The sequence below is a fragment of the Desulfacinum hydrothermale DSM 13146 genome, assembly GCF_900176285.1.
GTDB classification, from domain to species: domain Bacteria; phylum Desulfobacterota; class Syntrophobacteria; order Syntrophobacterales; family DSM-9756; genus Desulfacinum; species Desulfacinum hydrothermale.
This window is the reverse complement of sequence record NZ_FWXF01000020.1, coordinates 1-57,257: the sequence shown is the minus strand read 5'-3', so window position 1 is coordinate 57,257 and position 57,257 is coordinate 1. Positions and strand designations below refer to the sequence as shown.

Genomic DNA, 57,257 nt, shown 5'->3' with positions numbered 1-57,257 from the left:
TGGGGGCGTGGCGGCGGGAAGGTGGCGGGGCCGATCCATCCTAGAAAACAAAGGGGGTTGCACGAGTTGTTGTAAAAAAAATTCCAAATGGCATGCGCATTGCTCCTATTCATGTACGAACGGAGGCGGTATGAAGCGGAATCTGTCGGTGATGCGTCGCGTTCTCTTGGTGGAAGCGGAAGCCCCGTTCCGGCGTTCTTTGGAAAAGTGTTTGAGCAAGGCCGGGTATCGCACGTTGGCATGTGCAAGTGGCAGTGACGCGTTGCGGTTGGCATCGGAAAATCCCATTGATTTGGCCATTGTGGAATATCACTTGCCTGACGGGAATGGGGCGGAGCTGGCGCGGAAGCTGAAATCATCTCATGTGGTTGCTCGAGTGGTGTTGATCTCCTTCTACGATCTGGATTTCATCTCCTGTGATGTGTTGGATGCGGTGGATGGTTTTCTGAAAAAGCCCTTCGATCTGATCGATTTCGAACGGATGCTCTCGCGGGTGTGGGAAGATCGAGTTCTGGTTGCGGTGCCCCGTTCCAAGTTGGGCGGTGCGGATATTCCGGCCTCTACTCTCAAGGAGGGGACTCTCTAGCGCATGTGGCGGTTGTGTGGATGATCTCCAGTGGATGTGGATGTTCCAGCGATTGGTGACAGTTCCTGTTCTTCGGATGACTGTTGGAGCGGAGAATCGATTCCGGCGGATGCGATCCTTCCCGTGGTAGCGAATGTGCGACCTTCTCTTTCCTGATCCGAGAAATGAGAGTCCTTTTCCAATAAAAGGCCACAGGGCATGCCCTGTGGCCTTTTGCCGTTTATGGGAAAGGCTGTGGCGGTTGGAGGGGTCGCGTAAGCCCTTTTTTTCACTTGATCTGGCGGGGCGAACGCCTAAAATGAGCTCTGAAGCCCACAGGGCGCCAAAACGCATGGACACCAGGGTTCAACCTGAAAGATGGAGGGAAACGGTGCTCGACGAAAAGGCTCAGGTGATCAGTAAGCTCCAGGAAAAGGGCGTGGATGTGGAAGAGGCGGCCAAGGCCATCGAGTTCGACCCGCAAATCCTCAAGCTCTATTTGAGCGAAGACGATTACCCCATTCCGGGCCGCATCCTGAAAAAGCTGGAAGAGGCGGTCCTCAACTGAGCGGCGGGCGCCGGGGAGCTTGTCCGAAAAAGGGGCGTGCCCTTTTCCCGTGGCGGAGCCCCTGGGCGTCGCGCAAGAATTTCGGGCCGGCTCCTGACGCGGCCCGCTTGAAACGATTCGATCCTGCCCCGGCTGTTCTGGCCGGCGGCGTGGGATCTTCCCTGCTGCAGGCGGCTGAGGTGGCTTTGCCTGTGGATGTGCTCGGCTGCGGCTCATGCGACCCGTTCCATGGCGCCTCTCTGGCTGGGGGGCGCTTCCCATTCCTATCCGAATCTTCCTTCCGAGATGATCTCCTTTCTGGTGACCCAAGGCTTTGGCCCTTTCCTTCTGCGCGTTGGGCGGGGATGCAGGTCCAAGTCCGCCTCAAGGGGCGGTGGGGGATCGATTGTGCATTCTAGTGACGGAACCGGCATCACAGCTTGTGCTTGTGAATTTAATCTCTTGTTGACCCTCAGAATATCCAGTGATATAGAAGGATTGGCGTGGAGTTGATGCCCCGAGGGTGAACGGTGCGGGTTTGCGTGAAAAGATGCACACTGTGCCGTGCACACTTGGTTGAAACAACGGGTGCCATGTCCCGGGAGCCTGTGCACAAGGGATGGGGTGCGTCGTTTCCACAAGAGCTGAGGGCGCGGCAGGCCGTCCTTGCTGGGATGGGAAACGGCGGTCGAAAGTCCTTGGGCCCCTTCGGGTTGGCCTGCACGGGGCATGGCGGCGGGAGTCTTTGGGCGCCCATGGGATCATGGGGTTGGTCGTTGGTCATGGTGCAGGAGGAGGTGTTTTGATGGAGCGACAAGAATGTTTGGAGGAAAGGTTGGCGCAAAAGGGTGTGACGCGGCGTGACTTCATGAAATTCTGCACCTTGGTGTCGGCGACGATGGGATTGGCTCCCTCGTTTGTCCCCAAGGTGGCGGAAGCTCTCACCAACCCGCAACGCCCGCCGGTGGTCTGGCTTCATTTTGCGGAGTGCACGGGGTGTACGGAGGCGGTCCTTCGGAACACCTATCCCTGGATCGATGAGCTCCTTTTGGAAACCATCTCAGTCGACTATCACGAAACCATCATGGCGGCCGCGGGCCATTCCGTGGAAGAAGTGCTCCAGGAGACGGTGAAAAAATACGAAGGCAAGTTCATCTGTGTGGTGGAAGGGGCCATCCCCACGGCCGAAAACGGTATCTACGGCATGATTGGTGGTAAGACCATGCTGGATATTGCCAAGGAAGTTTGTCCCAAGGCCCTGGCCACCATCTGCATCGGCACCTGTTCCAGCTTCGGCGGCGTGCAGGCGGCGGCACCCAACCCCACGGGCGCCAAGGGCGTGGCGGATGCCCTGGGCGATCAGTTGAAGACCCCGGTGGTGAACGTGCCCGGCTGCCCTCCCAATCCCATCAATTTCGTCGGAACGGTTGTCAATTATCTCCTCTTCGGAAAGCTTCCCGAGCTGGACGACAAGAACCGGCCGCTTTTCGCCTATGGAAAGACGGTTCACGACCAGTGTCCGCGGCGGTCCCACTTCGAAAACGGGGAGTTCGTGGAAGAGTGGGGCTCTGAGGAAGCCAAGATGGGCTACTGCCTCTATCAGATGGGCTGCAAGGGTCCGGAGACCTTCAACAACTGCCCCAAGGTCAAGTTCAACGAAGGCACCAGCTGGCCGGTGCAGGCGGGGCATCCGTGTATCGGTTGCAGCGAGCCGGATTTCTGGGATTCCATGTCCCCGTTCTATGAATCGCTCTAGACCCCTGGGACGGATGAGGCGGGGCCGAAGCCCTGCTTGGGAACCGACGATCAGAAGAGGAGAGGAAAAAGATGGCACAACGAATTGTGGTTGACCCGATCACCCGTATCGAGGGTCATTTGCGTATAGAAGTGGAAGTGGCCAACGGCAAGGTGACCAACGCCTGGAGCAGCGCCATGCTGTTCCGCGGCCTGGAGATCATCCTCAAGGGCCGGGATCCCCGGGATGCCTGGTTGTTGACTCAGCGCGCCTGCGGCGTATGTACCTACGTGCACGGGCTGGCGTCCATCCGCTGCGTGGACGACGCGGTGGGAGTGACGGTGCCGGACAATGCCCGCTTGATCCGCAACCTGCTCATGGGGGCCCAGTTCCTCCATGACCACATCGTGCACTTCTATCACCTGCACGCCTTGGACTGGGTGGATGTGGTGAGCGCCCTCAAGGCGGATCCGGTCAAGGCCTCCAAGATCGCCAACGACGTATCCCCGGCCGGAAACAGCGGCCCCAGCGACTTCAAGGCCGTCCAGGCGCGCCTGCAAAAGTTCGTGGACAGCGGCCAACTGGGTCTTTTCGCCAACGGCTACTGGGGCCATCCTGCCTACAAGCTGCCGCCGGAAGTGAACCTCATCGCGGCGGCCCACTACCTGGAGGCCCTGCGACAACAGGCCCGAACGGCCCGCATGCACGCAGTCTTCGGCGCTAAGAACCCGCACCTGCAGAGCTTGGTGGTGGGCGGCGTGAGCTGCGCGGCGGATCTCAATCCCGATCGCATCTCCGAGTTCCTCTATCTGTGGAAGGAGACCCTAGACTTCGTCAACAACGTCTATCTGCCGGACGTGTTGGCGGTGGCCGGGTTTTACAAGGATTGGGCCGGCATCGGCGGCACCACCAACTTCCTGGCCTACGGGGAATTTCCGCAGAGCGCCAAGGAACCGGAAAGCCTGTTCTTGCCGCGCGGGGCCATCTTCAAGCGCAACCTCAAGAAGGTGGACGGCGTGGATCCGGCCAAGATCTCCGAACACGTCAAGCACAGCTGGTTTGAAGGGGATAAGGATCTCAATCCGGCCAAGGGCGAGACCAAGCCCAAGTTTTCCAAGCTGGATACGGCCAAGGAATACAGCTGGATGAAGGCACCGCGCTACAACGGAGAGCCCATGGAGGTGGGACCGCTGGCCCGCGTGTTGGTGGCCTACGGCAAGGGGCACGAACCCACCAAGAAGGTTGTGGACGGCGTGCTCAAGCACTTGGGCGTTCCCGCCGACGCCCTCTTTTCCACCCTGGGACGGACGGCGGCTCGGGCCATCGAGACCCAGATCATCGCCCAAGCCATGGAAGGCTGGATCATGCAGTTGGTGGAAAACATCAAGAAGGGCGACGCCAAGACCTTCGAGCCTTACGAGATGCCGGATCAGGCCGAGGGCATGGGCCTGAACGACGTGCCTCGCGGGGCCCTGGGCCATTGGATCCAGATCAAGGACAAGAAGATCGCCAACTACCAGCTGGTGGTTCCCTCCACCTGGAACCTGGGACCGCGCTGTGCGGCCAACAAGCTGGGACCGGTGGAAGAGGCTCTCATCGGAACTCCCGTGGCCGATCCCAAGCGGCCCGTGGAAATCCTCCGCACGGTCCATTCCTTCGATCCCTGCATCGCCTGCGGCGTGCATGTGATTGACCCCAACACCAACGAGGTGTACAAGTTCAAGGTGGTCTAGGCTAGCCGGACGAACTGAATCTGAAAAGGGCTCCCCGGGAAGATCCCCGGGGGGTGGCTCTGGGAGGGGGATTCGGCCAAGGGCCCGGATCCCCCTTGCCATTGCACCAGATGGTATCAAACCTCCTGGGAGGCTTCGGCCTCCGGGCGGGTGGACCAACGGATGATCTTATGGAAGCCAATCGCATACTGGTACTGGGCGTGGGCAATATCCTGCTCAAGGACGAAGGGGTGGGCGTGCGCCTTGTGGAACGCTTGGAATCATCCTATAGGTTTTCGGAAAACGTGGAACTGATGGACGGGGGCACCCTGGGCCTGCGTCTTTTGGATCCCGTGAGCCAATCGGATCACGTGATTGTCATCGATGCGGTCCAAAAGGGTGGGAGCCCCGGCACCGTTTACCGACTGCCTGCGGAAGCTCTCAACAAACGGGTGACTTTCAAAAATTCCATTCACCAGCTGGATCTGCTGGAGACGTTGGCCTATGCGGAGGTCTTGGGGCATCGTCCTTCGGCGGTGGTCATCGGGGTGGAACCCCAGGATATTTCACCGTGGGGAATTGAACTCACCCAGGTGGTGGCCGCGGTCGTGCCCCGGCTGGAAGAGATGGTGTTGGAAGAAATCCGAAAGGCCGGGGGAAACTGGGAGCGGAAGACGCAGGCGTCCCCGGAGGGAATCGAGGTTCAGTGAACCATGTGTTTAGCCATACCCGCAGAGATCGTTGAGATTCAAGATGAAATGGCCACGGTTCGGGTGGGCGACGCGGTGCGGCGCGCCTCGCTCTCCCTCTTGCCCGAACCCGCTCAAGTGGGCGACTACGTGATCGTTCATGCCGGTTTTGCGCTCCACAAGGTGGATCCCGAGGCGGCCCAGGAGTCCTTGCGCCTCCTGCAGGAGCTGGCCGCCCATGCCGATCCCCTCCCGCCGGAAGGGGACGGGGTCTGACGGCGGGGGGACTCCAGGTCCGAAGCCCTCCGTCCACCCGGCCTTGGCCGCGGCCCAAGGCCGCCGGGAAACGCTCGGCAAAGGAAGGGTTGTGCCCCCTGCCCACGGCTTCCCGGCGCGCCCTGTCTGTGTCAAAAGTCCGCATGCCCGGGCGTCCTGGGGAAGGGGATGACTTCCCGGATGTTTCCCAGGCCCGTGGTGAACTGCACCAGTCTTTCCAGGCCCAAGCCGAAGCCGGAATGGGGTGCGGATCCGAACCGGCGAAGATCCACGTACCATTGGTATTCTTCCGCCGGGACTGCCTTGATCTCCATCTGTTTCAAGAGCACATCCAACCGCTCTTCCCTTTGGGATCCACCGATGATTTCCCCCACGCGGGGGACCAGCACATCCACGGCCGCCACCGTCTTTTCATCATCGTTGACCCGCATGTAGAAAGGCTTGATGGCGCGTGGGAAGTCGATGATCGCCACAGGCTTTCGGAACTTCTTCTCCGTCAGGTACCGTTCGTGTTCCGATTGCAGGTCGGTGCCCCATTCCACCGGATAATCGAAGGATTCCCCGGATTTTTTCAGGATCTCCACGGCCTCCGTATAGGTGATGACCTGGAAGGTCTCGCGCACCAGGGTTTCCAAGGTCTCCATGAGGGTGGGTTCCACAAAGCGGGCGAACAGGTTCAGATCCTCCTGACAGTCGTCCAGAACGGCCGAGATGACATATTTGATAAAAGATTGGGCCAGTTCCAGGTTGTCCTGAAGGTCGTAGAAGGCCATTTCGGGCTCGATCATCCAGAATTCGGCCAGATGACGGCTGGTGTTCGAATTTTCCGCTCGGAACGTGGGTCCGAAGGTATAGACCTTGCCCAGGGCCAAGGCGTAGATCTCCGCCTGCAGCTGTCCGCTCACCGTGAGATAAGCGGGCTTTTCAAAGAAGTCCTGGCTGTAAACGTTCCCGTCCGGGTTGCCGGGTGCCGGGGGGGCGGCGGGATCCAGAGTGGTCACCCGGAAGACTTCGCCGGCACCTTCGCAGTCGCTGGAGGTGATGATGGGCGTGTGGACGTAGAAAAAGCCTTCCTTTTGGAAGAATTGGTGGACGGCGAAGCTCAACCGGTTGCGGATGCGGGCCACGGCCCCCAAGGTGTTGGTCCGAGGGCGAAGGTGCCCGATGGTGCGCAGGAATTCAAAGCTGTGCCGTTTCTTTTGGAGAGGGTAGACGGCCGGATCGGCCCAGCCGAAAAGATCGATCCGCTCAGCGTGGACTTCGATGCTTTGCCCCTTACCGGGGGAGGCCTGGACCACCCCCTGCACCTGGACGGCGCAGCCCGTGGCCAATCGCTCCACCACCGACTCCAGTTCCGGTCGGCTTCGATCGGCGATCACCTGGAGGTTGCGCAGGCACGAGCCGTCGTTGACCTCGATAAAGCTGATGCCGGCCTTGGAATCCCTTCGGGTCCGGACCCATCCCTGGATGGTCACTTCCTTTTCCAAGTGGGCTGTTTCGTTCTTAAAGATCTGGTCGATGCGGATGGCTTTTTCCATGGACCTCTTCTTTCCTTTCTTCTATGGCAGGTTCGAAGGGCGTCTTTGTCATTCACAAATGACGCCGTTGTTGGTATCGGTGCTGCACGCCCATGGGGAGCGCCGCAGGGCTCGGTCCAATCCGGACAGGGAGCTCGCCGTCTCTTTCGCCCACACTTCCGGCCGGCGGAAGTGGACCGCGGTCGCCCCAGAGAAAGAAGAGCGTGTTTGAAAAGATAGAATGAAATTTGACGGGAGGGCAAGGACAGAGTTGATGGACGGCTGGGAGCGACGATTCTGGCGACAGCGCCTCTTCCCCTCCCTGGATGGGGCGGCGGCGCAGGGCTGTCCCCGCCTGTGGCTTCATGCCGCTTCCGTGGGGGAAGTGACGGGGGCGTTGGCCGTGATCCGACGGCTTCGCCAGGCCAGGCCCCAGGCGGCCCTTTACCTCACCGTGGGTACACCGCAAGGCTGTCTGTTCGCCCGACGTCACGTGCCGCCTGGCGTGCGGGTCCTTCCAGCCCCCCTGGATCTTCCCTGGTCGGTCCGCGCCTTCTTGACCTCCGTTGCACCGGATCTTTTCGTGGTCTTTGAAAGCGAATTCTGGCCGGTGCTCCACGGGGCCCTCCGAAGGAACGGGGTGCCCGTGGTGCTCCTGAACGGGCGTCTTTCCCAAAAGTCCCTGGATAGCTACCGGCGTTTCCCTGCCATCTTTCGCCCCATCTTTCGATCGCTCAGTCGAGCGGCCGTCAAATCCGAGGAAGACGCACGGCGTCTGATCGCTCTGGGCGTTTCGCCGGACAAGGTGCGGGTGTTGGGAAGTTCCAAGGTGGATACCCTGGTGGATCGGGCGGATCCCCAACGGGCCATGTGGTGGCGAGAGCGGCTTCAGGTGCCGACCGGCGTGCCGGTGATGGTGGCGGGAAGCCTTCGGGGCCGGGAAGGTACGGATCTCCTCCAGGTCTTTGCCACCCTCAAGGCATCCACCCCCAATCTTCTGGGTATCTTCGCGCCGCGCCATCTGGACCGGGTTCCGGTCTTGTGGGAGTGGCTTGGCCGTCAAGGCATTGCCTACGAAAACCTCTCTTCTTTCCTGGAGTCCGGAAAGCGAGCCCGATCGGCGGATGTGATCGTGGTGGACCGAATCGGTCATCTTTTCAATCTCTATGCCTTGGGGGACCTGGTCTTTTGCGGCGGAAGCCTGGTGCCCGTGGGGGGACACAACATCCTGGAGCCGGTGGCTTGGGGCAAGGCGGTTTTTTACGGACCCCACCTGGACAGCGTGCTGGAAGAGCATGAAATCCTGAGCCGATCTGGCGTGGGGATCTGCGTGTCGAGTCGGGAGGATCTGCGTGAGCGCTGGATGAAGCTGCTGGAGGAACCGGAGCGCCTGGGGGCGCACCGGCGGCGGGCCTTGGCCGCGCTCCAGGAGATGGCCGGCGTGGCCGATCGCCAGGTGGCCGTGCTGCTCCATCTGCTTGAAAGACGCCATGCAGGGCCCGTCTCGGAGGGTTAAGGGCTGAAGGCCAAGGAGACGCTTGCAATCTCGCTCATTCGTGGTAAGGGGCCCATGGCTCGTCACGGCTTTCGTGCTTGGTTGTCACGACGCATCGCGCTGACCGTGGGTATGGACGAGGCTTGGAGGACAAGGGATGCGCCCACTGGTGGAGCTACTGGAGTCCTATAAAGAAGGAAGGGCCTCTTTGGAGGAGGTTCTGTCCTTTCTCAAACACTTTCCTTCGGAGGATCTGGACTTTGCCCGGGTGGACCACCACCGGACTCTGCGAAGGGGGTATCCGGAGGTGGTCTACGGTGAGGGAAAGAGCGCGGAGCAGATCCTGACGATCCTTCGGGCCATGGGGCGCCACGGCGGGCCGCTTCTGGCCACACGGGTGAGTCCGGAAAAGGCCGAGCGAGTCCAGAAGGATTTGCCCGGTCTGCGCTACGATGCCACGGCCCGGATGCTCTACCGAAAAGAGCCCCGGGAGCCACAACCCGCGGGTCCAATCAGATCGGTCCAGGTGCTTTGCGCCGGCTCCAGTGACCTTCCCGTGGCCGAGGAAGCGGCCATCACGGCGGAGGTTCTGGGCCGGCACGTGGAGCGCTTTTACGATGTGGGGGTGGCGGGCCTGCATCGCCTGCTCAGCCTACGCCGACAACTGGACCGAGCGACGGCCTACGTGGTGGTGGCGGGCATGGAGGGAGCGCTTCCCAGCGTGGTGGCGGGCCTGGTGGCCCGGCCCGTGATCGCCGTGCCGACCAGTGTGGGCTACGGCGCTTCCTTTGGGGGGATCGCCGCCCTGCTGGGCATGCTTAACAGTTGTGCTCCGGGGGTGGCCGTGGTAAATATCGACAACGGTTTCGGCGCCGGCTATCTTGCCAGTATGATTGCGGATATGGCGGATGAGGCGCCGCAGGACAAAACCCGGCCCCACGGGCCGGGGCACGGGGGATGCCATGGCAAGGGAATACAGGCCTAATGTGAGAGAGATGTCCGTGATCTCGCGGCTGGATCATGCCAAGGAGGCGCAGCGCGTCCGGGCCCTCCAGTTGGTCAGAGATCACATGGATGCTCTGAGTGATCGCATCGCCACCAAGCTCATTGAAAGCAAGCTGGTGGAAACCACCAGCAAGTCGGAGCTGGAAGGGCAGATTCACTGGTGTTTGGAGAATCTACTGAACGCGGAGGAGTTCGATGTTCAATATCAGGTGGCCAACGTGCGGAACTTGATTCCTCGGCCCCACTTCGTGAGCCTCTATGTGACGGCCTACATCATCGAAAAGCTGATTGATCATCGCTGCATCGTGGATGTGTACGGTACGGACGAAGAGATCTACCGCTGTGTGAATGCCCAGGTCATCCGCTTCGTCCCGCTCAAGTAGGCGGGCCTTCCCATGTTGAACCGGCGCCGGGCGGGGGCTTCCACGAAGGGGTCCTTACGGAGCTTGCCGGCGACCGCGTCCATTGGCCGGTGTGAGCGTATGTTCGGCCTCCCCGCGTCAGCGGGGATCCAGTGCATTCCGAGAGCTACAGGCTTCGGCTTTTGCGGGAGCGCCGTGAGCGTCTGTTGGAAGACGGCGAACGGATGTGTTTGCGGGCGTTCTTTCCCAGGATCCTGCCCCCAAAAGGGTTCCGGGCTCCCAGGCACCCTGCCGGTGCAAAGCCTGTTCACGCGCAGGGTGGCCGGACGCGTTGCGGTGGCAGGCGCAAACCGCTCGTCGGCACCCAAAGACCATCCTGACCGTCCTCAGGCAGCCTCCGGGTCATCTCTTCTGACCAGCTTTCCCAGTCGTCCGATTTCAAAGAGAAATCGGGACGGCCCTCCCGTGGCCAGCGAATAGAAGGACGCCTGTCCTTGAACCTTGGGTGCCACCAGATAGAGGTGGCATTTGGCTCGCGTGGCCGCCACGTAGAAGAGCCGCCGCTCTTCCTCGATGGCGTCCTCGTCATGAAGGGAATAGGACGACGGCAGGTGTCCGTCCACCAGGTGGATGATGAAGACCGTGTGCCATTCCAGGCCCTTGGCGGAATGGATCGTGGAAAGCACCACATGATCCTTTCGATGGCGCGGGCCGTTTTCCCTGGCCAGGGCTTGTTCGGGGGATTCCAGAGTGAGGTCGGCAAGCAGGGTTTCCAGGTTCTCATAGCGTTCGGCCAGAAGCTGGAGGGAGCGAAGGTCCGGGATGCGCTTGGGCGCATCGTCGTATTTGGCTTCCAGCAGGGGTTGGTAGGCGGTGAGCACCGCCTCGATCTTCTGGGAAACCGGTTCCCCGCCGGTGGTCAGCTGGGTCATGGTATCGTGGAGGATTCGGAGGGACTGGCCGTACTTGCGCTTTCCAAGAGACTTGGAAACCAGGGACTCCAAGCCCTTTTCCTTGACGTTTTCCGCCAATCGCTTGGCGGTGACGGGGCCCACGCCCTCCAAAAGCTGCAAGATCCGGTGCCAGGAGATGGTATCGGCGGGATTGACCGTGGCCTTGAGAAAGGCCAGAACGTCTTTGATGTGGGCCGCTTCGATAAACTTCATTCCCCCGTACTTGACGAAGGCGATGCCGTGTTTGCCCAAGAGGACCTCCAGGTCGTTGGAATGCCATCCGGCTCGGAAAAGGACGGCGATTTGGTGGGGCGGCACTCCCTCCTGAAGGTGGGTCTGGATTCTTTGGAGCACGTAAAGGGCCTGGGCCAGCTCGCTGGGCGGACGGGTGTAAATGGGCTTGGCACCGCCTTCGGCCTTAGTGAACAGCCGTTTGCTGTACTTTTCCCGTGCGTTCTCGATGATTGCGTTGGTAAAGGAAAGGATCGGCTGGGTGCTTCGGTAGTTTTCTTCCAGAGTGATGACAGTAGAGCCGGGAAAACGTTTGGGGAAGTCCATGATGTTTCGAAAATCGGCGCCGCGAAAGGAGTAGATGCTCTGACAGTCGTCTCCCACAGCCATGATGTTGCCATGTTCTGAAGCGAGAAAAGCACCGATTTCGGCTTGAACCGCATTGGTGTCCTGAAACTCGTCGATCAGCACATGCGCGTAGGTCCAGGACAGCCGCTGGCGCACTGGGGGATGGTCCCGCAACAAATCCCGGCACTTGGTCAACAGGTCATCGTAATCCATGATGGCCCGCTCCTCTTTGTAGCGGGCGTAAGTCCGGGCGATCTCCTCAATCTCGGGCTCCAATGCTTCGTACTGGGGGTACTCTTGGGCCAGCACCTGGCCCACGGACATCTGGCAATTGGCCGCTCGGGAGATGATGTTCATGAGGGCCCGTTTTTTGGGAAAGCGCGCCTTGTCCTTGTGAAAGCCCAGATCGGTGCGGATCAGGTTGAGGATATCCTCCGCATCGCTTCGGTCGGCGATGGTGAAGGACGCCGGATAACCCACGTGGGAGCCGTAGCGGCGCAAAATGAGGTTGGCGAAGGAGTGGAAGGTGCCGCCGGCGACCATGGCACAGCGCGCATCCAGGATCTGGGAGGCCCTTTCCATCATCTCCTGGGCCGCCTTGCGGGTGAAGGTGAGCAGCAGGATGGAGCGAGGGTCCACGCCCTGTTCCACCAGGTAGGCGACCCGGTAGACCAGGGTGCGGGTCTTGCCCGTTCCGGCTCCTGCGATGACCAGCAGCGGTCCCCCCGGGTGGGTGACGGCTTGGTATTGGGCTGGGTTCAAGGCGGACGCGTAAGGGATTGCCGGCGTCTTGTTTTGCCCTTGGGGCATGGGGCGCGGCCCTCGGACCATCGATTGTCCTCCTTTGGCCGGGTGATGATGACGAAAAACCAATATAGCGCACCCTGACGGATTCCGACAGCATGGAAGGAGGGTGTGGGGCTTTCCCCTTGGGGATTCGGTGGTCCTACGGGTTCACGGAGGAAAAAGACGATGAAAAGGCCGGATCTTTTTGCACGAATCCTGGAAGCGCAAAAGCGCCTGCGCGGCCAGGCCCATGTGACCCCCATCATGGGTTCCCGCACGCTGAACGAAAGCCTGGGGGCGCGTTTCCATTTCAAATGCGAAAACCTGCAGCGGGTGGGGGCCTTCAAGTTCAGGGGGGCTTACAACGCGTTGAGCCGCCTTTCGCCGGAGGAGAAACGCCGGGGCGTGGTGACCATTTCCAGTGGCAATCACGCCCAGGCCGTGGCGTTGGTGGGCCGGGAGCTGGGAATGGACACGGTGGTGATCATGCCGGTCGATGCGCCGGAGATCAAGCGCAAAGCGGTGGAAGGCTATGGAGCCCGCATCGCCAGCTACGACCCGGCCACCACGTCCCGTGACGAGGCCCTGCGACGGGTGGCCGGTGCCGATGAACGGGTCTTTATCCCACCCTTTGACCATTGGGACGTGATCGCCGGTCAGGGCACGGCGGGGCTGGAGCTGGCCCAGGCGGTTTCCAACCTGGACATGCTGCTGGTGCCGTGCGGCGGCGGGGGGTTGCTCAGCGGATGCGCCGCTGCCGTCAAAGGCCTCTTTCCAGAATGCGGCGTGGTGGGCGTGGAGCCGGAATCGGCGGATGATGCCACCCGCTCTTTCCGAACGGGCGTTTTGCAGGAAGTCCACAACCCGCCCACCCTGGCAGACGGTGTGCGCACGCCCCGCTTGGGGGAGATCACCTTCCCCCTCATCCTCCGCCATGTGGACCATATGACCACGGTATCGGAAGAAGCGATTCGGGAGGCGGTGCGGTTTCTGTTCTATCGCATGAAGCTGGTGGTGGAACCGTCCGGAGCTTTGGGCTTGGCGGCGGTCTTGAGCGGGGCGGTCCGGCCCGAGGGGGATGTGGGGATCTTGCTGAGCGGCGGCAACGTGGACGGGCCCACCATGGCGGCGATCCTTTCGGAACCGCTCGGGCCGTGATCTTCCGTTCGGGTTGGTCCTGAGGTATGACCGGGGGCTAGGCCCCGTGGGGTACGTATTGAAGGTGCACCAGAAAATCCAAGGCCAGGGTCCAGAGGCACGCCACGGCGGGAGTGACGACCCAGGCGAAGAGGATGCCCCCCAGCGTGCGGACCCGGATGGTTTGGGCTCCTTTCAGGATCCCGATGCCCAGGACCGCTCCCACCACCGCCTGGCTGGTGGAGACCGGAACACCCAGCAGGGTGTAGAGGTGGACCGTGATGGCTTCGGAAGAGACCACCACCAGGGCCGAAAAGGGGTCCAGGCGCACCAGCTTGCGTCCCACGGTCATCATGACCGGCCGGCTGAAGGTGACAATGCCCAGCGCGATACTCACGCTCCCGATGAGCAGTGCCTGCTCCACGGACAGCTGGCCCGCCGCCACGTAGACGGCGGTCACGTTGGCCACGTTATTGGCGCCCAGGGCATAGGCCCCGTAACAGCCCATGATGATGAGGGCTGCGCGAAGCAGCCCGTCCACCTGAAAGATGTTGAGGGGCATGCGGTTCAAAATCGCCGCAAGCACCTTGTAAAGGATCAGGGCAATCAGAAGGCCCCCGATCGGGGTCCCCACCCAGCAAGCCACCACTTTGCCCAGCCCCTTGAAGAAAAGGTGGTGATTCACGATGCCAAGGCCGATGAAGGCCCCCACCACCGCCTGGGACGTGGAAACGGGAAGGCCCGCCAGGGTCATGAGGGTTACGGTGAGCGCGGCCGCCACGGAAACCACCACGGCATGGGTCATGTCCACCTGAGTCAGGGACTGGAGGGTGGCGATACCCCGTTGGCCTTCCAGCCACGCGCCGGCCACCACGAAGATGGATGCCAGCACGGCGGCGGTTGCAAAGCGCACCATGCGTGACGACACGGCGGTGCCGAAGACATTGGCCGCATCGTTGGCCCCCAGAGACCAGCCCAGAAAGATACCGCCCAGCAAAGAAAGCACTACACCCGCCTCTTCATGTCGATGATGTGGATGCGCCGCGAAACCTTGTCGGCCATGTCGGCCACCTGGCCCATCAGGCCGATGAGCTCCTTGGTCTGCAGCTTGACGAAGGGGTCCAGCTCCTGGTTGGCGAAGATTTGCGAGATGAGGCGTCGTTCCAGGTGGTCGCCCTGACTTTCCTTCTTGTCGATCTGGTCTCCCAGGGTCTTCAGGTCGTCATCCCTTTGGAAGAGCGCCCGGACCTGCCGAGCCACCAGGTCACAGGAATCCAGGCACAGGTTGATGAGATCCATGAAGTCGGGGCGGATGCATTCCGGGACGCACAGTTGCTGGGTCTGGATGGTATAAAGGATGTGTTCCAGCTGGTTGGGTATGGCGTCCAAGGCATCCAGAAGCTGCAGCATGTCCCCGCGGGATTCGGGGATCAGGGCTTTGGAATAGATCAGGTCCTTGATCTCATCGCGGATGTCGTCGGCGTTGGATTCAAACTTGTGGGTCCGATCGATGTGAAAATCGAAATCCTTGCACTGGGGGTTCGCCAGGCACGTTTGCACGGCCTCGTAAAAACTCGATTGGGTCTTTTGGAGCGTCTCCAAGTACTTGAAGATCAGCTCCACCACCGCCTGCTCCCGTTTGAAGAGAAACTTCAACATGCCCTGTTCCTTGGCGCCCTCGAGCCCATGCGGTTCGGATTGCGTGGGGAAAGAGGTTCCGGGACGGGAACCGTCCATCCCCGCAAAATTCCTCACTATGAATTGGCATCGGCAGAATCTACCTTTTTGTTGAGATTTTTTCCAGGAAGATCAAGGTATCGCAGTGAAGGCAGAGCGCCAACATGGCCAGGCGTTCCCGCTTGGACAGGGCATCATCGCCCAGGCTTGTGCCGAAGTAGCCGTTCACCACACAGGTTTCCACACGGGAGAGCCAGCCCAGAAGCCGTTCGGGTGAGCCCGCCTGGAGATAGAGGGAGACGTCGTTGACGAAGAGATGTGAGGGGTTCAAGGACAGGGCCTGGGCAAAGAGGGGCTCGATTCGTTGCGCATTGTCCCGGGCCAAGGCCTGTCTTTCTGCATCGCTTCCGCCGGTGAGGCGGGGGGCGGACAGTTCCGCGCACAAGATATGAACGTGGCGTGCCAAGGGCGCCTGAAGTCTTCCTCCGATCCCCCCCTTGCCGGCCCGCCGGGCCACGTGGGAAGGAATCTGGGGGGCCAGATCCACCACCACCAAGGGCCCCGGCTCGGTGCGGGCCGCCTCTTGCAGGAGGCGCTGGGTCAGGGTGGTCTTGCCGCTGTTGACCTCGCCGATGATGAGCGTGAATCGGCCTGAAATCCGGTCCACGGCCGCCACTGGACTCATACCGCCCCCCTTTGGTCCCACCAGAGCAGCAGAGCGCAAAGAAGGAGGGCGGTGAGGGCGGCTCCCGCGTCTTGGAGCCGGAACCGGCCGAGGCGGCTCGCGGTCCGCCCTTTCCTTCGGGAGAAGCCTCGGGATTCCATGGCCAGCGCCAGATGATCGGCCAGGATGAAGGCCTGAAACAACAGGGGGACCACCAGCGCGGTGAAATGGCCGATATTGCGGGGGCGGAGCCGCAGATCGAGGCCCCTGGCCGTTTGTGCGGCCCGGATGTTCTTGATCTTCTGGGTCATGAGCGGAACGTAACGCAGAGCCGTGGTCAACATGAACACAAAGACGTGGGGCACTCTCATGGCCTCCAGGGCCTGCGCCAGCTCTTCCGCCGTGAGCACCTGGAAAAAGACGAAGGAGGCCGCAAAGAGGTTGTGCAAGCGAACGGACAGATCCACGGCCGTTGGGGCATCGAAGGCCAGGATGGAGACAAGAAAGACCAAGGCGATCATGGGCAAGGTCAGGCGAAGGGAGGCGCTCCACGAACGCACCAGGCGAAGGACCACCAGGAGCGACCAGAGCGCGGCGGCTTCCATCAAGAGGACGGGCCGGGTCTGGGTGGTCAGCACGGTGACCGTGAAGACAAGCCCCAATAAGAGTCGGGTTCGGGGATCCAGGCCTTTCATTGGGGAAACCTCGGGGTATGCAAGTCGGTCACCGGAAGGGAAGTGTCCCGGGTGATTCGACCCTTTTCCAGGTGCAGCCAGCGGGTGCAGGTGGCTTGGGCGAACGCCAGGTCATGGGTCACGACCAGGGTGGCGGTGCCGCGTTCGGACAGTTGGCCCATCAGCCGGGCCAAGTGCCGGCGGAACCGACCGTCTTGTCCCGCCGTGGGTTCATCCCAGATGAGGACGCCCGGGCCCATGGCGGCGATGGAGGCCAGGGCCACGCGTTTTTTTTCGCCCTCGCTCAGCCGATAGGGAGACCGCTGCCACAGCGGGGTGATCTCAAAGAGGTCACAGACTGCTTCCACCCAGGCCTGCGGGGGGCCCAGGCCTTTGGCGCCGAGCAGGCGAACACCGGCCAGCACTTCATCTTCCACCCGGGGTTTGAAAAACTGGTCGTTGGGATTTTGAAAGGAGATCCCAATCTGTGAAGCGATGCGGTGGGCCGGCCGGCCGTGAACGGGTTGTCCCCGGTAGAGCACCTGCCCGTGGGTGGGCGTGACAAGTCCGCCCAGGATCTGGACCAGCGTGGTCTTGCCCGCGCCGTTGGGTCCCAGGATGGCCACCCTTTCTCCCCGGCGCAGCTCAAAGGAAACATGTTCCAGCACCGCCTTTTGGGAGAATCGGAAGCCAACATCTTGGGTTTCCAACACGATTTCTCCTGCATCCGGGGGGACCGGGGAGGGCATGGGCGAATAATCGGGTACGATGCCCGCCGCCTTCAGATGGGGCAGGCACGTATCCGGGGCCCCGTCGTAGCGGATGGACCCGCCGTCCAGTACAACCACCCGGGAGACGTCTCTTAGATAGGCATCGGTCAAGTGCTCCGCCACGATAAGGGTCGTGCCGGTTTTATGGATGCTCCGGAGGATCTTTCGGATCCGGTTCCTGTTGGGTGGGTCCAGGTGGGCGAAGGGTTCGTCCAGAATAAGCACCCGGGGTCCAAGACACAGCACGGACGCGATGGCCACCAGCTGTTTTTCGCCTCCCGAAAGCTCATGGGGGGATCGGTCCAGCAGGTGTTGCAAAGGCAGCCGGCGGCATATCTCCCCAATCCGGGATTCCATTTCCCGCCGACCGACTCCCAGGTTTTCCAGGCCGAAGGCCAGTTCGGCTCTCACCGTACCGGAAAAGAGATGGGCGTCGGTGTTTTGAAGAACCAGTCCCACTTGGGGTAGAAGGCAGCCCGGTGCGGCCACGGCCACATCGATGCCACACACCGTCGCCTTTCCTTCCAACCGGCCATCGAAGAAGTGGGGGATGAGCCCGTTGAGGAGGTAAGCCAGCGTGGATTTGCCGGACCCGCTGGCCCCGAACAGGGCCACATACTCGCCGGGAAAGACGTGCAGGTGAATATCTTTCAAGATCCACGGGGGAGGCGCGGGGCTATAGCTGTAGGAGACGCCCTCCAACGCGATCACGGCTGCCAGATGCCTCCCTTGCGAAGGATGTGCAGGGCGGCGAGGCCCAGGATCGTGCCGCCCAGGGTGCTCACGGAAAAGGCGATCATCAGGGTGGCCAGGGGCATGGTCTTGCCCATGAAAACGGGCGCCACCAGCCAAACGCTGGCGAGGGATCCGAGAAGGCCGGTGCCCACCACTTCCCCCAGCCCCGCGGCATAGATGTTCCGCGTCGCCTTGTAGGCCAGCCCGGCCAGAAGGGCTCCGATCATGCCGCCGGGAAAGGCCAGCAGGGTGCCCAGCCCCAGGAGGTTTCGGATGACGGCGGCAAGGGCCGCCACCGCCACGGCATAGCCGGGGCCGAGCATCACGGCGCTCAACACATTGATCATGTGCTGGGCGGGAAAGCACTTGGAGATGCCCACCGGGATGAAGATGGGCGATAGGGCCACCGCAATGGCCACAAAGATGACGGCACGTGCCACATTCCGTGTTTGCATGGAAGTTTCCTTTCATCCTGGGGTTTTGGCAAAGAAAGAACCGCATTTCCAGCAGGAAAGCGGCCCGCCAAAGCCCGGTCCACACGGTCCATGGCCCCGTGCAGCCCCATCGGTCTCCTTTGTCGGCGCCACTTCCCTACGCTGGTATTACCCAGATCAGGTGATAAGGGTTGTCCCGCACTGACGGGACTCTCAGTCAACCACCCCTAGTGACCCTTGGGCTCATATCATGACGGTCGGTGGGAATCAATCATGGTGTCGAGCCTGTCCACAGGGGGAAGGGCGCATTGAGCAGTTGACAGACGGGAGGGGCAAATGTATTTTCCTTCCAATGTTTTTGAGGGCTTAGAATGGTATGGAGGGCCGAGAACGGGTTTCTTGGGGTGCAAAGGGGGAGGAGCGGGACCATGAAGATTGTGAAGGCCATCGGTGTATGTGCTCTGGTATTGGCACTGGTTGCGCCGGCTGCGGCTCAGGACAAGATGATCACCATCGGCATCAGCCAGATCGTGGAGCATCCGGCGCTGGATGCGGCCCGCCAAGGCTTTATCGATGCTTTGGCCAAGCACGGCTATGTGGAAGGTAAGAACGTGACCTACGATATTCAGATCGCCCAAGGCAACATGGCCACCGCCAACAGCATCGGCAAGGCCCTGGTGGGCAAGAAGGTGGACCTGATCCACAGCATCGCCACCCCCACCTCCCAGGCGTGCGTGAACGCGACGAAGGACATCCCCATCATCATCTCCTCCGTGACCGATCCGGTGGGGGCCGGGCTGGTGGAAAGCCTGGAGCGGCCCGGGGGCAACGTGACCGGCACCACCGACCGCAGCCCGGTGGACCGGCAGGTGGATCTGATCTTGGAGATCGTGCCGGGGCTCAAGAAACTGGGCTTCATCTACAATTCCGGCGAAGACAATTCCATCTCGTCGCTCAATCAGCTGAAGGAAGAGTGTGCCAAGCGGGGCATCCAGGTGGTGGAAGCCACGGTGAGCAATTCCAGCGGGGTCTTCATGGCCGCCAAGAGCCTGGTGGGGCGCGTGGATGCCATCCACATCCCCACGGACAACACGGTGGTCTCCGCCTTCGAATCGGTGGTGAAGGTGTGTGAGGACAACCGGATTCCCCTCTTTGCCGCCGACATCGACTCCGTTCCCCGTGGAGCCATCGCCGCCCTGGCCATCGATTATTACCGTCTGGGATGGCAGAGCGGAGAGATGGCCGTGCGGGTGTTGCAGGGGGCGGATCCGGCCACCATGCCCGTGGAGACGCTGAAGGATATGAAGCTCTACGTCAATACGCAGGCCGCCCAAAGGATGGGAGTGACGATCCCGGAAGCGGTCGTCAAGAGGGCCGACAAAGTGCTCTAACCCGCTGGTGATACCGGACACGAAGGGGAAAGGGACGCGCACCGGAAGACCTTTTCCCCTTCTTTTTGTGGCGGAAAGAAAGGAAGACAGTCGAATAAACCATGTCATTGTATGCCTTTATCGGAGCGTGGGAACAGGGTCTGGTCTATGGGCTCATGGTGCTGGGGGTCTATCTGACCTTTCGGGTTCTCGACTTTCCGGATCTGACCGTGGACGGGTCCCTGCCGCTGGGAGCGGCGGTCTCGGGTGCCATGATCGTGCACGGTGTGGATCCCTTCCTCAGCTTGGGAGCGGCCGTGCTGGCCGGGGCCCTGGCGGGGGCGGTGACGGCCGTTCTGTCCACCAAGCTGCGCATCATGAGCTTGCTGGCCAGCATCATCACCATGACGGCCCTCTATTCCATCAACATCCGTATCATGGGGCGACCCAACCTGACCCTGCTCAACAAACCCACCATTTTCCAATCCCTGAACTTTTTTGGAATGCCCCAGTACCTGCTGGTTCCGTGCGTCTTCCTGGTCATTGTGGTGATCTGTAAGATCCTGCTGGATCTTTTCCTCCACACCCAGATGGGGCTGGCCCTTCAGGCCACCGGGGACAATCCGCAGATGATCCGCTCCCAGGGAGTCAACACGGACACCATGATCATACTGGGCGTTTCCTTGTCCAACGCACTGGTGGCGCTGGCCGGGGGGTTGGTGGCCCAAAGCCAGGGGTTCGCCGACGTGGGCATGGGGATCGGAACCATCGTGGCCGGCCTGGCGTCGGTCATTTTGGGTGAAAGTCTCGTGGGCAGCCATTCCGTGGTGCGCCATACGTTCGCCGTGCTGGTCGGCTCCGTGGTCTACCGGCTGGCCATCGTGGTGGCTCTGTCCTATCAGGTGGGGGTGTTGCGCCTGACCCCCAGCGATCTCAATCTGATCACGGCGGTCCTGGTAGTCATTTGTTTGACGGTGCCGCTGTTGCGGGAAAAGATGCGCTTCAAAAGGGCGTGAGACGAAAAGGGCTGAAACGTGCTGGAGATCAGCAATCTCACCAAGACATTCAACCGGGGAAGCATCAACGAAGTCACGGCCATCCGTTCCCTCAGCTGCTTCGTGAACAAGGGGGATTTTGTGACCGTGATCGGCAGCAACGGCGCCGGCAAATCCACTTTGCTCAATCTGGTGGCGGGCTCTTATCTGCCGGACGAAGGCGTCATTCGCTTGGGGGGCCGCGACGTGACCACCTGGCCCGAGCACAAGCGGGCCGCCTATATCGGGCGTGTTTTCCAAAACCCCTTGTCCGGCACCTGTGCGTCCATGAGTATCGAGGAAAATTTCGCCATGGCGTCCCGTCGCGGCCGGGGGGTGCGTCTCAAGTGGGGGGTGACGCGCCGGGACAGGGCGTTTTTCAAGGACAAGCTCCGGCTTCTGGGGCTCGGGCTGGAACACCGCCTCAAAGACAAGGTGGGACTTCTGTCCGGGGGGCAACGCCAATCCCTGACGCTGCTCATGGCCACCCTGCGCCGTCCCCGGCTCCTACTCTTGGACGAACACACCGCCGCCTTGGATCCGCGAACGGCGCAACAGGTGCTGCAGTTGACCGCTGAGATCATCCGGGAAATGGAGCTGACGGCCGTCATGGTCACCCACAACATGCGCCACGCCTTGGAACTGGGCAACCGCTTGATTATGATGCACCAAGGACGCATCATCATGGACGTGGCTGGAGAGAAGAAAAGCGCGCTTTCGGTACAGGATTTGCTCCACGAATTTTCCAATTTGCGCGGCGACGAGATCGCCGACGATAAGTTGTTGCTCATCTGACAGATGGTTGTTGGACGAGGCGGAGGAGCTTTCCCATGGGCAAGAACATAGGGTTTGTATCCACCCGATTCGCCGGCACGGACGGGGTTTCCTTGGAAGCCGCCAAATGGGCTCAGCTCCTGTGGGATCATCAGCATGTGTCCTATTGGTTTGCGGGCGAATTGGACCGGCACCCGGACATCAGTATGCTCGTTCCGGAAGCCTTTTTCGATCACGAGGAAAACCAGTGGATCAACAAGCGGGTCTTCGGCGTCCAGACCCGAACCCCCTACATCACCGGGCGGATCCATGCCCTTCGCGACTACCTGAAGATCAAGCTCTACGAATTCATCGAGCGCTTTCGAATCGAGATCCTGATCATCGAAAACGCCATCACCATCCCCATGCACGTGCCACTGGGGCTGGCCATCACCGAGTTGGCCGCCGAGTCGGGTATCCCCGTGGTGGCCCACCACCACGATTTCTATTGGGAGCGGACCCGATTTTCCATCAATGCCGTCCAGGACTACCTGCAGATGGCCTTTCCGCCCAAACTGCCCAACATTCAGCACGTGGTGATCAATTCCCTGGCCCAGGAGGCCTTGGCGCTGCGGACAGGGATTTCTTCCATCGTCATTCCCAATGTCTTGGATTTCGAGACGGATCCCGAAATCGACTGGGAATTTACCAAGGACTTCCGTGCTGAGATCGGCGTGAGTGACGAGGACATTCTGATCCTGCAGCCCACCCGCGTGGTGCAACGCAAGGGCATCGAACACGCCATCGAGTTGGTCCACGAGCTGGGGGACCCCAAATACAAGCTGATCATTTCTCATGCTGCGGGCGACGAAGGTTTCGAGTACCTGCAGTGGCTTCAGGACTACGCCGCCGACCACCAGGTGGATATGCGCCTCATTTCCCACTACGTGAGCGACAAACGGGGTTATGGAACGGATGGCCAAAAGTGCTATTCCCTGTGGGATGTCTATCCCCACTGCGATTTCGTTACGTACCCGAGCACTTACGAAGGGTTTGGCAACGCCTTTCTGGAAGCCATCTACTTTCGCAAGCCTCTTCTGGTTAATCGCTACGATGTGTTTGTGCGGGATATCGAGCCCCAGGGCTTCGATGTGGTGGTGATGGACGGCTACGTTTCGGACCGAGTGGTGGAAGAGGTCAGGGAAGTGCTGGAGTCTCCGGAGCGCCGGGAGCGGATGGTCAACCACAACTACGAGGTGGCCAAACGGCACTATTCGTACTCGGTGCTTCGCAAGCGCTTGGCATTTTTGATTTCCAATTTCTTCGGTATCGAGATCTAGACGGCGGACCGGGAACGCCCAGGTTGCTGCCTGCGGCCCGTGCGGTCGTCCTGGCCAGGCCGCCGTCGGGACGGGTTTCGAACCCGCCCCGACAAGGCTGTCTGAGAGCTCAACAAAGACCACAGGGCACACTGGAATTTCAAGCAGTTGGAGAGCCCCAAAAGGCCGAAAGGCCGTTTTCGGATAATCTCCAGCCAGGCCGTTGGTGTGCCGTCTTGCGGGGATGGAAGCGCTCTTGGCCAGGTCCTTTTCGTGGGTGCCGGATCCTCGGCGATCTGGACCGCGCCAAGGCGCTCTTTGACGAATCGAGGAGACCGGTTTTTTGCAGGAAGGTTTGGCTGCGCCTGGTCGGAGGCCTGACCGGGGAGGCAAAGAGCCTTTCCTTTCATCGTTTGCTTGGGATCCTTGCGGCAAGGGGCAACGAAGGATAGTGGGCGCGGAAGCCTCCGCCGGATCGCTTTTCTCTTCTTTTGTCTTTTGGCCTGATTCGGCTGATGGCGTGAGTTGTGTCCGTTTGAACACAAGGATGGAGGACCCATGATTTCCGTTATCATGGCAGGTGGTTCCGGTACGCGGTTTTGGCCTCTCAGTCGATCGTCCTATCCCAAACAGTTTCTCAAGATCGTGGGGGATCAACCCCTGCTTCGCGCCACCTACGAAAGGATACGACCCCTTTCCACCGACGAAGAGATCCTTGTGGTGGTGGGCCGGGAGCACGAAGAGGAAACCCGACGGATCCTGGCGGACACGCGGGTGCGGATCCTGGTGGAACCCTTCGGGCGGAACACGGCGCCCTGTGTGGGGCTGGCCGCACGGTACGCCGCCCATCTGGGTGCCACGGGGCCCCTGGCCATCCTTCCCGCCGATCACTACGTGGCCGATCCCGAGGCCTTCCAGCATGCCATTCGAAAGGCCGCCACGGTGGTGCAAGAGGGGGGGATCGCCACATTGGGTATCGTGCCCACCCGACCGGAAACCGGATATGGGTACATCGAGCGGCAGACCGAAGGGGCATTGGACGGAGCCTATCGGGTCCGGCGATTCGTGGAGAAACCTCCCCTGGAGACAGCGGCCAAGTATTTTCAAAGCGGCCGGCATTACTGGAACGCCGGGATCTTTGTGGCCACGGCCACCACCCTGCTCAAGGAATTTGCAGCTCACATGCCGGAATTTGCCGCCGGGTTGGACGTTCTGGCGCGAACCTTCGATACGGAAGGGTTCTCCCAGGCGCTGGAAGACCTGTACGGGGCCACGGAGAACATCTCCTTCGACTATGCCGTCATGGAAAAGACCCGCGAGGCGGTCTACGTGGTCCCCACCCATTGCGGATGGAGCGACGTGGGGTCGTGGTACAGCCTCTACGATGTGCGGCGCTCCGGAGCGGATTCGGACGGCAATGTGCTGGAAGGGGACGTGAGGGCCTACGATTGTCGGGATTCCTTCGTGGTGGGGCACGGGGGCCGTTTCCTGGCGGTTCTGGGGCTCCAGCGGGTGCTGGTGGTGGACACCAAGGACGCCGTGCTGGTGGCCGACCTGGAACGGAGCCAGGAGGTGCGCCGCGTGGTGCAGGACCTTAAGGACAAGAGGCGCCAGGAGCTTCTTTAGGTCCTGCGGAAAAAACGTGAGGAACCGTCGCCGGCGCCGAAGCGGGAGCCCGAAATCTGGGCAAAGGCCGCCCTTCCCGCCCATAGGCTGGTTCGGGGTCGGCCCCTGTGGGGATGGCGGGTGGATGTCGGTTCCCTCGAGCGCGGAAGGAACTCATGGCCTACCGGTATTGCCCCCACTGCGGGGAGAGACTGGGCGAAAACGCGTCGGGAAGGCCCTGGTGTTCCCGATGCCGGAAGGTCTTCTACCGCAATCCCACGGTCGGGGTGGCCGTCATCGTGTTGGAAGCCCAGCGGCTCCTTTTGGTGTGCCGCCGGGGCTCCTACGACGGCCAATGGTGCATCCCGTGCGGGCACGTGGAATGGGGAGAAGACATCCGCCGGGCGGCCCGACGGGAGCTTTGGGAGGAGACGGGTCTGGAGGTGGATGTGGGTCCTGTCTTTGCCGTCCATTCCAATTTTCACGACCCGAGACACCTCACGGTGGGGATATGGTTTTGGGGAACGCGCCGGGGGGGCCATCTGGCAGCGGGCTCCGACGCCCGGGAAGCCGCCTTTTTCCCCTTGGAGTCTCTACCGGAGCCGCTGGCCTTCCCCACGGATCGGCGGGTTTGCCAAAAGCTTCATCGTTGGCTCCAGGATGGACGCTTGAAAGCCTGGCTTCGCCTCATGGAAAGTGACGGACAGTCAGCCATGGACGGCCGGTGAGAGAAGGCGACGGTTCGCCCATCGCCGTTTTGGAAGAATCGAGGAGGTACTTTGATGAAAACCTGGCTGGTAACCGGCGGGGCGGGTTTCATCGGCTCCAACTTCGTGCACATGGTCCGACAGAAGGGGTTGGCCCGTGTGGTCAACCTGGACAAGCTCACCTACGCCGGCCATCTGGAATCCCTGGAAGGGCTGGAAGGAGACCGGGACCACATCTTCGTCAAAGGGGACATCGGGAACCAGGAGCTGGTGCTCTACCTGCTTGCCACCCACAAGGTTTCGGCGGTGATCAATTTCGCCGCCGAGTCTCACGTGGATCGATCCATCGACGGCCCGGGCGATTTTATTCACACCAACGTGGTGGGAACGTTTCGCCTGTTGGAGGCGGCACGCCACTACTGGACAGTGTTGGCGGACGAGGAAAAGGATCGGTTCCGGTTTCTGCACGTGTCCACGGACGAGGTGTACGGGTCGCTGGGGCCCGAAGGATTCTTTACGGAAGAGACGCCCTACGCCCCCAATTCCCCCTACTCGGCGTCCAAGGCCGCTTCCGATCACCTGGTGCGCGCTTACCGGGAAACCTACGGCCTTCCCACGCTCACCACCAACTGTTCCAACAATTACGGGCCGTACCAATATCCGGAAAAGCTGATTCCCCTCATCGTTCTGAACGCCTTGGAAGGAAAGCCGCTGCCCGTTTACGGCGACGGCCTCAACGTCCGCGACTGGCTCTACGTGCTGGACCATTGTGAGGCCATCGTACGGGTGCTGGAGGCGGGCCGGCCCGGAGAGACCTACAACATCGGCGGCCACAACGAGAAGACCAACCTGGAAGTGGTTCGAACCCTATGCCGGTGCTTGGAAGAAGAGGTGCCGGCGGCGTCCAATCCCGCCATGGCCGGCAAAGGCGCCTACGAAGATCTCATCACCCATGTGCCGGATCGGCCCGGGCACGACCGAAGGTACGCCATCGATGCCTCCAAGATCGAGCGGGAGTTGGGATGGTGCCCCCGGGAAACGTTTGTGAGCGGCATTCGAAAAACGGTTCGATGGTACCTGGACCATGAAGAGTGGTGCCGGCGCGTGACCGAAGGGATTTACGATCGGGGGCGTTTGGGTACGAGTGGCCGCTCTTAAGGGTGTGTCCGAGAAGGCCCAGAGTGTTTCCTGTTTGTGCGGACAGAGGGCTGGGGCGACCAGACGGCCCGTGCCGGTGACGATGATTGAAGTTTGGGGCAAAGGAGAGGGAAACGAATGGATGGGGATTTCCGAACTTCCCAGATGAAAGCCTTGGTCTTATCGGGCGGATCGGGTACGCGGCTTCGACCGCTCACCTACACCGGGGCCAAGCAACTGGTGCCCGTGGCCAACAAGCCCATTCTCTTCTACGTGTTGGAAAACATCGCGGCGGCGGGGGTGCGCCAGGTGGGGATCGTGATCGCCCCGGAAACGGGCCAGGAAGTCATGGAGGCCGTTGGGAACGGATCCCGCTGGAACCTGGAGGTGGAATACATCCTCCAGGAACGGCCCCTGGGCCTGGCCCACGCCGTGCTCACCGCCAAGGGATACCTGGGGGAGGCCCCCTTTCTCATGTATTTGGGCGACAACCTGATCGGCTGCCGGGTGACGGACCAGGTGCAGGCATTCCGAGAGGACGTGTCCCTGTCGGCGTCCATCTTTCTCAAAGCGGTGGCCAACCCCCGGGCCTTTGGGGTGGCCGTGGTGGACGGCGATGGACGGGTGGTGGATCTGGTGGAAAAGCCCCAAACGCCTCCCTCGGATCTGGCCCTGGTGGGCATTTACCTCTTCCGCCCCGAGATCTTTGAGGCCATCGACAACATCAAGCCCTCTGCCCGGGGGGAACTGGAGATCACCGACGCCATCTCCTGGCTCATCCGAAACGGCCGCAAGGTCCAAAGTCACACCATTGACACCTGGTGGCTGGATACGGGGAAAAAGGACGACCTGCTCCTGGCCAACGATACGGTCATGGACGACTGGCTGCACCGCCGGGTGGATGGAACCGTGGACGCCGAAAGCCGAGTGACCGGGCGCGTGCACATGGAAGAAGGGGCCGAGCTGATCCGATCCGAGGTGCGGGGCCCGGTGATCATCGGCCGGGGGGCCCGGTTGGTGGAGGCCACCGTGGGGCCCTTTACGGCCATCGGCCCCGGGGTGGTCATAGAACGCTCCAGCGTGGATCATTCCGTGATCATGGAAGGATGTCATATACGTGACATTCCCCGATTGGAAAACTCGGTGTTGGGCCGGCGCGTTCGGGTCTTCCCCGCCGCCACCCACCACGATTCCATCAGCCTCATGGTGGGCGACGATTGCGTCATTGAAGTAAAGAGGTAGGAACGTCTTGACAGACGGAGGAAAAGAGGGTAGCTTGGCATTGATCTTGGTATGTATGCTTGGTGAATCCTGGTTAGTGGGTGGAGATCGGTTCTTCATGGACGACCCGAGTAGTAGTCGAAAGATCGAACGACAATCGAGCCTGATTCGTCTCGGGGAGAAGATGGGTTCGGCCCTTCGAAAGACCCATCTCTGACGCCGGACCTCCTGTGCGGCACGACGACCCCGAGCGTGGCTCGGGGTTTTTTAATGCCATGGAAAGGGGGTGATTCCATTGAAGACGGTGCTGATCAAGGGCCGCAATCGACAGGATGCCCGAAAGAAGATGTTGAGCTACTATTTTAGCCATCGGGATCAGTTCGAGTGCACCATGAAGGACTTTGTGAAAAGGTGCAGCGTGGATCCCAGCGGCAGGGTGATTCTTTACAAGGAGTGATTCCATGGATCCCTGCGACTCATGGCCAGAAAACGGCCTGATCGGGTGAAGGGGTTGGAGCGCTGAAGGCTGCAACCCCTTTTTCTATGGCCCATCGTCTTCTTTTCACCCAAGGCCTCTTTTCGCCGTCCCTTCCAGCCCCCACCTCCCCTTCTTGGGATCCCTTGAAGCTCGTTCATTTCCCTTCTTTCCTTTCTCGGATCGCGGTCCGAGCCCGCCGCAGAATAGGAATTGACCCCGGCCGTCTCCTTTGCTAAATGTATCACAAATTTGAGCGATTCCGGGTCCCCATGGGGACTGGAAGGTGCCAGGTTCCGGCTGGAAGGCCATAGATCGGGAGGAGGCGTCCATGTGGGGTATCGATTTTCTGTGCGTAGCACTCAAAAGAAGCGTTTCCAGCATGTTGCCGTGGGACATCCCCTGGTATGACCCCAGTCACGCCGTCTTTTTTACCGCCCTCTATGGGGCGCTCACGGTGATCGGTCTGGGTGTGCTGATCGCGGTGGTGATGACCCTAAAAGATCTCAAAAAGGGTGATTCGGGGCATCACTGACCGGTGGGGTGCGATGGCGGTCTTTCCCGGCAGGGACCGGCTCACGGACGGGACGCACCCCGCAACGATGATTGGCAAGGCGGCCTTTGGGGGCCGCCTTTTTTGTTGATTCCCTTTGCGCCCACAGACCATAATGGCTTCCACGGGCAGGGATACTGCCCACCTCATCCATTCGGGAATGTGTCGCACCTGCATGCTTTCATTGCACGAAGCCTGTTTCTGAAACTGTTGGGGAAAGGAGGAAGCGACGTGGATCCCACAACCTTCCGCGAATACGATATCCGGGGTCTGGTGGACAAGCAGATTCAGGATGAAGATGTGGTCCTGCTGGGCAAGGCCTTCGGCACCTACATGGCGGATCAAGGCAAGGGCCGCATCGTGGTGGGGCGGGACTGCCGCCTGAGCTCCACCAAGTACCGGGATCTGTTGATGGAGGGGCTGTTGTCCACCGGCATGGACGTGGTGGATGTGGGGGTGTGTCCCACACCCGTGTTCTATTTCGCCATCCGGCACCTGGACCGGGAAGGCGGCATGATGATCACGGCCAGCCACAATCCCCCGGAATATAACGGCTTCAAGGTCTGCAACGGCTACGATACCATCTCCGGGGCCGAGATTCAGCGACTGAAGGCGGTCATGGATGCGGGGCGGTTTGTCGAGGGTCCCGGTTCAGTCACCTCCTACGACATCATCTCTCCCTACATGGACTTTGTTGCGGGAAACATCCGCCTGGGCCGCCCCCTTCGGGTGGGGGTGGACGCGGGCAATGCCGTGGGGGGGCCGGTGGCCGTTCCGCTTCTGGAACGTTTGGGCTGCTCGGTCTATCCCCTCTATTGCGACATGGACGGCACCTTTCCCAATCACGAACCGGATCCCACCGTCATGGAGAACCTGGAGGATTTGATTGAGTGGGTGCGCCGCGAAAAGCTGGACGTGGGCGTGGCCTATGACGGGGACTGCGACCGCCTGGGGGTGGTGGATCATGAGGGTCGAGTGGTTTACGGTGACAAGCTCATGATCATCTTCGCCCGCGAGATTCTCTCCAGAAAGCCCGGGGCCGTGTTCATCTCGGAAGTGAAATGCTCCAAGACGCTCTACGACGATATTGAAAAGCACGGCGGTAAAGCCATCATGTGGCGGACCGGCCATTCGCTCATCAAGGCCAAGATGAAGGAGGTGGGGGCGGAACTGGCCGGAGAGATGAGCGGGCACATGTTCTTCAAGGACCGCTACTTCGGGTTCGACGACGGCATCTACGCTTCCTGCCGGCTTTTGGAGATCCTGGCCAATTCCGGCAAGACCATCCCGGAACTGTTGGAGGGGGTGCCCGAGACGGTGACCACGCCAGAAATTCGAGTGGAATGCCCGGAGGATCAGAAATTCGCCGTGGTGGAAAAGGCCGTGGCCTATTTCAAGCGGCAAGGCTACCAGGTCATCGACGTGGATGGCGCCCGGGTTGTCTTTGAGGACGGTTGGGGGCTGGTGCGGGCTTCCAACACCCAGCCGGTCCTGGTGCTTCGCTACGAGGCGCAAACGCCGGATCGGCTCAAGGAGATCCAGGATCTCATCGAGGGGACCATCGAAAAGATCAAGGCCGGTGCTGTGTGAGTGGCGGGTAGTGGGGGGCGCTTGTCTTCCCTCGTGTTCATGGCGCGCCGCCACGGCCGCTGGGGGTGTGAGAAGGTGGGTGAGCGCGGGGCGAAAGCCCCGCGCCTTTTTCCGGCCGAGATGGACGGTCCCTTTCCCAGGCAAACGGGGAGCCGGCGGATCACGCCTTCACGATCTTTTCCCGGCCTTCCTGCACGCCCTTCGTGGCGTTTCTCGTATCGATCACCAATGGGGCATGCTGGACGATCCAGGCGTAATCATAGGCGCTGTGGTCGGTGAGGATGACCACGGCGTCCATGGCCGCAAGGGCCTCTTCGCTGAGCTCCGTGGACTCCAGCTGGAAGGCGTGCTTGCGGCCCGGTTTCAGCTTGGGGATGTGGGGGTCGTTGTAGTGGAGGGTGGCTCCCCGTTGTTCCAGTAGCTCCATGATGGCATAGGACGGCGATTCCCGGTCGTCGTCGATGTCTTTTTTGTAGGCGACGCCCAGAACCAGGATCTTGGCCCCTTTCAGGCACTTGCCGTGCTCGTTGAGTGCCTCCATGATCCTTTCCAGCACATAATAGGGCATGGAGACGTTCACTTCACCGGCCAACTGGATGAAGCGGGTGGGAAAATCGTATTCCCGCGCTTTCCAGGACAAGTAGAACGGATCGATGGGGATGCAGTGTCCGCCCAGGCCCGGGCCGGGATAGAAGGGGGTGAAGCCGAAGGGCTTGGTGGAGGCCGCTTCGATCACCTCCCAGATGTCGATCCCCATGCGCAGGGCCAGGACCTTCAGTTCGTTGACCAAGGCGATGTTGACGCTGCGATAGATGTTTTCCAGGAGCTTGGTCAGCTCCGCCACGCGGGTGCTGGACACGGGCACCACGCGGGTGACGGCGTGGGCGTAGAGGGCCTGGGCGCATTCCAGGCACTGGGCCGTGACGCCCCCCACCACCTTGGGGATATTGCCTGTGTGGTAGTTGGGGTTTCCCGGGTCTTCCCGTTCCGGCGAAAAGGCGAGGAAAAAGTCCTGGCCCACGTGAAGCCCCGTCTTTTCCAGCTCCGGCAGCACCAGCTCTTCCGTGGTCCCGGGGTAGGTGGTGCTTTCCAAGACCACCAGTTGCCCGGGTCTCAGGTGGCTTGCTATGGTCTTCGTGGTGCTTTCGATGAATCTCAGATCCGGTTCCATCTTGTCGGTCAGCGGGGTGGGGACGCAGATGATGATGCAGTCGGCTTCCTTCAGCCTTTCGAAGCTCACGGTCACATCCAGCTGACCTGCCTCCAGAAAACGTTGAACGGGTTCAATGGGGATGTGGCGGATGTAGCTCCTGCCGTGCAGGAGGGCGTTGATCTTGGTGCTGTCCACGTCGAAGCCGATGAGGGCAAAGCCCGCTTCTCCAAAGCGGATGAGCAAGGGGAGTCCCACGTAGCCCAGCCCAATGATACCCACGGTGGCCTTCTGATTCTGGATCTTCCGGAGCAGGTCGTTCATCTCATGTATCCTCCACGATCAAGGGGTCATCATATCCGGTCAATGTTGGTAAAGGATTTGACAATTGGGCGCATTTTGCCAGCAGAGGGATGAAAGAGCAATGTCAAAGAAAACGTCAGCCGAGGCGGTGTGCGTGGTGACCGGTGCGGCCGGTTTTGTGGGCAGCCATCTGTGTGAGCGGCTTCTGGGTCTTGGATGCCGCGTCATGGGCGTGGACAACTTCTTTTCAGGCCGTTGGGAAAACCTGACGCCCTTTCGGGACCATCCGCGCTTTTCCTTTCTGGAACGGTCTGTGACGGAGCCGGGGCTGCTCCGAGAGATCGCGGCGGAGCACGGCCCCCTCGCCTGCGTCTTTCATCTGGCGGCCATTGTGAGCGTGCCCTATTCCGTGGACCATCCGGAAGAGACGTGGGCGGTCAACTACCAGAGCACCATCGGGCTGCTCCAGGAGGCCGGCCGGTTGGGGTGTGCCCGATTCGTCTTTGCCGGCTCCGCCGCGGAGTATGGAGACGACGCCAGGCTTCCTCTCCGGGAATCATACGCCGGGGACCAGACGTCCTGGCTCAGCCCCTACGGAGAGGCCAAGTACCGTTCGTCCCGGGCCGTGGCCGCCTGCGGCGACGGACCCCGGGGGGTGGCGCTCCGATGCTTCAATATCTTCGGACCGCGCCAGGATCCCTCCAGCCCTTATAGTGGCGTGATTTCGCGTTTCGCCGAGATGGCCGTTCGGGGAGAAGCCCTGACCATCTTTGGAGACGGTCACCAGAGCCGGGATTTCGTCTATGTTTCGGACGTGGTGGATGCCTACTGCCGAGCGGCGGGATTGGTGGCGTCGGCGCCGGAGGTCCCGGCCGGCATCTACAACGTGGGGTCCGGCACCCGCACGACCATCCTGGAATTGGCACGGATGATTCTGAGCTTGACAGAACGCGGGGAATCGATCAGGTTTTATGCAGAGCGCCCAGGCGACATCCGCCACAGTGTGGCTTGTATTGATGCCATCCAGGCGGTTATGGCCTGGCGACCCCGCGTTTCTTTGGAAGAAGGTCTCAGGGAAACACTCCGTTGGATGCAAAGCCAAGGGGCGTGAGGGCCCGCTTGGGTCGATGCCGTGGCGAGAGGAGGAAGCCGTGAAGAAGAAGCTATCTGTTGTCTTGGTGCTTGTGGCTATCTCGGCGCTGGTGGTTACGTGCCGGGAGTCCCAAAAGGGAGATCGGTTGCCTTCCAGCCGGGCGCTGCAACCGTACCAGGCCAAGGATTTTTCCTATCTTCTGGGAATGGAGGGCTTCAGCGAAGCGCTGCTCAAAACCCACTTCGCCCTCTACCAAGGCTACGTGACCAACACCAACAAGCTCTTGGAAAAGCTCCGCTCCTACGCCAAGTCCGGTCGCACCGATACGCCGGAGTATGCGGAGCTGAAACGTCGGCTCGGTTTTGAATTCAACGGCATGAAGCTGCACGAATACTACTTCGGAAACCTGGGCGGCGCCGGGGTCCTTCCCGAAGACAACGCCCTCTACGAGGCCATCAAAGAAAACTTCGGCTCCTTCGAAAACTGGAAAGAGGACTTCCTGTCCACGGGCAAGATGCGCGGGATCGGCTGGGTGATCCTGTACCAGGATCCGAGTACCGGCCGCTTGGTCAACACCTGGATCAACGAACACGAAACGGGCCACCTGACCGGGTGTGTCCCGCTGGTGGTTCTGGACGTGTTTGAGCATGCGTATCTGCTCGACTACGGCTTGGACCGGGCCGCTTACATGGATGCCTTCTTCAAGAACCTGGATTGGAAGGTGGTGCTGGAGCGCTTCGGTGTGGAAGTGCCCGAAGGGGCCATCCCGGAAAAGCCCCAAGGGGTGAGCGCCGAGGCACCGTCCGGACAGGAAGAGCACCAGGCCGTTTCCGCTGCCGAGGAAGGCCGCCATGAAAAGGCGCCCGCCGGCAAGGGGGCCGGGGAAGGCCATGAGCCCGAGGCGGCACAGGCCCACCACGGCTGACGCGGTTCATCACAACCCATTCTTTCGGCAAGGTTTAACACGTCCCGTCCGGAGGGCACTCTCGTAGGTGGCCGGGCGGGCTTTTTCATCGTGTCTAGTGGAAAGGTGTCCTATGGAAAATATGGTGGAATCTTTGAAGCGACAGCGGGAACAGATCCTCCAGGGAGCCGATGAACAGATGCTTCGTCGGCACATGAGCCTTCTTGAGATCGCAATCATGTCCCTCCACAATCGCCTGGTCAACCGACTGGACGCCGATTCGGAAAAGTTCCGCTCCAGCGGGGCCATTGCGGCCTTGGGGGCCTTGGCCCGCGGTTTTCTGGGCCCCCAGGACACGGTGTCGCTCCTGTGGCTTCGAACGGAGGCCTTCCCCTGGGAGGAGGACTGGCAGGAGGACATCCTGGAGCCGCTTCGGGAAGCCGGGTGGGATGTGCAACTGCGCGTGGCGTCCCTGCCTCAGGTGCTGGAAGAGGCCGGAGAGAGCCCGGAGCTGTTTTTCCAGTTGCTGGAAGCCCGGTATTTGTCAGGAAACAGAGAGCTTCTCGTGGAATTGGACGATGCGCTGGACGAGCTGGTGACCCGCCGCCAGGAGCAGCTCTTTTCCAATCTTTATGAAGGCCTGCGCCGCCGCCAAGCCCGTCTGTCCCAACCGGACAACTGGCTGGAGCCCGACCTGCTGGAAAGCCCCGGCGGCCTGCACGATATCGACACCATTCGTTTTGCATCCAGGGTTTTGTTGGGTGTGCGCTGTGTGGAAGATGCCATCTTTCAGGGGTACCTCACACGATGGGAGGCCGATCGGCTGGAGATGGCCGAAAAGAACCTGCACAAATGGCTGGGGCTTGTGCGTGCCCAGAAGGGAGGCCGGGCGAGCGTACTCGATTTCCACGTGCAGGAGGTGTTGGCCGAAAAACTGGGCTATTCCGGCCGGGCGGGCTTTCTGCCTGTGGAAACCTTTATGCAGGAAGTGCACCGGACCTTCCACGACGTCTTTCGTGTGTCTTCGGAATTCTGTGAACGGCTCCAGGAAACCGGTAAATTGGCCGAAATGCCCCTGGAAGGCCCTTCCTTTTCGCTGGAAGACGGGATTTCGGTGGTGCACGGCAGGATCCAGGTGGATCCCTCCCATTATGAACCCACAGCGTCCAATATCCTGCACCTGTTTGTCCTGGCCGCCGAAAAGCGGCTGGGCTTTTCCAGCTCCACCCGCCGCTGGATTCTGCATCACAAGAATGCGGTGGATTCGGCCTCGGAGGACCATGGCGTGCGGGACGCCTTCCTGGACCTGCTCCGCAAAGACGGGCCGGCCTTGGCCGCCCTCCGTCGCTTTTCCGACTACGGCCTGCTTCAGGCCCTCATTCCCGAAACGGCGCTGGTCCATGGGTTGGTGCAGCACGACGCCTTCCACGTTTATCCAGTCCATGAGCACCACCTGCGCACGGTGCGGGAGATCAAGCGCATCCTCCGCGGCGACTACCAGGACGAAGAGCCGGAGATCACGGGCCTTGCCCGGGGCCTTGCCGACAAGACCTGGTTGTACCTGGCTGCCTTGTTGCACGACATCGGCAAGCACGCCGGCAGGGATCACGCTCGGGCAGGAGCCGATATGTTTCCCGTGATGGCCCGAAGACTGAAACTGGACAAAGCCGGCTCCGAGAGGGTGGCCTTTCTCATTCGACACCATCTGCTCTTGATGGACACCGCTTCCATGCGGGATCTGGGAGACATGGAGATGCTCCTCCAATGCGCCCGGACCGTTGGAGAGCCCGACCGCCTCCAGGAGCTTTTGGTGCTCACCCTGGCCGACATGATGGCCACCGGCCCCAAGGCCCAACAGAAGTGGCGGGAGACCCCGGTTTGGGATCTCTATGAGCGGCTGCTCTATCTGCTGGAAAAGGGCGAGCCCAGCGAGGAGGTGCTGGCGGACCGCGTGGAGCGGATCAAGGACGTGGTGTTGGCCCGGGTGGCGGAGGTGGTGGACCGGGCCCGGTTGGAAGAGCATTTTTCTCAGCTGCCGCCCCGGTATTTGCTTTCCATCGACGCGGAAGAGATGGCGGCTCACCTGCGCCTGGAAATGCAACTGGGCGAGGCACCGGACGCCTTTGTCTGGGACGTGCGCCAGGAAAACGGCACCGTGGCCATCACCGTGGTGAGCCGGGAGGTGCCGGGACTGCTGGCCCGTGCCGCGGGGATTTTGACCTTGCATCACCTGGACATCCGGGACGCTCGGGTCTTCACCAAGAAAAACGGGGTGGTGCTCCTGCTTTTCCGCTGTCTGCAGGAGGAAGCCGCCGACTCGGTGGACTGGAGCCGGGTCCAAGAGGACATGGGGCGGCTCCTGGAAGGGAAACTGGCCCTGGATTATCGGATTTCCGCCCATGCGGCCGCCGTGACCGAAAGCCGCCGCCAGGCCGTGCCCAAATCCGACAGCCAGGTGGACGTGGACAATGATTCGGCGCGGGAATACACCATCTTGGAAGTCTATACCGCGGACCGGCCGGGACTGCTCTACACCATCACCCGGACGCTCCTGGAGCTTCATCTGCGCATCTACGTGGCCAAGATCACCACCAAGGTGGATCAGGTGGCGGATATCTTCTATGTGAAGAATCATCGGGGCGAAAAGGTGACCGATCCGGATCAGATCCAAGAACTGCGACGGGCCCTTCTCTTTTGGTTGGATGGTCCGGGCCGTTGAGCCACCACCTTGCCGGTCTGGAAAAATGCCTTATAGGTAAAGTGTTGACGCGGGGGGGCGTGTGGCTGGAATCCCGAAGGGTCGCCCGGAAGGGGCCGAGGAGTGCCCTTGTATATACGTTATGTTCGATACGCCGGCAGAGCCCACTACGAGCTGAGAAGGTCCTATTGGGATGGCTCCTGTTACAGGATGCGCCGCCTCATGGACCTTGGCGATGACCCCCAAGACTATATCGTCTACGTGGGGGGAAACGGCTTCTATTTTCGGCCCGATCTGGAAGAGGCGTTGGAAGATCAGGGGGTTGGCTGGGAAACGGAGGACTTGGAGCGCGCCTTCCTGCCCTACCTGGACCCCCATATCCGTCGGATCATCGAAAACTTCACCCACGCTCCGCGAGGGCAATCGTCTTCCCCGGATCCCCTGGGCGAGGCGCAAGCCCATCTGCATCCCTTCGACAAGCGACGCCTGCATTTTTTGCGGTGCGGTCGGATGGACATGGGGAACCTGGAAGGGCGGCCCTGGAAGTTCCTCAACGTTCTGCTGGAGAAAAGCCGGGACGAAATGGAGCATGTCATCGAAGGCATGGAAGTGGACCTTCGGCCCCACGAGAGGCGGAACTACCTCTTCACGGCCCTGGAGCTACAAAGATATTTCCCTCACCATCTGCTCAAGAACAATCCCGCCGCCCTGGATCCCGAGAGGGTGGACAGCTACTTTTTGCAAGAGATCTGCCGGCTCAACGAAAGCCGGCACTTCTTCGCCGGCGTGGAAGATCACGACCCCGCGCGATTGCACCCCTACCTGGTCAAGTATGTGATCATGTACTTTGATCACTCCTTTTCCGCCGACACCTTCCTGGACGAGATGCTCCGGGATTTCATCTGGAACCGGCAGTTTCGCTTTCCCCAAGGTCCCCCCCGGGCATCCATGCCGGAAAAGGAGGCCTGTGCCTGCCTGGGGATCGGCGAGGACGAGTACCGGTCCATGAGCCCGGAAGAGCTGGCCCGCTGCTATAAACGCTGTGCCAAACGACACCACCCGGACGCGGGAGGCGACCACGAGACCTTCATTCGCATGGCGGAGGCCTACGAGGTACTGGCCCGGCGAAAGGGTCCGTAGGGGCGTGTCCGACAGTGGCCTTTCAGCCTTTTGAGAGGGTTTCTAACTGGTTGAAATTCCACTGTGCCCTCTGTCTCTTTTTGAGCCTTTTGGGGGCGGGTTGGGAACCCGCCCCCATGGGTATGGCGCGGCGGTCGGTGGAAACAAAGCGCCCCGCCGCCTCGCCCCTTTGGAGCGGAAAGCCTGTTCTCTCTCAGGCCGGTGGGACGCTTCAGGGGCTGTGGGGTGGAAGCAGTGCGGCGGCCTCGGACGTGGATTCCTTGTGGCCGTCGGTTTGGAAGAAGTCCATGACCTGGGTGAGCTGGTCCGTCACGGACGCAAAGCTCTGAATGACCTGGTCCAGCTCGTGGGCGGCCCGACTGATCTGTTCCACTCCCAAGGATTGCTCCTGACTGGAAGAGGCCACGTCCTGGATGAGCTGGCTTACCTTCCGGGCCTGAACGGCCACCTCCCGGTAAGCCTCGTCGGTTTCCTGAACCAGGGAACGGCCTTCGTGCGTTTTGTCTTGGGCCGTTCGGATCAATTCGGCAGTGGATTTGGCCGCTTCCGAAGCGCGCCGGGCCAGGCTGCGCACCTCGTCGGCCACCACGGCAAAGCCCTGTCCGGCCTCACCCGCCCGAGCCGCTTCCACCGCGGCATTGAGGGCCAGCAGATTGGTTTGGAAGGCGATCTCGTCGATATCCTTGACGATCTTGGCCATGGTTTCGGTGGTGCTCACGATCTGATCCAGGGACGTGATGCACGCTTTCATGACCTTGTTGGCCTCGTTCAATTTGGAGTCGTTGTCGCGCATCATGGTGTCGGCCTCGGCGCACTTTTCCGCGCCCTGACGGATCATGGAGGTGATCTCCTCCAGGGAGGCGGACGTCTCCTCGATGGAGGCCGCCTGCTGGCTGGTGCCTTCACTCACTCGAAAGGCGGTTTCACGGGCCTGCTGGATGGTGTCTCGAAAACTCTTGGACAACTGATTGACGGAATCGGCCAGGACGCCCAGTTCGTCCTGGCTCTTGTGATCCAGCTCCACGGTCAGATCGCCTTCCGCCAGTTGCCCGATGCCCTCCACAATGCGCTTGAGGGGGCGAGTGACGAAACGGGAGAGGATGAACACCAGTATTGCGGACAGTACGAAGGCTCCCAGGATGGTCCCCGCGGCACTCAGGGTGCGTAGCTTGGCCAGGTAGGCGAAAAGGGGCGAAGCGTCCCGCCGAATCAATACGCCTCCCAAAACCTTGCGCGATGACCCGTGGCAGTGATGGCACGACGGTTCATTGCGGATGGGAGTGACCACAGCGATCTTCGGCCCGGACGGTGTCTCTTCCAAGGCCGTCGTCTGCTTCGTGCCCTTTCCGGACAGTCCCTCTTCAATCCGGCTCACCACACCGGAGCTGATGCCCAGGGATCGCAGGTCACTGCGAAGTTGGTTCTGCTGGGTGGCGTAGGTCACCTTGCCTGCGAAATCGTAGATGTAGACATCCAGATCCTGGAGCTTTTGCCCCAGTTCCGCCATCTGCTGTTCCAGGGCTTCCTCGTCCCCGATGGCCATGGGATGCTTGATGGAGGCGTACACCGAATCGCTCAGTATCCGCGCGCTTTCCAGACCTTCCTGCAACAGCTTCTGCCGTTGCATCCACCAACCCGAGCCCGCCATGGCGACGATGACCACCAGCACGGTGGACGCCACGATCATCAAGACCTTGCCCTGAAGTCCCAGAAAAAATCGCCAAACGCGTTGCATTCCATCCCCCTTGTCTGTGTTCCTTAGTGGGCTCCACTGTGGATCAACGGCTGGAAGTTGAAAGCCCGGACCCGCTCTTCATTGTGGCAGCGCTGGCAGTCCTGGACCGTGATTTTCCCGCGAATGTCTTGAGGATCTTCCGTTTCCGCATGGACAGAACCCGGGCCGTGGCAGGATTCGCAGCCAAGGTTTTTCATGTCCGGAGTGCTCACGGGATCCGTAAAGCCCCCGGGTTGCCCGTATCCGGTGGTGTGGCACGCGTAGCAATCTTGGAGTTCCTGGGGGCTGAGGCCGTCTTGCAGCTTTTCCACCCCTTGGAAGGAGTGGGGCTTTTTGGAGTATTGCATGAATCGCTCGTGAATCTCCTCGTGGCATTGGGCGCACGTCTGGTCGCCCACATAGTGCGGCTGGTCCTGTGCCTGTGGCAGGCCGACCCACAGCAAGGTGGCGGCGGCCGCCATGACGATCGTCTTCTTCACTTGGCATCCCTCCCTGTCTGAACACAACAACCTCTTGCGGGTTCCAGACCCGCCAGATCCACATCCAAAGGTCCTATCGGTCGGGAGGGACTTGGGCTTTAGGAAAATTTGCACATCTGGACCAAAGGGGGGCTGGGCATGAAAAAAGCCCCGCTCCGGGGATGGTGCCGTCCCGGCGGGACTTTCCATGGGGGGAAGGCGATGGTTGAAGGCCTTCAGCGCAGTTCGCACTGCAGCAGGTCTTGCACCACCGAGTAGGGGTCCGTTTCCTTGGCCGTCACTTTGTGCACCAGCTCCTCCAGGCTTTGACCCCGCTGTTCCAGACGGCGCAGGAGCTCGCCCAGGGCTTCTTCCCGCAGGGTGTCCAAAAGCTGCATCCTGGCGCGTTTGGCCTCCACCGCGTCCCATTGTCCCTGGTCGTTGGCGGTGAGGTAACGGCGATGTTTTTCGATGGCCTCCATGAGTTCCGGGATGCCGCGGCCCTTGAGGGCTTCCGTCTCGATGATGGGCGGCTCCCAGCCCTCGTCGTCGCGGCGCCGCAGGCCCAATTCGATGAGGTTCCGGAGCTCCCGGATGGTCTTTCGCGATCCCTCCCGGTCCGCCTTGTTCACCACGAAGATGTTTCCGATCTCCATGATGCCGGCCTTGATGGCCTGGATTTCGTCGCCCATGCCGGGAATGGTCACGAGCACGGTGGTGTGGGCGCAATTGGCCACGTCCACCTCATCCTGGCCCACGCCCACGGTTTCCACCAGAATCACGTCCTTTCCCATGGCGTCCAGGACGGTGATCATGTCGTTGGTGGACTTGGTCAGTCCCCCGAAGTGGCCCCGGGTGGCCAGGCTGCGGATGAAGACGCCGCTGTCCGTGAAATGGCGCTGCATGCGGATCCGATCCCCCAGGATGGCCCCGCCGGTGAAGGGGCTGGTGGGATCGATGGCCAGGATGCCCACGGTGAGGTCCTGTTTGCGGTACTCCAAGGCCAATTGATCCACCAGGGTGCTTTTCCCCACCCCCGGAGATCCCGTGAACCCGATGACGTAGGCCTTGCCCGTGTGGGGGTAGAGTCGCTTGAGGGCCTCGCGGGCCGATGGGAGATGATCGTCGATATCCCGAAGAAGGCGGGCGGTGGCCCGCACATCTCCTGCCAAGATTTGTTCCACAAGACTCATGATCCATGCCTCTTGCCTAGGCCACCAGGGCCTTGCGCGGCTTGATGTGGGTACGCACCCAGTTCACGATCTCTTCCAGTTTGGCGCCCGGCTCGAAGATCTCCTTGATGCCCACGGCCTTCAGCTTGGGAATGTCTTCCAAGGGGAAGATGCCGCCTCCGATGACCGCGATGTCTTCGGCGTTGTTTTCCTTGAGAAGCTCCATGACCCGCGGAAACGAATAGCGATGGGCTCCGGACAGGATACTCAAACCGATGAGGTCCACGTCTTCCTGGATGGCGGTGTTGACGATCTGTTCGGGTGTTTGATGGCAGCCCGTATAGATCACCTCGAAGCCCGCGTCCCGGAAGGCCCGGGCGATCACGCGGGCCCCGCGGTCATGTCCATCCAAGCCCGGCTTGGCGATCAATATGCGAAGTTTCCTCTCCTCGCTCATGGAAACCGTCCTCCTATCAATGGTGTCACTTGACAGATCGGGCAACCTTGTCCCAAGCTTCCTTGCCCTGCAGCCCGGCCCCGAGGCCCCGACAAGCTTTCGGGGAGCTAAAAGGTGCCGGGATCCGTGTAGATGCCGAAGACCTCGCGGTAGAGGTCGCAGCATTCCTGTTCCGTGGCTCCCGCTCGAACGGCGTCGATCAGGGCCGGCATCACGTTGTTTTCCCAGCACGGGGGGCCCTCACAGCGCCGCCTCAGTTCGTCCATGGCCTTCTGAAGCTTGACCTTGTCCCGCTTTTCCTTGAACTGGCGCGTGCGCTCGATCTGGAAGTTCTCCAGTTCATCGTCGATGCGCAGCACGAATTCCAGCTCGGGCCGGTCGCTGGGGAACTTGTTGACACCGATGATGATCTTTTCGCCCCGTTCCACCTGCTGCTGGAACTGATAGGCCGCGTCGGCGATCTCCATCTGCGGATAGTCCTTTTCGATGGCCGCCACCATGCCCCCCAGCTCATCCAACTTGCGGATGTAGGCCATGGCCTCCTCTTCCATCTTGTCGGTCAGGGCCTCCACGAAATAGGACCCGGCCAGGGGATCGATCACATTGGCCACGCCCGTCTCGTCGGCCAGAATCTGCTGGGTGCGCAGCGCGATGCGCACCGCCTCCTCGCTGGGGATCATGTAGACCTCGTCCAGGGAGTTGGTGTGCAGGGACTGGGTGCCGCCCAACACGGCGGCGAGAGCCTCGGTGGTGGTTCGGATGATGTTGTTGTAGGGCTCCTGGGCCGTCAGGGAGCAGCCCGCCGTTTGGGTGTGGAACCGGCACATCATGGATCGGGGCTTTTGGGCCTTGAACCGCTCTTTCATGATCCGGGCCCAGAGGCGCCGCGCCGCGCGCATCTTGGCGATCTCTTCGAAGAAGTCGATGTGGGAATTCCAGAAGAAGGAGAGGCGGCCGGCGAAGTCGTCCACCTTGAGGCCCCGTTTGATGCATTCTTCCACGTAGGTGATACCGTCGTAGATGGTGAAGGCCAGCTCCTGGACCGCCGTGGCGCCCGCTTCCCGGATGTGGTAGCCGCTGATGCTGATGGTGTTCCAGCGGGGCACCTCGTAGGTGCCGAATTCCACCGTGTCCACCACCAGCCGCAGGCTCGGCTCGGGGGGAAGCATGAGGGTCTTCTGGGCGATGAATTCCTTCAAACAGTCGTTTTGGATGGTGCCGCCCAGCTTTTTGCGGTCATAGCCCTCGTTTTCCGCGTTGGCGATGTACATGGCCCAGATGACGGAAGCCGGCGGGTTGATGGTCATGGAGGTGGTCACCTCTTCCAGGTTGATCCCGGCGAAGAGGCGCTGCATGTCCTCGATGGTGTCGATGGCCACCCCGCATTTTCCGCATTCTCCGCGGGCCACGGGGGCCTCCGTGTCATAGCCCATGAGGGTGGGAAAGTCGAAGGCCGTGCTCAGGCCCGTCTCACCGTGTTCGATCAGATAGTGGAAGCGCTTGTTGGTGTCTTCGGCCGTTCCCAGGCCGGCGAACATGCGCATGGTCCACAGGCGGGCCCGGTACATGGTGGGCTGGACGCCCCGGGTGAAAGGATACTGGCCGGGAAAGCCCAGGTCCTGGAAATAATCCTTGCCCTTGATGTCCAAGGGCGTATAGAGGGATTTGACCTCCATGTCCGAAACCGTGGAAAATCGCTCCAGCCGCTCGGGAAGCCTTTGAAGCGCCTTTTGGTATTCGCCCAGCCAGTCCTGGTATTCCCTTTCCATCCGTTCCAGCTGTGATTCTGAAAACATGCCTTTGCCCATACGCTTTTCCCTCCTCACGTGGTCCAGACCCGATCCAGGCCCCATGGGGCCGTGGAAAAGAAGAAGGGCGCCTGGGGGCGCCCTATCGTATATCCCAATAAAATCAAAAGAAAATAACGCACCTTCCCGCGACGCTGCCGAGCGGTCGTCTGGGGCTGGCGGGCCGAACGGGATTGTGGATCGATGTCCTCGCATCCCCGGGTTGTGCTGGTCGTTCCGCGTGTAGTGGGCATCCCATGAGCCAGACCGTGAGACCGTGGGTGAACGGGAGCGTGCGTTGAGCCAAGGTGACCGATTCGATCCGTTGCGTGAACAGGGTCCCTCTTGAGCGCTTCCACGGTAAGGGCAACGGGAGAATGGGAGCGGGATCGTGAGCTACCGAGGGTGCTTTCAAGTTAAAGGAGCCGGTCGCCGGTTGTCAAACAAATTTTTTTTCACTTGACCAATCCTCTTTCGTTGTGTAATTCAGGAGTCGCCTGATGGGGATTCTTTGACGGATCGCCAGGTTGCAGCTTCTGGTTCGTTTCCTGCTCCCGCTCCTTATGTGCTTTGTTTATCAACTTCTTAAGTGACCTGTTCGCGTTCTCTCTAGAGTGGATGACTCCTGTTCCCGTGTGCCTCTTTCAAACTGTGCGGATCCCAGAGCGTGCCTTTCCCAAAGGGCCCATTCCCTGTGTTGGCTAACCCCGGGATTCCGGCGTCCGCGGCAAGGGCGCCCTGGAACCCAGCAAATGTCCGAGAATGGCAGCCCGCCACAGCCTTTGGGCCGTGTCTCTCCCGCCGGCCTTCCAAGGGGTTTCGGTGCGGTGTGGGAGCCAGTCTCGGACAAGCTCCCGAACGGCGGAGGCGTCTTCAACTCCGGTGATGCCTGCCGCACATCACGTGAAAGTGGATTTGTTTTTCGTCGCAAGATGATCGGCAAGGCGACCGTGATAATCCTGTTCCTGCTGCGGAGAAGCTGACTCGGATGAATCAAGATCCAGGGTGGTGGCCCACATCGATTCCGTCCTTTCATCCATCCATGAACAACCGCCCAGTGTGCTTTGAGATGACCGGGAGCGATTCCTGGGGCGCCGCGGACGTGTCCCGGCTGCGCCGGGGGCGCTGGGAGTCCACCCGCACCATGGAAAGGAGGTGAAAGCAGAGCTTGGTAAAGGGTACAGGCGTTTGAAGACCGGCAACCTTTTCAAGGCGAAGAAGGAGAGGGCTATGGCAGAGCAGTTGAAACCTCGTTGGGGTCAACCCATGACCGGCATTATTTCATTTATTGTCTTTTTTGCTGTCGCCTGGCTTACCTGGTATATCTTCAGCGACCCGCGGGGTCCGGTGGGAGCCTTTCCTTATCCGTTCGTTCTCTATCTGGCCATGATGATTCTGGTGGGGCTGTGGCAGCACATGTTCTTGGGGGATTGGCCTTTTCAGGATCTGCCCCAGCCGGCCCGGGGTATTGTGGAAACCATTGTGAACCTGATCCTCGTCTGGTTCGTCATTCACGTGGTCTTCTATCGCATCCTGGGCCTGGGCTTCAATTTCCTCAGCCAGTCCAATCTCAATGAACTGGCCGCCGCAGGAAAAGCCGTCTTGCCCAACGGCAAGGCGCTGAGCCTGGAGGTGATGCAAAAGAAGCATTTCGCCGAGAGCGCCGTGGTCTGTTTCGTGCTCATCGGGTTTTTCAGCTATCCCTTTGTGACCATCCTTTTTGGCAAATGGCCCATCCGACCGAGCGATCTCAAGCAACCCGAAGCCGGTCTGGCGGAAATCGCTTGGTGCTCCCTGCTCACCCTCTTCTTCTACACCATCCTCATCGTTCCTTTCTGGGGCCTGGTCTACGGCAAGCTCTTGGGTTCTTCGTTCGCTCTCAATTTTCCCTGGTGGGGCAAGATCGCCGGTACCCCTCACGTGCATTGGGTTTTCGGCTGGTGGGAATGGATGATCATTGTGCTTTTCATGACTCCCAACGTGTGGCGCATGAAGCCGTGGTCGGCCATCACACTGCCCCAGCCCTGGAAGGGCATTGTCTCTTTCGTGTGCACGGTGATCCTGGGCTACATTCTCGCCCTGATCTGCATAAAGATCGCTCCGGCCTGGCTGCCCCATGAGACCCTCCATGAACTGAAGGAGGCCAAACCCAATGACGCGGAATTGATCCGTTTCTTGTGGTACCATGCGGCGGAAATCGCCGGCTTTGCGTTGATTCCCTTCCTCATCTGGCACCACTACTTCGATGACATGGCACCACAAGCGGACAAGGATTCCTGGGGGGCCTTCTGGTTCCGCACGGTGGGCGTCCTGGTTTTGTGCGCCCTCAACTATATCTTCTTCTACTATATCAACTTCGGACATTGGGGCCTGGGGAACCACCACATGGTGGAATTGGCCCACCGATTCCCCCACGGCGAGTCCCTGGTGTGGAACTTCTGGTGGATCATTCCGCTGCTGTGGAACGAATGGTTCTTCCACAAGTGGCCCTTCTACGTGCATAAACACTAGAAACGGACGTACGCCGACCCGCCCTTGGCTTGGACGGTGCGGGGGAGCCGTCGCCGGGCGCCTCCCGCTGAGAACCGCCAGGGTGGGCCGGTGAGGCTCCGGAGGCACTTCAATCAATCAGGGAGGAAGACCTAGATGGCACGAGAAGAGTATTTCAAGTGGGCCGAAAGTCTCTTGGATCCGTCCAAGACCTTCGAAAAACCGGAGGCCTTGGCGGATATTAAGGTCGTGGAACTCTGTACGCTGATCTTGGGCCCGTCCCTGCCCGCCTATCTGTCGGAGCTGGGGGCCACCGTCTTCAAGGTGGAGCTTCCCGGAATGGGCGACACCATGCGCTCGCTCACCCCCTTTGCCAAGTTTTTCAACGGGGCGGCCATGGGCTGGCTCAAGGAAGCGCGCAACAAGTATCATCTGGCCATCGACGTGCGCGTGGAAGAGGGCGCCGAGCTCTTTCGGGAGCTGGTGAAACGGGCCGATGTGGTGGTGGAGAATCTCCGGGCGGGCACCATGGACCGCTGGGGTATCGGCTATCGTCAGCTGCGCAAGATCAATCCGGGGCTCATCTACATCGCCCTCAACGGCTTCGGCCAGTGGGGACCCTATCTGGAGCGGCCCTCCTACGACGCCATCGCCCAGTCGGAATCGGGCATGGCCTGGATCAGCGGTTTTCCGGATCAACTGCCCATGAAGGCGGGCATCTGGCTGGCCGACTACTACGGAGGTCTGGTGGGAGCCGTGGGGGTCCTGGCCGCTCTCGCCTATCGGGACAAGACGGGCAAGGGGCAGTTCATCGAGTATTCCCAGGCGGAAAACCTCATGAGAGCCATGGACTGGACGTGGCTCTACCAGCATTTCACCGGTAAGATGCGCGAACGCTACGGCAACCGCGATGTGAGCATCTGTCCGGCGGACATCGTTCCCGACAAAGACGGGACCATGGTGGCCATCGGGGCCGCCACCGACCGGCAGTTCCAGAGCCTCTGCCAGGCCATGGGCAAACCCGAACTGGCCCAGGATCCTCGGTTTGCCACCCATCTGGAGCGGCTCAAAGAAGAGAACGCCGTGGAGCTCCTGTCCATCATCCGCTCGTGGGTGGCGGAAAAGTCCTATGCGGAAATCGATGCGCTGGCCGGAAAATACGGCTTCGGGGCCCACAAGGTGTCCGACGGAAAGGATCACGTTGAAGATGAGCACCTGCGGGCCCGCAACTTCACCTACCGGGTGGACGATCCCATCTACGGCGAGTTCTACGAGGAGGGGATTGCGCCCAAGCTTTCCGAAACGCCGGGGCGGATCAAATGGGCCGGAAAGCCCGTGGGTTTTGACAACGAGTACGTGCTCAAGCGCTTCCTGGGACTCAAGACCAAGAAGATCAAATATCTCAAGGAAAAGAACGTGATCGGCAAGTGGGTGGACGTACCCCCGGGCCGCAAGCCCCCGGAAGGCTGGGATGGCAAGAGCGGTGTTCTTTTGGCCTAGGTCGGATTGGAAGGCAAACCCCTTTGGTAGGGAGGACGATAGATGCACAAGGAAAAGGAAAAATCCTGGAACGAATGGATCCAGGAACTGGACGATCCCAAGAAGAACCGGAAAAAACCCGAGGCCCTGGACCATATCACGGTCTTGGATGTGAGTTATGCCAACATGGCGGGCTGTTTCGCCACATCCACCCTGGCCGAATTCGGCGCCACGGTCATTCGCATCGAGCCGCCCGGAGGAGATCCCGCCCGGACGTACACCCCTTGGGGGTACATGCACATGGACACGGGCCTGGGCTACCTCAACGAAGGCCGCAACAAGTTCCACGTGACCCTGGACCTGGAATCGGAAGAAGGCCGGGAGATGTTTTTGAAGCTGGCCAAACGGGCGGACGTGGTGGTGGAAACCTTTCTGTCCGGCACCATGGACGAGTGGGGCATCGGCTACCGGCAACTGAAGGAGCTGAATCCGGGCCTCATCTATTGCGCACTTTACACCTACGGTCAGTTCGGCCCCAAGGCCGCCTGTGGCAAGGCGGACGTGGACGTGGTGGACCAGGCCTACTCGGGGGTGGTGTCGGTGGGTGGCGAACCCGTGGACGATCCGGCCAATCCCAAGCCGTCTGAGGTCCCCACCAAGCAGGGCAACTGGATGGGCTGGTACGCGGGCGGGGCCTGGGCGGCCGCGGCCGTGCTGGCGGCGCTCCATTACAGGAACCATTCGGGCAAGGGCCAGTTCATCGACGTGTCCCCGGCGGAAGCCTATGGGCGGTGCATCAACTACGGCATCACCTACTACTACGGCTTCAAGGAGACCATCCCGCGGGTGGGCAACTACGATGTGGGGGTCTTTCCCTACACGTACTTCAAGTGTAAGGACGGGTTCGCCTTCCTGTCTGGATTCGCCGATCCCAACTGGAAGGCCTTGTGCACCATCATCAACCGCCCGGACCTGCAGCAGCAGTTCCCCACCATCTTCGAGCGCCTCAATGTGGACAACATGAAGGTGATGTACAAGGAAATCGAAAAGTGGACCATGGAACACACCTATGACGAGATTTTCGATGCGGTCATGGACTACAACAAGAACATCGGCGAAGGCGTGGTGGTCCCCGGCCGCATCTCGTCGCCCATGGACACCATGAAGGCGGAAAACTGGTGGGTGCGCCAAGCCCTGGAAACCATCGACGATCCCCATTACGGCGAGGTGACCATCGCCAACCATGCCCACAAGATGACCGAATCCCCGCCGCGGGTCAAATGGGTGTGCCGCCCGGTGGGGGCCGACAACTACTACGTCTATGCCAAGATGTTGGGGCTGGGTCCCAAACGTCTGGAGGAGTTGAAGGAAAAGGGAGTCATCTAGGCGCCTGTTGGAAGGCCGGGAAGGAGCGGCCGCTCGGGCACCGTGGCATGTTCCCGGCTTGAGGGGGCGGACAGGGCCGGTTCCGGATCGGCGCCCGCCCCGTCCTTTTGTGCCGGTCTGGCCTTTAAGCGGTAGGGGCGGGTTCCGAACCCGCCCCCACAAGGTGCCCAAAAACCCACAGGGAACAGCGGCATTTCAACTGGTCAGAAAGCCCCGAAGCCCGAGAGACCCTTGTCGGACAGGCTCCTGGGCTGTAAGCGCGAAGGGATCGGCTTCCTCAGGGGGGCGGCGCCGATAGGGCCGAAGGCCACTCGCTCGGGTGGCCTTCGGCTTTTGAGGACTTCTTGGCGCTTTTGGAAGGAGACGCTGCGGTGTGCGCCCGATCTTTGACGGTGCGGCGGAGGGGTTCATCTTGGGAGCCGGGATGGAAAGGGGCCAAAGCCTGGGACGGCCAAAAAGGCTTTGTGATCCGGGTCCATTGTGCTAGTTTTGCCGTACTTTCAGGGAGGTGGGCCGTGCGAGAGAAACTGGAGCCGGTGGAGGTGATGTGCCCCAAGTGCAAGGAGACGCGCATCATCTATCTGCCCAAGGAAGAGATCCCCGCTTGTCCCCGGTGCGGTGTTCCCATGGTCATTCGGGAACTCTTGGATGAGGGGAAATCCTATTGAATCGGGCCGTTTCTCTGTGGCGGATCCCGGAAGCGGTTGGCCCGGGAGGGTTCTATCTTGGCGTCTTTCCAGATCCCATCGTCCGGCTTCCGATTCGAAAAGGGACGCAGGGATCTTCGCGGAGAGGTTGTCTGGAGTGTTGTACCCAATGAAAGGAGGAGGTCGGCTATGAGAAGAGTGGTGCAGTGTGTGGCGGTGGTGTGCGCCCTGGTGTTGATGGCGGCCATGAGCGTGTCGGCGGCGGACATCGAACTGGCCAAGAAGTCCACCCTGGAACAGATCCTCAAGCGCGGGGAACTCCGTGTGGGCTTCGAGGCGGGTTACATGCCCTTTGAGATGACCGACAAGAAGGGCAATTTCGTGGGCTTCGACATCGACATGGCCAAAGAGATGGCCAAGGCCATGGGGGTGAAATTCGTTCCGGTCAACACCGCCTGGGACGGCATCATCCCGTCGCTCATCACGGGCAAGTTCGACATCATCATGAGCGGCATGACGATCACCCAGGAACGGAACCTGAAAGTGAACTTCGCCGATCCTTACATCATCGTGGGCCAGACCATTCTCCTCAACAAGAAGCATGAAGGGAAGGTACACTCCTACAAGGATTTGAACGATCCCAAATACATCGTCACCTCCAAGCTGGGCACCACCGGGGAACAGGCCGTCAAGCGCATGATTCCCAAGTGCCACTACAAGTCCTTCGAGACGGAAACGGAAGCGGCCCTGGAGGTGGTGAACGGCAAGGCGGACGCCTTCGTCTACGATCTGCCCTTCTGCGTGGTCTTCATGGCCCAGCAGGGCGCCGGCAGGCTGGTCTTCCTGGACAAGCCCTTCACCTATGAGCCCCTGGCCTGGGCCATCAACAAGGGGGATCCGGACTTCTTGAACTGGCTCAACAACTTCTTGCGCCAGGTGAAGAACGACGGCCGCTACGATCGGATCTACCACAAGTGGATCAAAGGAACGGAATGGATCAAGGAAGTGGCCCAATAAGGGGCCGGTTCCAGGCACCAACGGGGAGGCGCCCAAGAGATCGGGCCGTCTCCCCGTTGTCACGTCAAGCCCTTAGTTGCAGGAAAACATCGAGAATCCCATGGCACAAGCAACGAAACAACTGAGCCGCAGGTCCTACTTTTTCTGGGCCACCGTCTTTTTTCTGGGCATCTTTTCCTTAATGGCTCTCCTTTACTTCGCCACCCGCAAGGTGGACTACGTGTGGCGATGGTATCGGGTGCCCCAATACTTCTACTACAAGGACAAGGTGGAGGTCCGCTCCCAGATCGAAGGGCAAGTGGAAAAGATCGTCGCGGGCCAAAAAGCCAACGTCGTGGTGGTGACGGGGCCGGACGGGTCGGAAGAATACCAGATTCCGGGCAAAGACATCCGAGTTGGCGAAGGCGACTATATCTATCCCGGAGATATTTTGGGTGTCCACCAGAAGTGGAAGGTGGGGATCCTGCTCCAGGGGCTGTGGCTGACTCTCAAGGTGAGCCTCATCTCCATCATCTTCGGCATCCTCATCGGTCTTATCGTGGGCTTGGCCCGCATATCCGCCAACCCTGCCCTCAAATGGTCCGCCATCACCTATATCGAGCTGATCCGCGGGTCGCCGCTGCTGGTGCAGATCTTTATCTGGTACTTCGTGTTGGGGACGGTGATCAACACGCTTCTGGCCAAAAACGGCATGGCCCAGCTTCCGCCCCTCTGGTTCGGTGTGGCCTCTCTGGCCGTCTTTGCCGGGGCGTATGTGGCGGAAATCGTTCGAGCGGGCATCCAATCCATACACCGGGGGCAGATGGAAGCGGCGCGTTCTCTGGGCATGACCTATCCCCAGGCCATGCGCCATGTGATCCTGCCCCAGGCCTTCCGGCGCATCCTGCCGCCCCTGGCCGGCCAGTTCATCAGCCTCATCAAGGATTCGTCGCTTCTGGGTATCATTGCCATTCGAGAGCTCACCAAGGCGACCCGGGAGGTGGTGACCACGAGTCTCCAGCCCTTTGAACTCTGGTTCGTGTGCGCCCTGCTCTACCTGGTGCTCACCTTTGGGCTCTCCATGTTTGTCCAGTACCTAGAGAGGAGGACGGTGGTCTCGTGATCAAGGTGGAAAACGTATCCAAGACATTCTATGCCCCCCACGAGGTCCACGCCCTGCAAAACGTCTCGTGCCAGGTGGACAAGGGAGAGGTGGTGGTGATCATCGGGCCTTCGGGCTCGGGCAAAAGCACCCTGCTCCGGTGCCTGAACCGGCTGGAACACGCCGATTCGGGGCACATCTATATCGATGGGATCGACATCCTGGACCGCAAGACCAACATCAACACGGTGCGGGCGGAGGTGGGCATGGTCTTCCAGTCCTTCAACCTCTTCCCGCACAAGACGGTGTTCGAGAACGTGACCCTGGCCCAGCAGGTGGTGCGCAAGCGCGGCAGGGCGGAGGCCGAAAAGAAGGCCATGACGCTCCTGGAAAAGGTGGGCATTCCCGACAAGGCCGGGGTGTACCCGGACCAGCTTTCCGGCGGCCAGCAGCAGCGGGTGGCCATCGCCCGGGCCTTGGCCATGGACCCCAAGGTGATGCTCTTCGACGAGCCCACTTCGGCCCTGGACCCGGAGATGATCGGGGAGGTCCTGGATGTGATGAAGGCCCTGGCCAAGGAAGGCATGACCATGGTGGTGGTTACCCACGAGATGGGCTTCGCCCGCGAAGTGGCGGATCGGGTCATCTTCATGGACGATGGCACCATCGTGGAAGTGGGGACGCCCGAGCATTTCTTTAAGAATCCCACCCACAAGCGGACCCAGCTCTTTCTCAACCAGATCCTTTAGATGGGGCCGTTGGGCGTTCCGAAGGCCCGTTCATGAACACGGGCAAGTGGTTCGGGCCTGGATTGCGCTGGGCTTTTCGGGGTTCTTCGCCGATTCCCGTGGTTGGAGAAAGTTTCTTGGCGCGGGGGACGAGCCCCGCGCGCACGATGCACGGGCAGTCTCCGGCCGTCGTCCGGCGATGGACCGGGGGGCGAAGAGCTCCGCCCGGGGCTGTTGGCTGAAGGACCTTGCTCTTGATTCCTGCCACAATTGGCGCCAGGTGCCGCCGGCAAGCCGCCTTCCTGCCGAAGCGCTTCCTGGGGGAGGGGCGGCACCCGGCGGTCCGGATCCTTGGAAAGGCTCCCCCCGGTGCAAAGCCCTCAGATTTGGCTCGCGTCCGATCGCATTCCTTTTTGGGAGGATCCCCATGGAGAGGCACCTTCTGGTCACCGTCAGTGAGGAAATCGCCTGTCTGCATGGCGTGCGGTTTGTGGCAGACTTTCTGGAGAACTTGGAAACGCTCCGGGTGACGCTTCTTTTCGTGGCCCGGACCCACACGCCCGATCCCTGGGGCGGGCGGGAATACCTGCTTCGCGGCCCCCACATTTCCAACGAGGTCCGCTGGCGGGGGGAGCGGGCTCTGGGGGAAGCCAAAGAGATGCTGATCCAAAGGGGAATGGCGTCGGATCGTATCCACACGCTGCTCATCCCCAAGACCACCCATGTGGCCAAGGAAATGGCCCGGGAGGCCGTTCGAGGAAACTACGACGCCCTGGTGTTGGGCCGCCGGGGTTATGCCGCCCTGTCTGAATGGGTCTCCTCAAGCGTGAGCTCCAACATGTTGGACGAACCGCTCGCCAGCCCCGTGTGGATATGCCGAAAGGAGGCTCAGGGGCCCCGCAACGTGCTCCTGTGTGTGGACGGATCCCCGGCAAGTCTGCGCATGGCGGACCACGTGGGATTCATGCTCCAAGACGAAACGCACCGGATCTGCCTGTTTCACGTGATGAGCGGCGAAGGGGGGCGGGATGCGGCCCGGATCCTGGACGAAGCACAAGGGGTGTTGACGGCCAACGGGGTGGATCCCCAGCGCATCGACCGCAGGCTGGAGGTGGGAGGCAAGGTGTCCGATCTCATCTTGGAAGAGGCCGCCCGAGGGCACTATCCCGTGATCGCTACCGGCCACCAGGATGAATCCAGGGGGCTCTTTTCAAGTATCTTCACCGGACCGGTGTGCACCTGCGTCCTGAAGAAGCTGGAACATGGATCCCTTTGGGTCTCCAAATGATCTCCATGGGTTCTTCCCATCACCTCAGGCCGAATCGCTCCCGGAGGCGTGCGCTCAATTCCCCAATGGCCGAAAAGGCCTTTTCCACGGTGGCCGTCCCATCGGGATTGACCAGGCAGCAGGTGGCGGGGGAAAGCAGGCTTCTCGACACCAGGTAGTCCGTATCGATCCCGTTTTTGGCCAGCCGCCCCCACAGTTCCAGGAGTCGTGCTTCCAGGGAGTCCACCGTCTCGCCCTCGAAGGGTTCCAAATTGGTGGGGACCATGCCCCAGACAAGGATGCCGCCCCGGTCCAGGAAGCGGCGGATAGCCCCCGTGTAGGAGGCGAACACCTCGCCGTTGGAATACATGTCCAGGGAGAGCACGTCCAGGTCCAAATTCAAGAGGAAGTCCCAGTCGGGATTGCCGCACAGATGGATGCCCCGGGGTCGGTCGATGAGCGAGAAGAAGTATTCCATGTCTTCTCGAGCCGTCACGTGGTTGTAGCCGCTCATGGCACTGAAGATGAACTGCAGGCCCGGCTCGTCCACGAACATGAAGGCGTTGGGGTTGAGCTTCAGGAGTCTTTCCATCTGCACGTTCACCCGTTTGGCCATGAACTCCATCATGAAAGGCCGGACCGTGTCGTTGAAAAGAATGGGCCGTTCCTCTTCGTCCAAGACGTTGAAGCCGAAACTGACGGGCCCTTCCAGCTGGCCCCGGATGGCGGGCCGATTGCTCAGGTCCAGGCTGAGGAACCGCTGATAGACCGCCGAGTAGGTGGGGCTGATATCGAAAAGGGCGGGGTCGTCGAATCTCGCCAGAGTGTCGGGCAGTTCCTGAATGAACTTTTCCGTGGAGAAACGAAGCGTCCGGTTTTCCATGTCCAGCAGGATCCCGGGAAAGTGTTCCGAGGCCTGCACGTACATATCTTCGTAGTAGTTGAGAAGGGGGAGCTGGGGCCAGAAAGGAATGTCCAAAGACAGGGCCATCTCCAAGGCCCGGTCCACGTCCCTGTGGGGCATGACGGCCATGGCCGTGGTCAGAAGATCTCCGGGAATGGGCATGGGCCTCCTTCCGGCGTCTTTCCTTAAAATCCGTGATGCGGGAGCGGTGGGGAGCAACGGGACATGGGCGGCCCATGCCGTGTACGACGCCCCCCGCAGGAGCGCCCTGGGTTGCGCCCCCGGGTCCCCCTCCGATGGAGTCCTCGGACAAGCTCGTAGGGGCGGGTTCGGAACCCGCCCCTATTCCGCTCCAAGACCAGGCCGGCGACATAAGCCCGTCCGGCAATCCCAGGCCTTCCCTTTACACAAGAAGGGAGTCACCCGGGCGGTTCCAGACGGCCTCTAGGCCGCCAGGATGGCCTTCAGGTCCTCATCGGGCGTGCTGATGGGCTTGACGTCGAAGTTTTCAACCAGCACCTTGAGCACGTTGGGCGAAATGAAGGCCGGAAGCGAGGGTCCCAGGCGGATGTCCTTGATCCCCAGATGGAAGAGACTCAACAGAATGGCAACGGCCTTTTGTTCATACCAGGAAAGCACCAGGGATAAGGGCAACTGGTTTACGTCCACGTCGAAGGCCTTGGCCAGTGCCAGGGCGATCTGGACGGCCGAATAGGCGTCGTTGCACTGGCCCACGTCCATGAGACGCGGCAGGCCTCCGATGGTGCCCAGGTCCTTGTCGAAGAAGCGGAACTTGCCGCAGGCCAGGGTGAGCACCACGCAGTCCTGAGGCACCTTTTCCACAAACTCGGTGTAGTAGTTGCGGCCCGGCTTGGCTCCGTCGCAACCCGCCACCAGGAAGAAGTGGCGGATGGCGCCGCTTTTGACCGCTTCGATAACCTTGTCCGCCACGCCCAGAACGGTGTTTCGGGCAAAGCCCACCATGACCGATCCCTTGTCCTCGTCTTCTGTGAAGCCGGGCAGCTCCAGGGCCCTCTGGATCACGGGCGTGAAATCCCGGTCGGCGATGTGGGGCACGCCGGGCCAGCCCACCACGCCGCTGGTGAAGATGTTGTCCTTGTAGGCGTCCTGGGGCTTCTGGATGCAGTTGGTGGTCATGAGGATGGCGCCGGGGAACTGGGAAAATTCCTTGGCCTGGTTCTGCCACGCGGTGCCGTAATGGCCGTAGAGGTGTTCATACTTTTTGAGTTCAGGGTATCCATGGCAGGGGAGCATCTCGCCGTGGGTGTAAACGTCGATGCCCTTGCCTTCCGTCTGCTTGAGCAGCTCTTCCAGGTCTTTCAGATCGTGGCCGGAGACCAGGATGGCCTTTCCCTTGCGATGGCCCAACGGGACCTTGGTGGGCACAGGATGGCCGTAGGTGCCCGTGTTGGCCTCGTCCAGAAGCTCCATGGCGCGGATGTTCACTTCGCCCACCTTGAGGGTGCGAGCGACCCAGTCGTTCAGGGACAGGTCCGTTCGGACCGTGTCCGCCAGGATTTCATGGACGGCCCCGTAGACCGATTCGTCTTCCCGGCCCAGGATCTGGGCGTGATCTATGTAGGCCGCCACGCCGCGCAGCCCGAAGATGACCGTGTGCTTGAGTGAGCGGATGTCCGCATCCGGTTCGGGATCCTTGTCGAAGTTCACCTGCTCACCCTGGGCCACCATCTCCGCCTGGGACGCCGCGGGCTGGAAGGCGGCCGGACCGTCGCCGAAATCCACCGAACCCCCGGCGGCCTTCACATCGGCCTTCAGGGCTTCCCGGAGTTTCACCGTCTTATTGATGAAACGCACGATGTCTTCCGGGTCGAAGTTGACGTTGGTGAGCGTGGAGAAAAGGGCCTCGCAGGTGAAGACATCCACCTCCCGGTCTTGAACGCCCACTCGGCGGCCTTCTGTGGCCACCTGACTCAGGCCCTTGAGCAGATGGGTGAGAAGATCCTGGAGCGCCGCCACATCGGATTGCTTGCCGCAAACGCCGATCTTGGTGCAGGCTTGCCCTTTGGCCGTCTGTTCGCACTGGTAACAAAACATGGTTATCTCCTATAAGTTGTGTGGGTCGCCCGGACGTATGGACCAGGCGGTTTGTGGTTGGTTAAGTTGTCCGGGCCACGGCGTCGGGGACCAGGTCGTCATGGTTCGTGCGCTACGAGCGCGACAAGGAGACTGACCCCTCGGCGCCCGGCCCGGAGCTTTGATTGCAACCTGCGGCACGACCGCGCAATTCAGGAGGCGAAGCGGGGCCGGCGCGTTGGAGGATCTCCCTCGCCGGTGGTAACAGTTTGCACATGGAGGTATGCGATGAACAGAGACAAACTGTACGTGGGTCTGGACGTGTCGAACGCGAAGATCCACGCCTCCTTTGTCGACCGTGAGGGGCGCACAGTGCGCCAACCTTCGACCTACTTGAACGATCAGCAGGGCTGGACAGAGCTGCGGGCTGCCATCGTGTCGGCCAGTGCGCTGGTCGGCCCGAAGGCGCGGGTGGTCTGCGGTATGGAGTCCACCTCGAATATGCACAAGCGCTTGGAGCAGGCGCTGCGTGGCGAGAAGCGGCGGCAGGTCGAGGTGCACGTGCTGAACCCGCGGGCGGTCAAACACTTCGGTAAGGCACTGCTCAAGGACGCCAAGACCGACCGTCTGGACAGTCATCTCATTGCGCTGTTCCTGCTGCGGATGCAGCCCAGGGCGCAGGCCGTCCAGCCCGAGCTGTTCGAGGAGCTCAAGGAGGCCACGCGGACGCGGCGTCGTCTTGTCGAAGAGCGCACCGACCACAAGAACCGGCTCCACAAGCTGCTGCGCTACCACCTGCCGGGCTACCGGAAGGTGCTGGGCATCCAGACGTTTTCCAAGCGCCTGCTGGTCGTGCTTGCCGAGTTTGGCTCGCCGCACCTGTTGATCGAACGGAGCGTCGAGGATCTGGCCGCGATGCGCTACGGCCCCAGGCACCGCGTGGGCACGGCCTTCGCTGAAAAGCTCCGCACCCTGGCGGCAGAAGCACCCTGTGCTGAGCTTCCCAAGGTCACGCGTATGCTCGTGGAGATGACGGCGCGGCGGATTCTCGACCTGGATGCCCTGCTCGTGGAGATGGATGGTGCCATTTCCGAACTGCTCGAGCGGGTCTTTCCCGACCAGGTGCTGACGTCCATCCCGGGGATCGGCGCGGTGTCGGCGGCGGCGATTCTCGCCGAGGTGGGCGACATCGCACGCTTTGAGACGAAGAGCGACTTCGTGGGCTACTGC

50 protein-coding genes, 1 pseudogene and 1 riboswitch are annotated in these 57,257 nt (G+C 60.9%); of the genes and pseudogenes, 34 read left to right on the top strand and 17 right to left on the bottom strand.

Features of this window, described 5'->3' with window-relative positions:
- Window positions 1-130 precede the first annotated feature (130 nt).
- The 6 genes from B9A12_RS17070 (at window position 131) to B9A12_RS14445 (ending at window position 5,524) form a co-directional block, all read left to right on the top strand.
- On the top strand, window positions 131-586 hold the full coding sequence (locus tag B9A12_RS17070; RefSeq protein WP_084058814.1) for a response regulator: 456 nt from the start codon (window positions 131-133) through the stop codon (window positions 584-586).
- A gap of 370 nt (window positions 587-956) precedes the next feature.
- Entirely contained in the window at window positions 957-1,133 is a 177-nt protein-coding gene (locus tag B9A12_RS17065) for a hypothetical protein (RefSeq protein WP_170920633.1), read from the top strand.
- Between the two features lie 742 nt (window positions 1,134-1,875).
- A complete protein-coding gene (locus tag B9A12_RS14460) occupies window positions 1,876-2,868 on the top strand; it encodes a hydrogenase small subunit (protein ID WP_084058826.1) in 993 nt (330 codons plus the stop codon).
- 71 nt (window positions 2,869-2,939) lie between these two features.
- On the top strand, window positions 2,940-4,580 hold the full coding sequence (locus B9A12_RS14455; RefSeq protein ID WP_084058813.1) for a nickel-dependent hydrogenase large subunit: 1,641 nt from the start codon (window positions 2,940-2,942) through the stop codon (window positions 4,578-4,580).
- Window positions 4,581-4,750: 170 nt separating this feature from the next.
- The gene (locus B9A12_RS14450; RefSeq protein WP_084058812.1) at window positions 4,751-5,269 is read left to right on the top strand and encodes a HyaD/HybD family hydrogenase maturation endopeptidase; all 519 of its coding nucleotides are present in this window, start codon (window positions 4,751-4,753) and stop codon (window positions 5,267-5,269) included.
- 3 nt (window positions 5,270-5,272) lie between these two features.
- Window positions 5,273-5,524 (top strand): HypC/HybG/HupF family hydrogenase formation chaperone, encoded by a 252-nt coding sequence (locus B9A12_RS14445; protein WP_084058811.1) that lies wholly within the window; start codon window positions 5,273-5,275, stop codon window positions 5,522-5,524.
- A 131-nt stretch (window positions 5,525-5,655) separates the two neighbouring features.
- Here the strand turns inward: B9A12_RS14445 and asnS are convergent, their stop codons facing one another.
- The gene (asnS, locus tag B9A12_RS14440; protein ID WP_084058810.1) at window positions 5,656-7,062 is read right to left on the bottom strand and encodes an asparagine--tRNA ligase; all 1,407 of its coding nucleotides are present in this window, start codon (window positions 7,060-7,062) and stop codon (window positions 5,656-5,658) included.
- Window positions 7,063-7,315: 253 nt separating this feature from the next.
- Here asnS and B9A12_RS14430 point away from each other — a divergent pair, with 253 nt between their 5' ends.
- The 3 genes from B9A12_RS14430 (at window position 7,316) to B9A12_RS14420 (ending at window position 9,924) form a co-directional block, all read left to right on the top strand.
- Window positions 7,316-8,557 carry a 3-deoxy-D-manno-octulosonic acid transferase gene (locus B9A12_RS14430; protein WP_170920632.1) on the top strand — a complete coding sequence of 414 codons (1,242 nt, stop codon included), beginning with the start codon at window positions 7,316-7,318 and terminating at the stop codon, window positions 8,555-8,557.
- A gap of 136 nt (window positions 8,558-8,693) precedes the next feature.
- Window positions 8,694-9,521: a nickel pincer cofactor biosynthesis protein LarB gene (larB, locus tag B9A12_RS14425; RefSeq protein WP_084058807.1), complete on the top strand. Its 828-nt coding sequence runs from the start codon at window positions 8,694-8,696 to the stop codon at window positions 9,519-9,521.
- Between the two features lie 10 nt (window positions 9,522-9,531).
- Window positions 9,532-9,924, top strand: coding sequence for a hypothetical protein (locus B9A12_RS14420; RefSeq protein ID WP_245802459.1), 393 nt, complete (start codon window positions 9,532-9,534; stop codon window positions 9,922-9,924).
- A 365-nt stretch (window positions 9,925-10,289) separates the two neighbouring features.
- Here the strand turns inward: B9A12_RS14420 and B9A12_RS14415 are convergent, their stop codons facing one another.
- Entirely contained in the window at window positions 10,290-12,266 is a 1,977-nt protein-coding gene (locus tag B9A12_RS14415; RefSeq protein WP_084058805.1) for an ATP-dependent helicase, read from the bottom strand.
- A 141-nt stretch (window positions 12,267-12,407) separates the two neighbouring features.
- Between B9A12_RS14415 and B9A12_RS14410 the strand changes: the two genes are divergently transcribed.
- Window positions 12,408-13,379, top strand: a complete 972-nt coding sequence (locus tag B9A12_RS14410; RefSeq protein ID WP_084058804.1) for a pyridoxal-phosphate dependent enzyme — start codon at window positions 12,408-12,410, stop codon at window positions 13,377-13,379.
- A 37-nt stretch (window positions 13,380-13,416) separates the two neighbouring features.
- On the opposite strand, the gene B9A12_RS14405 is transcribed toward B9A12_RS14410, so the two are convergent.
- From B9A12_RS14405 to thiW, 6 genes are all read right to left on the bottom strand, one after another.
- Window positions 13,417-14,364, bottom strand: coding sequence for an inorganic phosphate transporter (locus B9A12_RS14405; protein ID WP_084058803.1), 948 nt, complete (start codon window positions 14,362-14,364; stop codon window positions 13,417-13,419).
- On the bottom strand, window positions 14,364-15,017 hold the full coding sequence (locus B9A12_RS14400; protein ID WP_170920631.1) for a DUF47 domain-containing protein: 654 nt from the start codon (window positions 15,015-15,017) through the stop codon (window positions 14,364-14,366). Before B9A12_RS14400 ends, B9A12_RS14405 begins: the two co-directional genes overlap by 1 nt.
- A 118-nt stretch (window positions 15,018-15,135) precedes the next feature.
- Window positions 15,136-15,720 (bottom strand): P-loop NTPase family protein, encoded by a 585-nt coding sequence (locus B9A12_RS14395; protein ID WP_084058801.1) that lies wholly within the window; start codon window positions 15,718-15,720, stop codon window positions 15,136-15,138.
- The gene (locus B9A12_RS14390; protein ID WP_084058800.1) at window positions 15,717-16,394 is read right to left on the bottom strand and encodes an energy-coupling factor transporter transmembrane component T; all 678 of its coding nucleotides are present in this window, start codon (window positions 16,392-16,394) and stop codon (window positions 15,717-15,719) included. Before B9A12_RS14390 ends, B9A12_RS14395 begins: the two co-directional genes overlap by 4 nt.
- Window positions 16,391-17,854, bottom strand: coding sequence for an ABC transporter ATP-binding protein (locus B9A12_RS14385; protein WP_170920630.1), 1,464 nt, complete (start codon window positions 17,852-17,854; stop codon window positions 16,391-16,393). Before B9A12_RS14385 ends, B9A12_RS14390 begins: the two co-directional genes overlap by 4 nt.
- Complete coding sequence (thiW, locus tag B9A12_RS14380; protein ID WP_084058825.1) at window positions 17,851-18,333, bottom strand: energy coupling factor transporter S component ThiW; 483 nt, start codon at window positions 18,331-18,333, stop codon at window positions 17,851-17,853. The genes B9A12_RS14385 and thiW overlap by 4 nt, the downstream gene beginning before the upstream one ends.
- Window positions 18,334-18,449: 116 nt before the next feature.
- A riboswitch (TPP riboswitch) is annotated at window positions 18,450-18,551 on the bottom strand.
- 189 nt (window positions 18,552-18,740) lie between these two features.
- Between thiW and B9A12_RS14375 the strand changes: the two genes are divergently transcribed.
- The 11 genes from B9A12_RS14375 (at window position 18,741) to B9A12_RS14335 (ending at window position 30,076) form a co-directional block, all read left to right on the top strand.
- On the top strand, window positions 18,741-19,703 hold the full coding sequence (locus B9A12_RS14375; RefSeq protein ID WP_084058798.1) for an ABC transporter substrate-binding protein: 963 nt from the start codon (window positions 18,741-18,743) through the stop codon (window positions 19,701-19,703).
- Between the two features lie 101 nt (window positions 19,704-19,804).
- On the top strand, window positions 19,805-20,698 hold the full coding sequence (locus B9A12_RS16750; RefSeq protein ID WP_139796653.1) for an ABC transporter permease: 894 nt from the start codon (window positions 19,805-19,807) through the stop codon (window positions 20,696-20,698).
- An 18-nt stretch (window positions 20,699-20,716) separates the two neighbouring features.
- A complete protein-coding gene (locus B9A12_RS16745; RefSeq protein WP_139796652.1) occupies window positions 20,717-21,511 on the top strand; it encodes an ABC transporter ATP-binding protein in 795 nt (264 codons plus the stop codon).
- 35 nt (window positions 21,512-21,546) lie between these two features.
- Window positions 21,547-22,809: a glycosyltransferase family 4 protein gene (locus B9A12_RS14365; RefSeq protein WP_084058797.1), complete on the top strand. Its 1,263-nt coding sequence runs from the start codon at window positions 21,547-21,549 to the stop codon at window positions 22,807-22,809.
- 537 nt (window positions 22,810-23,346) lie between these two features.
- On the top strand, window positions 23,347-24,414 hold the full coding sequence (locus tag B9A12_RS14360) for a mannose-1-phosphate guanylyltransferase (RefSeq protein WP_084058796.1): 1,068 nt from the start codon (window positions 23,347-23,349) through the stop codon (window positions 24,412-24,414).
- Window positions 24,415-24,569: 155 nt separating this feature from the next.
- The gene (locus B9A12_RS14355; RefSeq protein ID WP_084058795.1) at window positions 24,570-25,121 is read left to right on the top strand and encodes an NUDIX hydrolase; all 552 of its coding nucleotides are present in this window, start codon (window positions 24,570-24,572) and stop codon (window positions 25,119-25,121) included.
- A 54-nt stretch (window positions 25,122-25,175) separates the two neighbouring features.
- Complete coding sequence (gene rfbB / locus B9A12_RS14350) at window positions 25,176-26,258, top strand: dTDP-glucose 4,6-dehydratase (RefSeq protein ID WP_084058794.1); 1,083 nt, start codon at window positions 25,176-25,178, stop codon at window positions 26,256-26,258.
- A 117-nt stretch (window positions 26,259-26,375) separates the two neighbouring features.
- On the top strand, window positions 26,376-27,479 hold the full coding sequence (locus B9A12_RS14345; protein WP_212636959.1) for a glucose-1-phosphate thymidylyltransferase: 1,104 nt from the start codon (window positions 26,376-26,378) through the stop codon (window positions 27,477-27,479).
- 265 nt (window positions 27,480-27,744) lie between these two features.
- Window positions 27,745-27,915, top strand: coding sequence for a hypothetical protein (locus B9A12_RS17060; protein WP_170920629.1), 171 nt, complete (start codon window positions 27,745-27,747; stop codon window positions 27,913-27,915).
- Between the two features lie 349 nt (window positions 27,916-28,264).
- Window positions 28,265-28,468: a hypothetical protein gene (locus B9A12_RS14340; RefSeq protein ID WP_084058793.1), complete on the top strand. Its 204-nt coding sequence runs from the start codon at window positions 28,265-28,267 to the stop codon at window positions 28,466-28,468.
- A 249-nt stretch (window positions 28,469-28,717) separates the two neighbouring features.
- Window positions 28,718-30,076: a phosphomannomutase/phosphoglucomutase gene (locus B9A12_RS14335; RefSeq protein ID WP_084058792.1), complete on the top strand. Its 1,359-nt coding sequence runs from the start codon at window positions 28,718-28,720 to the stop codon at window positions 30,074-30,076.
- Window positions 30,077-30,236: 160 nt separating this feature from the next.
- Here B9A12_RS14335 and B9A12_RS14330 read toward each other — a convergent pair whose 3' ends face one another.
- A complete protein-coding gene (locus B9A12_RS14330; protein WP_084058791.1) occupies window positions 30,237-31,550 on the bottom strand; it encodes a nucleotide sugar dehydrogenase in 1,314 nt (437 codons plus the stop codon).
- 100 nt (window positions 31,551-31,650) lie between these two features.
- Between B9A12_RS14330 and B9A12_RS14325 the strand changes: the two genes are divergently transcribed.
- The 4 genes and pseudogenes from B9A12_RS14325 (at window position 31,651) to B9A12_RS14310 (ending at window position 37,364) form a co-directional block, all read left to right on the top strand.
- On the top strand, window positions 31,651-32,640 hold the full coding sequence (locus B9A12_RS14325) for an NAD-dependent epimerase/dehydratase family protein (RefSeq protein WP_084058790.1): 990 nt from the start codon (window positions 31,651-31,653) through the stop codon (window positions 32,638-32,640).
- A gap of 187 nt (window positions 32,641-32,827) precedes the next feature.
- Window positions 32,828-33,358: pseudogene (locus B9A12_RS17900) on the top strand (superoxide dismutase); the annotation flags it as partial.
- Window positions 33,359-33,659: 301 nt separating this feature from the next.
- Window positions 33,660-36,245, top strand: a complete 2,586-nt coding sequence (locus B9A12_RS14315; protein WP_084058788.1) for a [protein-PII] uridylyltransferase family protein — start codon at window positions 33,660-33,662, stop codon at window positions 36,243-36,245.
- Between the two features lie 108 nt (window positions 36,246-36,353).
- Window positions 36,354-37,364: a J domain-containing protein gene (locus tag B9A12_RS14310; protein ID WP_139796651.1), complete on the top strand. Its 1,011-nt coding sequence runs from the start codon at window positions 36,354-36,356 to the stop codon at window positions 37,362-37,364.
- A gap of 211 nt (window positions 37,365-37,575) precedes the next feature.
- Here the strand turns inward: B9A12_RS14310 and B9A12_RS14305 are convergent, their stop codons facing one another.
- The 6 genes from B9A12_RS14305 to B9A12_RS17990 all read right to left on the bottom strand — a co-directional run bounded on the left by B9A12_RS14305 (window position 37,576) and on the right by B9A12_RS17990 (window position 44,623).
- The gene (locus tag B9A12_RS14305) at window positions 37,576-39,099 is read right to left on the bottom strand and encodes a methyl-accepting chemotaxis protein (RefSeq protein WP_084058786.1); all 1,524 of its coding nucleotides are present in this window, start codon (window positions 39,097-39,099) and stop codon (window positions 37,576-37,578) included.
- Window positions 39,100-39,122: 23 nt separating this feature from the next.
- A complete protein-coding gene (locus B9A12_RS14300) occupies window positions 39,123-39,578 on the bottom strand; it encodes a cytochrome c family protein (RefSeq protein WP_212636958.1) in 456 nt (151 codons plus the stop codon).
- A gap of 215 nt (window positions 39,579-39,793) precedes the next feature.
- Entirely contained in the window at window positions 39,794-40,750 is a 957-nt protein-coding gene (gene meaB / locus B9A12_RS14295) for a methylmalonyl Co-A mutase-associated GTPase MeaB (protein ID WP_084058785.1), read from the bottom strand.
- Between the two features lie 16 nt (window positions 40,751-40,766).
- Window positions 40,767-41,186 carry a cobalamin B12-binding domain-containing protein gene (locus tag B9A12_RS14290; RefSeq protein ID WP_084058784.1) on the bottom strand — a complete coding sequence of 140 codons (420 nt, stop codon included), beginning with the start codon at window positions 41,184-41,186 and terminating at the stop codon, window positions 40,767-40,769.
- Window positions 41,187-41,293: 107 nt separating this feature from the next.
- Complete coding sequence (locus B9A12_RS14285) at window positions 41,294-42,994, bottom strand: acyl-CoA mutase large subunit family protein (protein WP_245802457.1); 1,701 nt, start codon at window positions 42,992-42,994, stop codon at window positions 41,294-41,296.
- 1,260 nt (window positions 42,995-44,254) lie between these two features.
- The gene (locus B9A12_RS17990) at window positions 44,255-44,623 is read right to left on the bottom strand and encodes a hypothetical protein (protein ID WP_425430186.1); all 369 of its coding nucleotides are present in this window, start codon (window positions 44,621-44,623) and stop codon (window positions 44,255-44,257) included.
- Window positions 44,624-44,923: 300 nt separating this feature from the next.
- Here B9A12_RS17990 and B9A12_RS17985 point away from each other — a divergent pair, with 300 nt between their 5' ends.
- The 8 genes from B9A12_RS17985 (at window position 44,924) to B9A12_RS14245 (ending at window position 53,089) form a co-directional block, all read left to right on the top strand.
- Window positions 44,924-45,484, top strand: coding sequence for a hypothetical protein (locus B9A12_RS17985; protein ID WP_425430185.1), 561 nt, complete (start codon window positions 44,924-44,926; stop codon window positions 45,482-45,484).
- A gap of 135 nt (window positions 45,485-45,619) precedes the next feature.
- Entirely contained in the window at window positions 45,620-46,963 is a 1,344-nt protein-coding gene (locus B9A12_RS14275; RefSeq protein WP_084058782.1) for a CaiB/BaiF CoA transferase family protein, read from the top strand.
- Between the two features lie 42 nt (window positions 46,964-47,005).
- Complete coding sequence (locus B9A12_RS14270) at window positions 47,006-48,328, top strand: CaiB/BaiF CoA transferase family protein (protein WP_084058781.1); 1,323 nt, start codon at window positions 47,006-47,008, stop codon at window positions 48,326-48,328.
- A gap of 515 nt (window positions 48,329-48,843) precedes the next feature.
- The gene (locus B9A12_RS17055; protein ID WP_170920628.1) at window positions 48,844-48,996 is read left to right on the top strand and encodes a hypothetical protein; all 153 of its coding nucleotides are present in this window, start codon (window positions 48,844-48,846) and stop codon (window positions 48,994-48,996) included.
- 168 nt (window positions 48,997-49,164) lie between these two features.
- Entirely contained in the window at window positions 49,165-49,992 is an 828-nt protein-coding gene (locus B9A12_RS14260; protein WP_084058779.1) for a transporter substrate-binding domain-containing protein, read from the top strand.
- Between the two features lie 100 nt (window positions 49,993-50,092).
- Window positions 50,093-51,094, top strand: a complete 1,002-nt coding sequence (locus B9A12_RS14255) for an amino acid ABC transporter permease (protein WP_084058778.1) — start codon at window positions 50,093-50,095, stop codon at window positions 51,092-51,094.
- Window positions 51,091-51,822 carry an amino acid ABC transporter ATP-binding protein gene (locus tag B9A12_RS14250; protein WP_084058777.1) on the top strand — a complete coding sequence of 244 codons (732 nt, stop codon included), beginning with the start codon at window positions 51,091-51,093 and terminating at the stop codon, window positions 51,820-51,822. Before B9A12_RS14255 ends, B9A12_RS14250 begins: the two co-directional genes overlap by 4 nt.
- A gap of 406 nt (window positions 51,823-52,228) precedes the next feature.
- The gene (locus B9A12_RS14245) at window positions 52,229-53,089 is read left to right on the top strand and encodes a universal stress protein (RefSeq protein WP_084058776.1); all 861 of its coding nucleotides are present in this window, start codon (window positions 52,229-52,231) and stop codon (window positions 53,087-53,089) included.
- Between the two features lie 19 nt (window positions 53,090-53,108).
- Here the strand turns inward: B9A12_RS14245 and B9A12_RS14240 are convergent, their stop codons facing one another.
- Both B9A12_RS14240 and hcp read right to left on the bottom strand, forming a co-directional pair.
- A complete protein-coding gene (locus B9A12_RS14240; RefSeq protein WP_084058775.1) occupies window positions 53,109-54,134 on the bottom strand; it encodes a uroporphyrinogen decarboxylase/cobalamine-independent methonine synthase family protein in 1,026 nt (341 codons plus the stop codon).
- 282 nt (window positions 54,135-54,416) lie between these two features.
- Window positions 54,417-56,048 (bottom strand): hydroxylamine reductase, encoded by a 1,632-nt coding sequence (hcp, locus tag B9A12_RS14235; protein ID WP_084058774.1) that lies wholly within the window; start codon window positions 56,046-56,048, stop codon window positions 54,417-54,419.
- A gap of 267 nt (window positions 56,049-56,315) precedes the next feature.
- Here hcp and B9A12_RS14230 point away from each other — a divergent pair.
- On the top strand, window positions 56,316-57,257 hold a 942-nt coding region (locus tag B9A12_RS14230), incomplete at its 3' end, for an IS110 family RNA-guided transposase (protein WP_084058773.1).

What these genes read in the sequence shown, in the direction of transcription:
- B9A12_RS17070 (WP_084058814.1), top strand. Translation starts at nt 131, where the DNA reads ATGAAGCGGAATCTGTCGGTGATGCGTCGCGTTCTCTTGGTGGAAGCG.
- B9A12_RS14460 (WP_084058826.1), top strand. Translation starts at nt 1,876, where the DNA reads ATGGGGTTGGTCGTTGGTCATGGTGCAGGAGGAGGTGTTTTGATGGAG.
- B9A12_RS14455 (WP_084058813.1), top strand. Translation starts at nt 2,940, where the DNA reads ATGGCACAACGAATTGTGGTTGACCCGATCACCCGTATCGAGGGTCAT.
- B9A12_RS14450 (WP_084058812.1), top strand. Translation starts at nt 4,751, where the DNA reads ATGGAAGCCAATCGCATACTGGTACTGGGCGTGGGCAATATCCTGCTC.
- B9A12_RS14445 (WP_084058811.1), top strand. Translation starts at nt 5,273, where the DNA reads ATGTGTTTAGCCATACCCGCAGAGATCGTTGAGATTCAAGATGAAATG.
- asnS (WP_084058810.1), bottom strand. Translation starts at nt 7,062, where the DNA reads ATGGAAAAAGCCATCCGCATCGACCAGATCTTTAAGAACGAAACAGCC.
- B9A12_RS14430 (WP_170920632.1), top strand. Translation starts at nt 7,316, where the DNA reads ATGGACGGCTGGGAGCGACGATTCTGGCGACAGCGCCTCTTCCCCTCC.
- larB (WP_084058807.1), top strand. Translation starts at nt 8,694, where the DNA reads ATGCGCCCACTGGTGGAGCTACTGGAGTCCTATAAAGAAGGAAGGGCC.
- B9A12_RS14420 (WP_245802459.1), top strand. Translation starts at nt 9,532, where the DNA reads ATGTCCGTGATCTCGCGGCTGGATCATGCCAAGGAGGCGCAGCGCGTC.
- B9A12_RS14415 (WP_084058805.1), bottom strand. Translation starts at nt 12,266, where the DNA reads ATGGTCCGAGGGCCGCGCCCCATGCCCCAAGGGCAAAACAAGACGCCG.
- B9A12_RS14410 (WP_084058804.1), top strand. Translation starts at nt 12,408, where the DNA reads ATGAAAAGGCCGGATCTTTTTGCACGAATCCTGGAAGCGCAAAAGCGC.
- B9A12_RS14400 (WP_170920631.1), bottom strand. Translation starts at nt 15,017, where the DNA reads ATGTTGAAGTTTCTCTTCAAACGGGAGCAGGCGGTGGTGGAGCTGATC.
- B9A12_RS14395 (WP_084058801.1), bottom strand. Translation starts at nt 15,720, where the DNA reads ATGAGTCCAGTGGCGGCCGTGGACCGGATTTCAGGCCGATTCACGCTC.
- B9A12_RS14390 (WP_084058800.1), bottom strand. Translation starts at nt 16,394, where the DNA reads ATGAAAGGCCTGGATCCCCGAACCCGACTCTTATTGGGGCTTGTCTTC.
- thiW (WP_084058825.1), bottom strand. Translation starts at nt 18,333, where the DNA reads ATGCAAACACGGAATGTGGCACGTGCCGTCATCTTTGTGGCCATTGCG.
- B9A12_RS14375 (WP_084058798.1), top strand. Translation starts at nt 18,741, where the DNA reads ATGAAGATTGTGAAGGCCATCGGTGTATGTGCTCTGGTATTGGCACTG.
- B9A12_RS16750 (WP_139796653.1), top strand. Translation starts at nt 19,805, where the DNA reads ATGTCATTGTATGCCTTTATCGGAGCGTGGGAACAGGGTCTGGTCTAT.
- B9A12_RS14365 (WP_084058797.1), top strand. Translation starts at nt 21,547, where the DNA reads ATGGGCAAGAACATAGGGTTTGTATCCACCCGATTCGCCGGCACGGAC.
- B9A12_RS14360 (WP_084058796.1), top strand. Translation starts at nt 23,347, where the DNA reads ATGATTTCCGTTATCATGGCAGGTGGTTCCGGTACGCGGTTTTGGCCT.
- B9A12_RS14355 (WP_084058795.1), top strand. Translation starts at nt 24,570, where the DNA reads ATGGCCTACCGGTATTGCCCCCACTGCGGGGAGAGACTGGGCGAAAAC.
- rfbB (WP_084058794.1), top strand. Translation starts at nt 25,176, where the DNA reads ATGAAAACCTGGCTGGTAACCGGCGGGGCGGGTTTCATCGGCTCCAAC.
- B9A12_RS14345 (WP_212636959.1), top strand. Translation starts at nt 26,376, where the DNA reads ATGGATGGGGATTTCCGAACTTCCCAGATGAAAGCCTTGGTCTTATCG.
- B9A12_RS14340 (WP_084058793.1), top strand. Translation starts at nt 28,265, where the DNA reads ATGTGGGGTATCGATTTTCTGTGCGTAGCACTCAAAAGAAGCGTTTCC.
- B9A12_RS14330 (WP_084058791.1), bottom strand. Translation starts at nt 31,550, where the DNA reads ATGAACGACCTGCTCCGGAAGATCCAGAATCAGAAGGCCACCGTGGGT.
- B9A12_RS14325 (WP_084058790.1), top strand. Translation starts at nt 31,651, where the DNA reads ATGTCAAAGAAAACGTCAGCCGAGGCGGTGTGCGTGGTGACCGGTGCG.
- B9A12_RS14315 (WP_084058788.1), top strand. Translation starts at nt 33,660, where the DNA reads ATGGAAAATATGGTGGAATCTTTGAAGCGACAGCGGGAACAGATCCTC.
- B9A12_RS14305 (WP_084058786.1), bottom strand. Translation starts at nt 39,099, where the DNA reads ATGCAACGCGTTTGGCGATTTTTTCTGGGACTTCAGGGCAAGGTCTTG.
- meaB (WP_084058785.1), bottom strand. Translation starts at nt 40,750, where the DNA reads ATGAGTCTTGTGGAACAAATCTTGGCAGGAGATGTGCGGGCCACCGCC.
- B9A12_RS14290 (WP_084058784.1), bottom strand. Translation starts at nt 41,186, where the DNA reads ATGAGCGAGGAGAGGAAACTTCGCATATTGATCGCCAAGCCGGGCTTG.
- B9A12_RS14285 (WP_245802457.1), bottom strand. Translation starts at nt 42,994, where the DNA reads ATGGGCAAAGGCATGTTTTCAGAATCACAGCTGGAACGGATGGAAAGG.
- B9A12_RS17990 (WP_425430186.1), bottom strand. Translation starts at nt 44,623, where the DNA reads ATGCTTCTTTTGCATCACCTCCAGGCTCAGCGCCTTGCCGTTGGGCAA.
- B9A12_RS17985 (WP_425430185.1), top strand. Translation starts at nt 44,924, where the DNA reads ATGATCATTGTGCTTTTCATGACTCCCAACGTGTGGCGCATGAAGCCG.
- B9A12_RS14275 (WP_084058782.1), top strand. Translation starts at nt 45,620, where the DNA reads ATGGCACGAGAAGAGTATTTCAAGTGGGCCGAAAGTCTCTTGGATCCG.
- B9A12_RS14270 (WP_084058781.1), top strand. Translation starts at nt 47,006, where the DNA reads ATGCACAAGGAAAAGGAAAAATCCTGGAACGAATGGATCCAGGAACTG.
- B9A12_RS14260 (WP_084058779.1), top strand. Translation starts at nt 49,165, where the DNA reads ATGAGAAGAGTGGTGCAGTGTGTGGCGGTGGTGTGCGCCCTGGTGTTG.
- B9A12_RS14255 (WP_084058778.1), top strand. Translation starts at nt 50,093, where the DNA reads ATGGCACAAGCAACGAAACAACTGAGCCGCAGGTCCTACTTTTTCTGG.
- B9A12_RS14245 (WP_084058776.1), top strand. Translation starts at nt 52,229, where the DNA reads ATGGAGAGGCACCTTCTGGTCACCGTCAGTGAGGAAATCGCCTGTCTG.
- B9A12_RS14240 (WP_084058775.1), bottom strand. Translation starts at nt 54,134, where the DNA reads ATGCCCATTCCCGGAGATCTTCTGACCACGGCCATGGCCGTCATGCCC.
- hcp (WP_084058774.1), bottom strand. Translation starts at nt 56,048, where the DNA reads ATGTTTTGTTACCAGTGCGAACAGACGGCCAAAGGGCAAGCCTGCACC.